This is a genomic window from Bacillus sp. (in: firmicutes) (genome assembly GCA_017656295.1).
Taxonomy (GTDB): Bacteria; Bacillota; Bacilli; order Bacillales; family JACDOC01; genus JACDOC01.
This window is the reverse complement of the sequence record JACDOC010000002.1, coordinates 1-57,671: the sequence shown is the minus strand read 5'-3', so window position 1 is coordinate 57,671 and position 57,671 is coordinate 1. Positions and strand designations below refer to the sequence as shown.

The 57,671-nt window shown below is 37.7% G+C and carries 61 protein-coding genes and 1 pseudogene; 21 read left to right on the top strand and 41 right to left on the bottom strand.

Annotated features, from left to right (window positions below):
- Window positions 1-414 precede the first annotated feature (414 nt).
- Window positions 415-1,824 carry a hypothetical protein gene (locus H0Z31_03010; protein ID MBO8176406.1) on the bottom strand — a complete coding sequence of 470 codons (1,410 nt, stop codon included), beginning with the start codon at window positions 1,822-1,824 and terminating at the stop codon, window positions 415-417.
- A gap of 214 nt (window positions 1,825-2,038) precedes the next feature.
- On the opposite strand from H0Z31_03010, the gene H0Z31_03005 reads away from it, so the two are divergent.
- Complete coding sequence (locus H0Z31_03005; protein ID MBO8176405.1) at window positions 2,039-2,428, top strand: methylthioribose kinase; 390 nt, start codon at window positions 2,039-2,041, stop codon at window positions 2,426-2,428.
- A 58-nt stretch (window positions 2,429-2,486) separates the two neighbouring features.
- On the opposite strand, the gene H0Z31_03000 is transcribed toward H0Z31_03005, so the two are convergent.
- On the bottom strand, window positions 2,487-2,762 hold the full coding sequence (locus H0Z31_03000; GenBank protein MBO8176404.1) for a YlbG family protein: 276 nt from the start codon (window positions 2,760-2,762) through the stop codon (window positions 2,487-2,489).
- Window positions 2,763-2,863: 101 nt separating this feature from the next.
- Between H0Z31_03000 and H0Z31_02995 the strand changes: the two genes are divergently transcribed.
- Window positions 2,864-3,184 (top strand): hypothetical protein, encoded by a 321-nt coding sequence (locus tag H0Z31_02995; protein MBO8176403.1) that lies wholly within the window; start codon window positions 2,864-2,866, stop codon window positions 3,182-3,184.
- Window positions 3,185-3,213: 29 nt separating this feature from the next.
- Here H0Z31_02995 and H0Z31_02990 read toward each other — a convergent pair whose 3' ends face one another.
- The 4 genes from H0Z31_02990 to H0Z31_02975 form a co-directional block, all read right to left on the bottom strand.
- Window positions 3,214-3,660 (bottom strand): YlbF family regulator, encoded by a 447-nt coding sequence (locus H0Z31_02990; GenBank protein MBO8176402.1) that lies wholly within the window; start codon window positions 3,658-3,660, stop codon window positions 3,214-3,216.
- A 59-nt stretch (window positions 3,661-3,719) separates the two neighbouring features.
- Window positions 3,720-4,097: a hypothetical protein gene (locus tag H0Z31_02985; GenBank protein MBO8176401.1), complete on the bottom strand. Its 378-nt coding sequence runs from the start codon at window positions 4,095-4,097 to the stop codon at window positions 3,720-3,722.
- Window positions 4,098-4,177: 80 nt separating this feature from the next.
- Window positions 4,178-4,411 (bottom strand): YlbE-like family protein, encoded by a 234-nt coding sequence (locus tag H0Z31_02980; GenBank protein MBO8176400.1) that lies wholly within the window; start codon window positions 4,409-4,411, stop codon window positions 4,178-4,180.
- A gap of 10 nt (window positions 4,412-4,421) precedes the next feature.
- Complete coding sequence (locus H0Z31_02975) at window positions 4,422-4,817, bottom strand: YlbD family protein (protein MBO8176399.1); 396 nt, start codon at window positions 4,815-4,817, stop codon at window positions 4,422-4,424.
- A 120-nt stretch (window positions 4,818-4,937) separates the two neighbouring features.
- Between H0Z31_02975 and H0Z31_02970 the strand changes: the two genes are divergently transcribed.
- Window positions 4,938-5,426 (top strand): PaaI family thioesterase, encoded by a 489-nt coding sequence (locus H0Z31_02970; GenBank protein ID MBO8176398.1) that lies wholly within the window; start codon window positions 4,938-4,940, stop codon window positions 5,424-5,426.
- Window positions 5,427-5,432: 6 nt separating this feature from the next.
- On the opposite strand, the gene H0Z31_02965 is transcribed toward H0Z31_02970, so the two are convergent.
- Complete coding sequence (locus tag H0Z31_02965; GenBank protein MBO8176397.1) at window positions 5,433-6,518, bottom strand: CAP domain-containing protein; 1,086 nt, start codon at window positions 6,516-6,518, stop codon at window positions 5,433-5,435.
- 123 nt (window positions 6,519-6,641) lie between these two features.
- Complete coding sequence (locus tag H0Z31_02960; GenBank protein MBO8176396.1) at window positions 6,642-7,076, bottom strand: CBS domain-containing protein; 435 nt, start codon at window positions 7,074-7,076, stop codon at window positions 6,642-6,644.
- A gap of 233 nt (window positions 7,077-7,309) precedes the next feature.
- On the opposite strand from H0Z31_02960, the gene H0Z31_02955 reads away from it, so the two are divergent.
- Together H0Z31_02955 and ytvI are read left to right on the top strand one after the other, a co-directional pair.
- Window positions 7,310-7,669, top strand: a complete 360-nt coding sequence (locus tag H0Z31_02955; protein MBO8176395.1) for a hypothetical protein — start codon at window positions 7,310-7,312, stop codon at window positions 7,667-7,669.
- A gap of 158 nt (window positions 7,670-7,827) precedes the next feature.
- Window positions 7,828-8,886, top strand: coding sequence for a sporulation integral membrane protein YtvI (gene ytvI, locus H0Z31_02950; GenBank protein MBO8176394.1), 1,059 nt, complete (start codon window positions 7,828-7,830; stop codon window positions 8,884-8,886).
- A gap of 229 nt (window positions 8,887-9,115) precedes the next feature.
- Here the strand turns inward: ytvI and H0Z31_02945 are convergent, their stop codons facing one another.
- The 7 genes from H0Z31_02945 to H0Z31_02915 form a co-directional block, all read right to left on the bottom strand.
- On the bottom strand, window positions 9,116-9,577 hold the full coding sequence (locus tag H0Z31_02945) for a DUF420 domain-containing protein (GenBank protein ID MBO8176393.1): 462 nt from the start codon (window positions 9,575-9,577) through the stop codon (window positions 9,116-9,118).
- Window positions 9,578-9,658: 81 nt separating this feature from the next.
- Window positions 9,659-10,570 carry a cytochrome c oxidase assembly factor CtaG gene (gene ctaG, locus H0Z31_02940; GenBank protein MBO8176392.1) on the bottom strand — a complete coding sequence of 304 codons (912 nt, stop codon included), beginning with the start codon at window positions 10,568-10,570 and terminating at the stop codon, window positions 9,659-9,661.
- Window positions 10,571-10,734: 164 nt separating this feature from the next.
- Entirely contained in the window at window positions 10,735-11,064 is a 330-nt protein-coding gene (ctaF, locus tag H0Z31_02935; GenBank protein ID MBO8176391.1) for a cytochrome c oxidase subunit IVB, read from the bottom strand.
- Between the two features lie 3 nt (window positions 11,065-11,067).
- Complete coding sequence (locus H0Z31_02930; GenBank protein MBO8176390.1) at window positions 11,068-11,697, bottom strand: cytochrome (ubi)quinol oxidase subunit III; 630 nt, start codon at window positions 11,695-11,697, stop codon at window positions 11,068-11,070.
- Window positions 11,697-13,568, bottom strand: coding sequence for a cytochrome c oxidase subunit I (gene ctaD / locus H0Z31_02925; GenBank protein MBO8176389.1), 1,872 nt, complete (start codon window positions 13,566-13,568; stop codon window positions 11,697-11,699). The genes H0Z31_02930 and ctaD overlap by 1 nt, the downstream gene beginning before the upstream one ends.
- Window positions 13,569-13,595: 27 nt before the next feature.
- Window positions 13,596-14,675 (bottom strand): cytochrome c oxidase subunit II, encoded by a 1,080-nt coding sequence (coxB, locus tag H0Z31_02920; protein MBO8176388.1) that lies wholly within the window; start codon window positions 14,673-14,675, stop codon window positions 13,596-13,598.
- A 96-nt stretch (window positions 14,676-14,771) separates the two neighbouring features.
- Complete coding sequence (locus tag H0Z31_02915) at window positions 14,772-15,683, bottom strand: protoheme IX farnesyltransferase (GenBank protein ID MBO8176387.1); 912 nt, start codon at window positions 15,681-15,683, stop codon at window positions 14,772-14,774.
- A 470-nt stretch (window positions 15,684-16,153) separates the two neighbouring features.
- Between H0Z31_02915 and H0Z31_02910 the strand changes: the two genes are divergently transcribed.
- Window positions 16,154-17,074 carry a heme A synthase gene (locus H0Z31_02910; protein ID MBO8176386.1) on the top strand — a complete coding sequence of 307 codons (921 nt, stop codon included), beginning with the start codon at window positions 16,154-16,156 and terminating at the stop codon, window positions 17,072-17,074.
- Window positions 17,075-17,116: 42 nt separating this feature from the next.
- On the opposite strand, the gene pyc is transcribed toward H0Z31_02910, so the two are convergent.
- From pyc to glsA, 4 genes are all read right to left on the bottom strand, one after another.
- Window positions 17,117-20,560 carry a pyruvate carboxylase gene (gene pyc / locus H0Z31_02905; GenBank protein ID MBO8176385.1) on the bottom strand — a complete coding sequence of 1,148 codons (3,444 nt, stop codon included), beginning with the start codon at window positions 20,558-20,560 and terminating at the stop codon, window positions 17,117-17,119.
- A 62-nt stretch (window positions 20,561-20,622) separates the two neighbouring features.
- Window positions 20,623-21,813 (bottom strand): FtsW/RodA/SpoVE family cell cycle protein, encoded by a 1,191-nt coding sequence (locus H0Z31_02900; protein MBO8176384.1) that lies wholly within the window; start codon window positions 21,811-21,813, stop codon window positions 20,623-20,625.
- A gap of 108 nt (window positions 21,814-21,921) precedes the next feature.
- A complete protein-coding gene (locus tag H0Z31_02895; protein ID MBO8176383.1) occupies window positions 21,922-22,203 on the bottom strand; it encodes a YlaN family protein in 282 nt (93 codons plus the stop codon).
- A 251-nt stretch (window positions 22,204-22,454) separates the two neighbouring features.
- Entirely contained in the window at window positions 22,455-23,384 is a 930-nt protein-coding gene (glsA, locus tag H0Z31_02890; GenBank protein ID MBO8176382.1) for a glutaminase A, read from the bottom strand.
- 134 nt (window positions 23,385-23,518) lie between these two features.
- Here glsA and H0Z31_02885 point away from each other — a divergent pair, with 134 nt between their 5' ends.
- Window positions 23,519-24,016: a peptidyl-prolyl cis-trans isomerase gene (locus H0Z31_02885; GenBank protein MBO8176381.1), complete on the top strand. Its 498-nt coding sequence runs from the start codon at window positions 23,519-23,521 to the stop codon at window positions 24,014-24,016.
- 49 nt (window positions 24,017-24,065) lie between these two features.
- Here H0Z31_02885 and H0Z31_02880 read toward each other — a convergent pair whose 3' ends face one another.
- The 6 genes from H0Z31_02880 to H0Z31_02855 form a co-directional block, all read right to left on the bottom strand.
- Complete coding sequence (locus tag H0Z31_02880; protein MBO8176380.1) at window positions 24,066-26,003, bottom strand: TRAP transporter permease; 1,938 nt, start codon at window positions 26,001-26,003, stop codon at window positions 24,066-24,068.
- A complete protein-coding gene (locus H0Z31_02875; protein MBO8176379.1) occupies window positions 26,004-26,471 on the bottom strand; it encodes a DUF1850 domain-containing protein in 468 nt (155 codons plus the stop codon).
- Between the two features lie 20 nt (window positions 26,472-26,491).
- Entirely contained in the window at window positions 26,492-27,469 is a 978-nt protein-coding gene (locus tag H0Z31_02870; protein ID MBO8176378.1) for a TAXI family TRAP transporter solute-binding subunit, read from the bottom strand.
- A gap of 146 nt (window positions 27,470-27,615) precedes the next feature.
- A complete protein-coding gene (locus tag H0Z31_02865) occupies window positions 27,616-28,989 on the bottom strand; it encodes a sigma-54-dependent Fis family transcriptional regulator (protein ID MBO8176377.1) in 1,374 nt (457 codons plus the stop codon).
- Window positions 28,967-30,988 (bottom strand): transporter substrate-binding domain-containing protein, encoded by a 2,022-nt coding sequence (locus H0Z31_02860; protein MBO8176376.1) that lies wholly within the window; start codon window positions 30,986-30,988, stop codon window positions 28,967-28,969. The genes H0Z31_02865 and H0Z31_02860 overlap by 23 nt, the downstream gene beginning before the upstream one ends.
- Before the next feature lie 152 nt (window positions 30,989-31,140).
- A complete protein-coding gene (locus H0Z31_02855) occupies window positions 31,141-32,469 on the bottom strand; it encodes a PhoH family protein (protein ID MBO8176375.1) in 1,329 nt (442 codons plus the stop codon).
- A 159-nt stretch (window positions 32,470-32,628) separates the two neighbouring features.
- Between H0Z31_02855 and H0Z31_02850 the strand changes: the two genes are divergently transcribed.
- Window positions 32,629-33,213, top strand: coding sequence for a YhcN/YlaJ family sporulation lipoprotein (locus tag H0Z31_02850; protein MBO8176374.1), 585 nt, complete (start codon window positions 32,629-32,631; stop codon window positions 33,211-33,213).
- A gap of 67 nt (window positions 33,214-33,280) precedes the next feature.
- Here the strand turns inward: H0Z31_02850 and H0Z31_02845 are convergent, their stop codons facing one another.
- Window positions 33,281-33,736, bottom strand: a complete 456-nt coding sequence (locus H0Z31_02845; protein ID MBO8176373.1) for a pyridoxamine 5'-phosphate oxidase family protein — start codon at window positions 33,734-33,736, stop codon at window positions 33,281-33,283.
- Window positions 33,737-33,883: 147 nt separating this feature from the next.
- Here H0Z31_02845 and H0Z31_02840 point away from each other — a divergent pair, with 147 nt between their 5' ends.
- Window positions 33,884-34,084: a YlaI family protein gene (locus H0Z31_02840; GenBank protein ID MBO8176372.1), complete on the top strand. Its 201-nt coding sequence runs from the start codon at window positions 33,884-33,886 to the stop codon at window positions 34,082-34,084.
- A gap of 67 nt (window positions 34,085-34,151) precedes the next feature.
- Here the strand turns inward: H0Z31_02840 and H0Z31_02835 are convergent, their stop codons facing one another.
- Together H0Z31_02835 and typA are read right to left on the bottom strand one after the other, a co-directional pair.
- A complete protein-coding gene (locus H0Z31_02835; protein MBO8176371.1) occupies window positions 34,152-34,463 on the bottom strand; it encodes a YlaH-like family protein in 312 nt (103 codons plus the stop codon).
- A 12-nt stretch (window positions 34,464-34,475) separates the two neighbouring features.
- Complete coding sequence (gene typA / locus H0Z31_02830; GenBank protein MBO8176370.1) at window positions 34,476-36,317, bottom strand: translational GTPase TypA; 1,842 nt, start codon at window positions 36,315-36,317, stop codon at window positions 34,476-34,478.
- 117 nt (window positions 36,318-36,434) lie between these two features.
- Between typA and H0Z31_02825 the strand changes: the two genes are divergently transcribed.
- Window positions 36,435-36,620: a YlaF family protein gene (locus tag H0Z31_02825; GenBank protein MBO8176369.1), complete on the top strand. Its 186-nt coding sequence runs from the start codon at window positions 36,435-36,437 to the stop codon at window positions 36,618-36,620.
- Between the two features lie 41 nt (window positions 36,621-36,661).
- Here the strand turns inward: H0Z31_02825 and H0Z31_02820 are convergent, their stop codons facing one another.
- The gene (locus tag H0Z31_02820; GenBank protein ID MBO8176368.1) at window positions 36,662-37,459 is read right to left on the bottom strand and encodes an inositol monophosphatase family protein; all 798 of its coding nucleotides are present in this window, start codon (window positions 37,457-37,459) and stop codon (window positions 36,662-36,664) included.
- Between the two features lie 224 nt (window positions 37,460-37,683).
- On the bottom strand, window positions 37,684-37,878 hold the full coding sequence (locus H0Z31_02815; GenBank protein ID MBO8176367.1) for a hypothetical protein: 195 nt from the start codon (window positions 37,876-37,878) through the stop codon (window positions 37,684-37,686).
- A 146-nt stretch (window positions 37,879-38,024) separates the two neighbouring features.
- Here H0Z31_02815 and H0Z31_02810 point away from each other — a divergent pair, with 146 nt between their 5' ends.
- The 3 genes and pseudogenes from H0Z31_02810 to H0Z31_02800 all read left to right on the top strand — a co-directional run bounded on the left by H0Z31_02810 (window position 38,025) and on the right by H0Z31_02800 (window position 39,181).
- A complete protein-coding gene (locus tag H0Z31_02810; GenBank protein MBO8176366.1) occupies window positions 38,025-38,189 on the top strand; it encodes a hypothetical protein in 165 nt (54 codons plus the stop codon).
- 52 nt (window positions 38,190-38,241) lie between these two features.
- Window positions 38,242-38,886, top strand: a complete 645-nt coding sequence (locus H0Z31_02805) for a DUF1054 domain-containing protein (protein MBO8176365.1) — start codon at window positions 38,242-38,244, stop codon at window positions 38,884-38,886.
- 169 nt (window positions 38,887-39,055) lie between these two features.
- A pseudogene (locus H0Z31_02800) lies at window positions 39,056-39,181 on the top strand (IS3 family transposase).
- A 56-nt stretch (window positions 39,182-39,237) separates the two neighbouring features.
- Here the strand turns inward: H0Z31_02800 and H0Z31_02795 are convergent.
- The gene (locus H0Z31_02795) at window positions 39,238-39,513 is read right to left on the bottom strand and encodes a UPF0223 family protein (GenBank protein ID MBO8176364.1); all 276 of its coding nucleotides are present in this window, start codon (window positions 39,511-39,513) and stop codon (window positions 39,238-39,240) included.
- A 22-nt stretch (window positions 39,514-39,535) separates the two neighbouring features.
- Window positions 39,536-40,498: a nitronate monooxygenase gene (locus tag H0Z31_02790; protein MBO8176363.1), complete on the bottom strand. Its 963-nt coding sequence runs from the start codon at window positions 40,496-40,498 to the stop codon at window positions 39,536-39,538.
- 261 nt (window positions 40,499-40,759) lie between these two features.
- On the opposite strand from H0Z31_02790, the gene H0Z31_02785 reads away from it, so the two are divergent.
- A complete protein-coding gene (locus H0Z31_02785; GenBank protein MBO8176362.1) occupies window positions 40,760-42,229 on the top strand; it encodes an aminotransferase class I/II-fold pyridoxal phosphate-dependent enzyme in 1,470 nt (489 codons plus the stop codon).
- A gap of 155 nt (window positions 42,230-42,384) precedes the next feature.
- On the opposite strand, the gene H0Z31_02780 is transcribed toward H0Z31_02785, so the two are convergent.
- Window positions 42,385-42,504 carry a GapA-binding peptide SR1P gene (locus H0Z31_02780; GenBank protein ID MBO8176361.1) on the bottom strand — a complete coding sequence of 40 codons (120 nt, stop codon included), beginning with the start codon at window positions 42,502-42,504 and terminating at the stop codon, window positions 42,385-42,387.
- A 182-nt stretch (window positions 42,505-42,686) separates the two neighbouring features.
- Here H0Z31_02780 and H0Z31_02775 point away from each other — a divergent pair, with 182 nt between their 5' ends.
- Window positions 42,687-43,076, top strand: a complete 390-nt coding sequence (locus tag H0Z31_02775; GenBank protein ID MBO8176360.1) for a DUF1885 family protein — start codon at window positions 42,687-42,689, stop codon at window positions 43,074-43,076.
- 39 nt (window positions 43,077-43,115) lie between these two features.
- Here the strand turns inward: H0Z31_02775 and H0Z31_02770 are convergent, their stop codons facing one another.
- Window positions 43,116-43,967 carry a polysaccharide deacetylase family protein gene (locus H0Z31_02770; protein ID MBO8176359.1) on the bottom strand — a complete coding sequence of 284 codons (852 nt, stop codon included), beginning with the start codon at window positions 43,965-43,967 and terminating at the stop codon, window positions 43,116-43,118.
- Window positions 43,968-44,164: 197 nt separating this feature from the next.
- On the opposite strand from H0Z31_02770, the gene H0Z31_02765 reads away from it, so the two are divergent.
- Both H0Z31_02765 and H0Z31_02760 read left to right on the top strand, forming a co-directional pair.
- Entirely contained in the window at window positions 44,165-45,679 is a 1,515-nt protein-coding gene (locus tag H0Z31_02765; protein ID MBO8176358.1) for a BCCT family transporter, read from the top strand.
- Window positions 45,680-46,122: 443 nt separating this feature from the next.
- Entirely contained in the window at window positions 46,123-46,512 is a 390-nt protein-coding gene (locus H0Z31_02760) for a small peptidoglycan-associated lipoprotein (GenBank protein MBO8176357.1), read from the top strand.
- Between the two features lie 160 nt (window positions 46,513-46,672).
- Here H0Z31_02760 and lpdA read toward each other — a convergent pair whose 3' ends face one another.
- From lpdA to H0Z31_02735, 5 genes are all read right to left on the bottom strand, one after another.
- On the bottom strand, window positions 46,673-48,082 hold the full coding sequence (gene lpdA / locus H0Z31_02755; GenBank protein MBO8176356.1) for a dihydrolipoyl dehydrogenase: 1,410 nt from the start codon (window positions 48,080-48,082) through the stop codon (window positions 46,673-46,675).
- A 4-nt stretch (window positions 48,083-48,086) separates the two neighbouring features.
- Window positions 48,087-49,391 carry a 2-oxo acid dehydrogenase subunit E2 gene (locus H0Z31_02750; protein MBO8176355.1) on the bottom strand — a complete coding sequence of 435 codons (1,305 nt, stop codon included), beginning with the start codon at window positions 49,389-49,391 and terminating at the stop codon, window positions 48,087-48,089.
- 89 nt (window positions 49,392-49,480) lie between these two features.
- A complete protein-coding gene (locus H0Z31_02745) occupies window positions 49,481-50,458 on the bottom strand; it encodes an alpha-ketoacid dehydrogenase subunit beta (protein ID MBO8176354.1) in 978 nt (325 codons plus the stop codon).
- Window positions 50,459-50,461: 3 nt separating this feature from the next.
- Window positions 50,462-51,580, bottom strand: coding sequence for a pyruvate dehydrogenase (acetyl-transferring) E1 component subunit alpha (gene pdhA, locus H0Z31_02740; protein MBO8176353.1), 1,119 nt, complete (start codon window positions 51,578-51,580; stop codon window positions 50,462-50,464).
- 477 nt (window positions 51,581-52,057) lie between these two features.
- Window positions 52,058-52,711: a YkyA family protein gene (locus H0Z31_02735; protein ID MBO8176352.1), complete on the bottom strand. Its 654-nt coding sequence runs from the start codon at window positions 52,709-52,711 to the stop codon at window positions 52,058-52,060.
- A 199-nt stretch (window positions 52,712-52,910) separates the two neighbouring features.
- On the opposite strand from H0Z31_02735, the gene H0Z31_02730 reads away from it, so the two are divergent.
- Together H0Z31_02730 and H0Z31_02725 are read left to right on the top strand one after the other, a co-directional pair.
- Complete coding sequence (locus H0Z31_02730) at window positions 52,911-53,072, top strand: hypothetical protein (protein ID MBO8176351.1); 162 nt, start codon at window positions 52,911-52,913, stop codon at window positions 53,070-53,072.
- Window positions 53,073-53,165: 93 nt separating this feature from the next.
- Window positions 53,166-53,720, top strand: coding sequence for a peptide deformylase (locus H0Z31_02725; GenBank protein MBO8176350.1), 555 nt, complete (start codon window positions 53,166-53,168; stop codon window positions 53,718-53,720).
- 45 nt (window positions 53,721-53,765) lie between these two features.
- Here H0Z31_02725 and H0Z31_02720 read toward each other — a convergent pair whose 3' ends face one another.
- Entirely contained in the window at window positions 53,766-54,539 is a 774-nt protein-coding gene (locus H0Z31_02720) for a Cof-type HAD-IIB family hydrolase (GenBank protein MBO8176349.1), read from the bottom strand.
- Window positions 54,540-55,015: 476 nt separating this feature from the next.
- On the opposite strand from H0Z31_02720, the gene H0Z31_02715 reads away from it, so the two are divergent.
- Window positions 55,016-55,225: a DNA-dependent RNA polymerase auxiliary subunit epsilon family protein gene (locus H0Z31_02715; protein ID MBO8176348.1), complete on the top strand. Its 210-nt coding sequence runs from the start codon at window positions 55,016-55,018 to the stop codon at window positions 55,223-55,225.
- A gap of 6 nt (window positions 55,226-55,231) precedes the next feature.
- Window positions 55,232-56,899 carry a ribonuclease J gene (locus H0Z31_02710; GenBank protein MBO8176347.1) on the top strand — a complete coding sequence of 556 codons (1,668 nt, stop codon included), beginning with the start codon at window positions 55,232-55,234 and terminating at the stop codon, window positions 56,897-56,899.
- Window positions 56,900-57,187: 288 nt separating this feature from the next.
- Here the strand turns inward: H0Z31_02710 and H0Z31_02705 are convergent.
- On the bottom strand, window positions 57,188-57,671 hold a 484-nt coding region (locus H0Z31_02705), incomplete at its 5' end, for an IS3 family transposase (GenBank protein ID MBO8176346.1).

Below are 57,671 nucleotides of genomic sequence, written 5' to 3'. Positions count from 1 at the left end.
TTCCATCCTGCATAATTTATCATCAATTGGTGATACTGATAATAACAACATCGGTCATTGATGTTGTTGCCAACCACGGAGAAGACTTACGTTTCCCCATAAGTTCTTCCTCCGGTTTCTCCTCTCCCTTTGCCTTCTTTCCTTCTTTGAAGGAGTTAGGAGGACCCTGCAATGGTTCGTTGCAGGGATTTTTTTTTGCTAGGCTATGTTATCTTTCATTGTTGATTTTTAGTAAGTTGTTCACATGAAGATAAAGGCGGCGACTCCAGCGGGAACAAGAAGCCGCAAGCCCCATACTTAAGCGTAGCGAGGGAAGCGGCTTGCGGCTTGCCCGCGGAAAGCGTCCGCCTGCAGCGAAATAGCGAAATGCTAAATAGCAACAGCATCCTTTAACAGAGCCTTTGCTAACATATGTTAAAAATTCTTTTCAATCAAAATGGTCTCATCTAAGTGGCTAATATACACTCGGAAAATTTTTTCAAGCCAAGCCTCATCGATGAAAATTTCCTCATTGAGTTCGGTTAATGGATTGCGCGTTAATCCAAAACTTTCTTCGTTAAATATGAAAAAGGTTTCATCTAGATATAATCGATATACGTTTCCCGCTTGTTTAACAATATAGGATTCTCGTTCGACAATTGGTCTCGTTTCATATCCAAGCGCTTGCATAGTAGAAAGAAATGGATACCATCGTCTTCCCGAAAAATACACAGCCTCTTCCTTGTCTAACACACGACCATTTACTTGTAACTTCCTTCCATCAAACAATAAAAAGTGCCTAAATGGTACGTTTTCTTGCTTATTTTCTTGAAAAAAGTTCGTTTTAAGTCCAGTTAGTTCGTAAATCATATTGTCTAACCGTTCGGCCGATAACTCTCCGTCATGTGCAATTATAGAATCAATTAAGGCGAAATATGTTTTCTCTGTCAACTGATCTTTTAGTTCTTGCACGATTAGATTCGCTTTTGAATGATTTGACTTTTCATCGGCAAGTAAAGAAGAAACAACAGAAGCAAGCCATTTTTCTTCTTCTAAAAAGTCAAAGCGATTATTCACATAATTAAAAGCAAGTTCATACTGCAATTGCTCAAAATCTTGTTCATTACGAAAAAAATATAGCTTTCCATCTGTTGAAGATTGTATATCCGACATAATAATGGTTGCTTCTACTTGCTCTAAAAACTTTTTCCATTCTTCCGCCTTAATAGTAAATTCAGTTGGTGTATACACTGTGATGGTTGAAGTCCACTCATTCATTACCATAGGAGATTCATGCCAATAAAGAGAAGATGGTGTCCCTGCTGTTTCAAACCGGTAAAAATTTATATATTTTTTTTCAATAAACGACGTTCTTTTTCCGCTAACAACCCAAGTCCCTTCCTGCTTCGATTCATCTGATAGTTGTACGATGGTATGTAAAATTTTTAAATTCGAAAATTGGGCATACCAATTTTTTATCAAAGGTTCCGTATTTCTTTGAACCCGTAGATGATAGGTAATGGTAACATTGCCTGAAGACGTAAAAGAAGTCCTTTCCTCCCCTTCTTTCCATCTTTCACAAGCCTGGCCCTCACTATTAATACAGGATGCCTCGGAAATCCCTGTTGGCAGGGTGACCGTATATGTTCCTTCAGGAAGATCGTACAACGTTTGTTTAATGTATAACTTATCGTCTCGATAAGTAACTTCTATGGTTTGATCGACCATCACCTGTTCTTCGTCTTCATGCTTTAGTGCCGTAACGTAATCTTGCCATTGAAAAAATAAAAACCCACCAATGGATGCTAGAGACGTTAATATAAACATTAAAGATGTTCTAAACATTTTGCGTTTCCCCTTTTTCTTTCTCTTAACTAAATCATTTTTACTTTTCTATATTAACAAATTTTTTGTGGAATTAATGGAATTTTTTCAAACGATTTTCAAAAAAGGAATATTTCAATAAAAGGATGGACAAAGAAATATTCTCTTCTCATTTTAACTTGGCAATGATAAAGTAAGAGAGGATAAATTTGAATTTATAAGGAGGCGTTAAGAGTTGATTCAACGGTTTATTGAACTTGGAGAAGGGTATTCGGACATATATGAGCTACTAGAAATTGCTCGTCGGAATCAACACCGCCTTGCTCATTTAATGGCATTTCATACGGTTGTGAATGGAAATGAAGTCACTTCCCTCGTCGTTGTATTACATCCAACATCACCAGGTGATTTTCAACCACTTTATATCTGTAGGGAAGGAATTCCTTATCCATATACAAAGCCAAATAAACGGTTTGATTTGTTTAAGGAGCTTGCCAGAGAACTAAACAAAGAAATTATCGAATTGAACGTTAAACCTTCCACGATGTTTGCTGAAAAGGAATTATATTATCAGCATTTAATCGGTATATTACGAATGAATAAATACCTTCCTCCGTTACAATAAGAAAACACCACTTTTGTAAGTGGTGTTTTTTCGAATGATTACATATACGGGGTTGAAGTTAAAAGCCCATTTTATAATCATATTCTTTTGCTTTATCTGGTTTGGAGTTTTCAAACTCCGTTTTTAAAAAAGGTTTGTAAGAAGGTTCTACTTTTTTGACGAATGAAAATGAAGAGAGTTTATCTATAACCGTTTCCAATTCGTCTTGATTACAATATAATACAACATATTTTAACCGTTTTGATACGTAATGAATGTTACCAAATCGACGAATCGATTTTACGTGCTTTAAATGATATAACCACACAATTAACCCTTGACGTTCAACAAACATATAATTTTCCCCTTAATACTTGTATCTATCTAATTCGTATTTTTCCTAAGTCTAGCATAATTTTAGCAAATCTTTCAACTGATATCTGGAAGGTGTATAACATGGATTTGGCTGTTATTTGGGACCACTTCCTGCAATTATTAAATAAAGAAGAAGCCATTCATTTGGCAAAAATGAGAAAAAGTGCAGGGATACCTTTTTTATATATTACTTCTTCCCTCCCAAAAGAAGAGGTGGAACACTTGATTAAATCTTGTGCTGGTAAAGCGATGCGCGGAAAGAGACTTCATGCGGAAACCCATTTTTTTCGAAAAAATGTAGAAACCTTTATTTACCGTCACCGCTTTTATGTCCCGCAAGAAAAAATGTTTTGCTGTGGTAACATTTGTGAAGATTGTATTCGTCTTAGACCTTACACGTAAAAGAGTGATCGTATTTTCAAAACGATCACTCATGAAGAACAACCACACGCTCCTCCCGATCCACAGCCACCACCGCAGCTTGATAAGGAATCGAAAAATGGATTTCCGGTCGGAACTTTAATTTGAGGTGAAACCGCATGACCTATTAATCGACTAATTTCATCAAGAAGCTGTTGCATGTCATTTTCTGCCCGTTTGAAATTAGCCACATTTTCATCTAAATCCATTTCCCTTTTTACTTCCCGAATTTTTCGTGTTACTTCTTTGTAATCAGGGTGATACTTCCCAAAACGTTGAACTTCTTCGTAACGTTCCTTTAGTTGAACAAACGCTTGAATTTTCCGCTTTGTTTGTTCGTCTGTATATAATTTATGATAACAGCGACGGTACTGTTCGGCCGTCTCTGATTGAATAATCATATTGGCTAATTGTTCAGCAAAATTGATAATTTCAATTTGCTCCATCGTTGCTAACATTCGCCCACCTCCTCTCTATATTGTACCACGTTCGAGATGAGTGGGAAAATGTTCAAGCTTTACGAAATGGTCACGTAAAAATTTCTAGACAAATGGTATGATTCGTTATGCGGTGAAACGATATCAATTTTTACTAAATGAACACCTTTTTTTACTCCCTTCATGACAAAAGCAGCCGTATGATATTCTCCAAAGCGCTTACCATCAAGATACACAATAATTTTCCCATTTTTCTTTCCTTTTTCAGAAGCAAATGATACCCCTTGGACGACACATTCAACAAAAACATTGTTTCCTTGCACAATATGTCGAACTTGTAATTTTTTTTGTTGCGTATGTTGAATATGGGCAGCTGAAACTGATTCTGGTTCTGGAAAGTCTTGCTTACAACCAAATAAGACGAAGACAACTCCGATCATCAAAAGGCATTTTTTCATCTTCCATCACTCCTTGCCTTTATCATTTGCAAGAAGCGTTTGTTTTACACATAAGGGACCTATTATAAATAGCATCTATCCTATTGTTTCATAATATCCAACATGGACATCATCATCGATGCCATTTGTAGGGTTTGGGAAAATTTTTCGACCCGATGTGGTATCGTTTTTTTATAGTAATGTAGCGAAGCAATTTCAAATTGTTCCAAGTCTTGTGGGGAACGACTCAACATACGATACCACGCCGGTTGTTGTCGTAAAAATTGATGTAAAAATGGATCACGTCGAATGTACTCCATCACATCACTTCTCATGAATCATCACCTAATCCTTTCGAAAGCTAAACGGATGTGGGCGTTTTTCTTCTACTCTCGTTCTCGTTTGTTTATTTGATTGTTGAAATTGGGCTAATACTCCTTGAATAGAACCCAATGCTTCATTGAGTTGTTGTAAATGGGATTGGAACTGATTTACATCAATTTTTTTTAACATCGATCCGATTTGGTTCATCCAGTTCCCATCACTTTCTTTTGAAGGTTGTTCTTCTACATTTTTATCTTTATATGGATCCCACTTTGGATCGTCTTCCCCTAACAAATACCAATCTTCATACATTTCTTGCCATGTTACTTCTCCTCGGCGTACGCGTTGGATTAATTTAGGATGGTTCTTAACGAACTGTTTAAATTTTTCTACGTCAGGGTGAAGTTGTTTTTCCACATCGTATCACCTCCGCCAAGATATTTATCTGCTATAGCCTATGTATAACAAAAGAAATGGTGCTAAATTCAGAAACTCATGATATGATAAAAAAACAATAATAATAATGGAAGGGTAAAAATGGATAAAGAGTTATATTCGTTATTTGAATCAGTAATAAAGGAAGCAACGAAAGAAGATATACACGTTTTAAAACACGTCTTAGAAGGACTGAAAAATAAGCAAAAACATAAACGAGGTACATATTTACGTTCTCTCTTTCATATTGATTATGTACTTGAAAACGGTGTTATTACACGAGGGACGCTTCCTGTTCATTTACTTACCGAAAATTCATTAGGTATTTTACACGGGGGGATCACCTTTACTTTATTAGATTCTGTCATGGGAACTTATGCTAACCAACTACTTCCTGACCATTTAGGTGCTGTAACTTCCAATTTATCGATTCATTACATAGCCCCTGTTTCCAATGGTTCAATTTCGGCCACTGCGCAACTTTTACATCATGGAAAAAAAACGATGGTGTTAGAAGGTAAAGTCGTGGATTCGTCTAATCAATTAATTGCCCACGGAACAGGAACATTTTTCATTATTACAAAAAAATAGGAGAGATTATCTCTCTCCTACATTTAACCATTCTTTACTAATGTAATTTTGGGTAAAATATTGTTGATACACCCCAACACCTATATGGGTAAAATCCTCATTCAACATAATTTCCCGATGTCCTTTCGAATTCAGCCATCCCTCGACAACAGCTGGTCCATCGGTATAATGGGCTGCAATATTTTCACCCGCTAACGAAAATAAAATATCAGCTGTCTTCAACCTGTCAAAGAGCGTTCCTGACTCAGGAGATTCATGGGAGAAAAAATCGCTTTCATACATATCAACACTATGATTGTAGGCCACTTCAGCCGTTTTCTCGTCCCATAAAAGCGGATCTAACTGAAAACGTTGGCGTATAATATTAGTTAGTTCAAAAATTTGTTGTTCTGTGCCTGATTCAACCTTTTTCCACATCTCTTCTGTTAGGGGATCTGCTTCAAGTAATTCCCCACGATACACCATTTCGTACGGATGTTGTTTGACTAGTGTTTTTCCGTTTAAAAAACGAACACTGGAGAGTGTACTCGTGAATTTATCAATATACAACTGGGCATAAATATCTCCAAGTACGATAAGTGGTCTCGTATTTATATCTTCTTCTGACAATTCAAATCGGTAGGTGCCAGAAGGAAGCTCAACAACGTGCTCTGTTTCAACAAACGTAAATTGATAAATATCCTCTACTTTTTGTCCAATTTGGTAAGGAAAGATATCGACTTCTTCCCCCATAACAAATATTGTAACAATCGTATTCTCTTCTACACCTACCTGCATATATGTCTTATAATCTTGATTATAAATCCACCATTCGTAACCATAGGGAGTAGGGTCAATTCTCGAAGGCTTCCCGTATACTTTCGTCCACTCTTCCACTGTTTTTCCGATAAACGTTGAAACACCTTGTGTTGGACGTTCATCCGTAGAAATCAACTCGTTAGTTGACTGATTAAGTTCTTCCAAATATTTAGGAACTTTTTGCTCCATTCCCGTTAGCAGTTCGTTTTTCTCCGAGGATGAATTAGTATAAATGTTATAAACAAGAACAATTGTTAAAACAAGTAATATGCGAATTAAAAGTTTCAGGAGGATCCTCCTCTCTTTCTCGAGTAGCTATTTCCTACTAATATTATATCATTTCAAATAATTCAATAAACAGTTATGTACTTTCACTAATACATAAAAAAGTGCCCATTAATGGACACTTTACATGAATTAATGAGAATAATGTTCGTTGCTTGGTTCGGAAATTTCTGATAACGCTTGTTTTGCTTGATTGTCTGTTAACTCACGTACAGCAAAATCTCCAAGTGATACGATACCGACGAGCCGTTCGCCATCAACGACTGGTAATCGTCTAATTTGATGCTCAGACATTAATCGAGCCGCCTCATCCGTTGGCGTATCTGGTGAAACGGTAACAAGCTGCTCGCTCATTATATCTTGCACTTTGGATGAAGGTGGATGTTTTTCGGCAATACAGCGAATCACTATATCACGGTCGGTAATCATCCCAACTAATCGATCTCCATCAACAATCGGAATGGCTCCTACATTGTACTGTTTCATTTTTTGAGCCACTTCAAATACATTGTCTAGTAAGGAGCATGTTTCGACGTCACTCGTCATAATTTCCCGAACTGTTGTCATGTAAACCCTCCTTATCATATTTCCATTGTGTTTCACACTATTTGTGCTATCCACAACAATAGCATCTCCTTTTTGTTCAAAATTATTCAAGGCTATTTTTGTCCATTTGGAAAACTTCCGTGAGAACACATTGCATGTTCCTTCCTTTTCGTCTATTATTAAAATGAGTAGTTTCCAGAATGTCTGTTAAGGCATGCGATCGGTATGTTTGAACATATAGGAGGGAAATAATCATGAGATTCGAAAAAACTGGAATTGAAAACTTAAAAGCGGATTTAGTTCGATTAGATGAAGTCATGCGCTCCCATGGTTTACTTCGTGAATCACAATGGGATTATGAACGTGTAACGTACGACCGCAAATTTGAAATTAAAGAAGGTACATACTACTTACGTGTTCAAGGATACGCTGTTGAAGGTGACGTAGGAAGTCACGATGCGTTAATTCAACTGATGAAACCACTTCTTGGTAAACATTATTATCCACACGGTGTTGAATACGGTGAAGGAGAACATTTCCCTGAACATCTAGTCAAACAATGTGAGAAAATTTTAGAAGATGTGAAAAAAGAAATTGAAATGTTTGCAGAATAATTTCAATCGAGTGTAGAGATTACATTCTCTACACTTTTTTATTTAAATTCAATCCTTTGATTTCTTTACAATTTAAAAAACAAAATCATTGTTCATAAAATGATAACCATACTATAATAAAATAAAAAATGTCGTTAGAAAGGAGCTAGACATATACCTTGGCGTCTATTTTTAAAAGAAAGACGGTTTTTCTCATCTTAGCAATTCTCATCATCGGGATTGTTGTCTACTACATTTTACCAGTTTCAATTCCGATCATATCGGCGTTAATTACCGCTTTATTTTTAGAACCGGCAGTAAAGCTTTTCCAGCGAAAAATAAAGCTGAAACGAAAATACGCAGTTTTGATAGTGTTTTTAGTCTTTTTGCTTTTTATTGGCTTAACGTCATATTTTGTGACGACAAAAGTAGTTGGGGAAGCAGTAAAGGTAGTAAAAGATGCCCCGACCTATATTAATGAAATTTCTGTAGCTTGGGCAAATGCGGAAACGTATCTTACCCATGCTGCAAAAGATTTACCTAAAGATTTTGTCGATGAAATTACCTCCCAAATCAACGATTTTTTTAAAAGATCAAAGGAGATTATTTTAAATTATGTGAATATCGAGACCATTAGCGCAGCATTGTCATACATACCAAACTACTTGGTCAGCTTTTTAGTCTTTCTCATTGCTTTATTTTTATTTATGATTGATTTACCACAATTGCGTAAAATGATATATAACCACTTAACCGAAGAAACAGCAGATAAAGTGTCTTTTATGACATCTAGACTGTCTTACGTTATTTTTGGTTTTTTCAAAGCACAATTTTTAGTTAGTATCATTATTTTTATTGCTTCCTTAATTGGTCTTTTAATCATTACTCCTGACATAGCCTTTGTAATGTCATTAATTATATGGTTAATTGATTTTATTCCAATTATTGGATCGATTGTTATTTTAGGTCCTTGGGCATTGTTTCATCTAGTAACAGGTGATATTGCTCTAGGAACAAAATTGGCCATCTTAGCCGCCATTTTGTTAATTATTCGCCGAACAGTCGAACCAAAAGTGATGGGTAGCCATATCGGACTATCCCCGTTAGCAACATTAATAGCAATGTATATTGGTTTGAAACTACTCGGTATGTTAGGGTTTATTTTAGGACCACTTGTTTTAATTGTATTTAATTCTGCCAAAGAAGCAGGTATTATTAAAACTGACTTTAAAATATAGGATATGTTATATTTCATTGTTGATTTATAGCAAGTTGTTCACACGGCGGGACTCCAGCGGGAACAAGAAGCCAGGCAAAACCCATACTTGAGCGTAGCGAGGGAAGCGGCTTGCGGCTTGCCCGCGGAAAGCGTCCGCCATAAGCGAAATGATAAATATCAACGCTATCATTTAACAGACCAAAATATAAAAAGACTAAGGGATATTTGCTTCCCTTAGTCTTTTTTCGTTAAAATCCTAAAATCGCTTTAATAACAGAAGTTGTTTCTCCACCTTGATAAATCACATATAACAATAAATAAACGACAAGCCCAGTCGTAGCTGTAAAAAACCATACAATGCTTGTTATTGGTCCTAACTTTCGATGACGAGTCCATTCCTTTTTATACGCCGAAAATAATGTAACCAGGCCAAAGACGGCTCCTGTTGTAGCAAGAACAATATGGAAAATGAGAAAGACTGTGTAGTAAATTTTCACATCATCAGGTCCACCAAACGCTGTATTTCCAATAAAAATGGTCCTGCTTAAATAGATAAGAAAGAACAAAAGTGCAAAAATAGCAGCAGCAAACATTGTTTTTTGATGAGCTTCCGTTTTTTTCTGTTTAATCTGCCACCAACCAATCGCCACTAAAACTGCACTAATGACAATACAAGATGTACTAATCGTTGGTAAAATTGGCACTGTCATTTCTTTTTCTCCTTTTCTACTATGTATCATAAATAAGCATATAGAGGCGGCAAGCTGCTTAATGGCCTGCCGCTTTATATATTATTCTGTAGTTTGCGGATTTCGAGCTAATAATGCTTGTTCATTAATTGAATCACTTTCTACTTGTTCTTTTCGGTACCATTCAAAGAAAATTTGGGCTAACACGACACCGTACACAATTTCTTGAATAATTTTCATGAGCACCCCACCAAGTTGTTGATCTTCAATTGGGGGCATATCTGTAAATAGTTCAGGCCCTGATAGATTTAATCCAGCTAACGTATCAATTGGTACACATAATGTTAGAGCTTGTAGCCAAACGGAGGCATCGTAATATGTGGCATACATCGGTGATTCTGCAAAAATAATTAAAGCACATGCAGGGGTTAATAGAACGCCATCGGCAAAAATGTAACCGACTTTTTTTAACCCATGCAGTCTGTTTTCACCTGGTAATTTATTTACAAGCGGCCACCACATAAAGATGGCAAAAATAAATAGGACGAACGTATAGATTCCATGCAATGTTTCATCGGTTTTAATGACATCAAAAATCATCGGCATATGATAAAAAGAAAACATTCCGTTAAATAAAATAAGAGCAATTAGTGGCTTTGTTCCAAATTGGAATATTTGTTTTACTACTGGTTGCTTAATGATAAACTGCCATAGCCATGATGGAATTCCGACGATTAATAACGGTGGAATCAATAAATATAATACCGCCATTTGAACCATATGAACAGAGAATAAGATGTGGCCCATTAAATCGACGGGTGATCCTTTTATAACATACAAAAGAATCATCGCAATGACAAAGAATACTCCTTCTTTCTTTTTCAATGGCTCACTATTTTGGAAATCATGCCGCCACTTGACCGTTACTAAAAAATATACGGTCGTCATAAACAAAATCGCAACGAAAAAGAAAGGGCTCCATAATGCTTCAAACCCAAATATTTTCAAAGGCACGTGTCCTTCACCTCGCTTTAGTTCATGCTATCATTATTATACTTTTTACAATTTAGGGATTCAATGAATGGTCTTGACAAGTTCATGACAATTTCATGTGTAAATCCCGTAAAAATAAAAGAGGAGCTGACGATTCCAATCTGGAGGTCAGCTCCTTTTTCCAATTAAATCCACACAATGGTTACGAACGCTAACACAGTAAGAAGCGCTACTAATAAGCCAGAATAAAGGAACAACGCAGGTTGTTCGTGTCCTTTATGGCTCATATGCATGAAATAGTACAATTGGAAAATAACTTGTACTGCTGCTAATAACAGAATGAACGGTACGACAAACCAATGCGAGAAATCTCCACCAACTGCGAAAAACGCAATGATGGTTAAGAAAATCATTAGCACAAAGGAAATGACTTGAAATTTCATGTCTTCAGCATTCTTTTTGCGACGAAACTCATAGTCTACTCTAGGGTTACCGGTATTCGTTTGATTTGCCATAGGTTATCCCACCATTCCCATTAAGTATACTACTGTAAAGATGAATACCCATACAACGTCGATGAAGTGCCAATAAAGGCTGGCAACATAAAACTTCGGTGCGTTGTAAAGGTTTAACCCACGCTTCGCATTACGTAACATGAGCGTAATAATCCATAACAATCCGAAGGCAACGTGTCCACCGTGAAAGCCAACTAACGTATAGAATGCTGAACCAAATGCGCTACTAGTAAAAGTATGACCAAATTCATGAACATAATGATTAAACTCGTAAATCTCAAGTCCTAAGAACCCTGCTCCTAAAAGAACCGTAATTAATAACCATGCTTGCATCTTTTGGAAGTTGTAGTTCTTCATGTGATACATCGCGTATACACTTGTTAACGAGCTTGTTAAAAGAAGCATTGTTGCAATAAATACTAGTTCTAATTCGAATAAATCTTTTGCTAACGCATGATCGGTACTAGGTACCTTATCTTTCAGTGCTAAGTAGGTAGCGAAAAGGGAGCCGAAGAGCACCGTTTCGCCCCCAAGGAATAGCCAGAAACCTAAAAACTTATTTTTTCCTTCAAGGGTTGCCTTTTCAGGAGATGCAGGCCATGTTTTCGGCGTAAATTTTTCTTCAACGTGCATTATGCCTTAACCCCCTTTTCGCCATCTTTCAATAAGTCCTCTTTATGAATATGGTATCCATGATCGTCAATAACAGAACGTAAGAACATGGCACCAAGTGTGATTAACATACCAATAATTAAAACTGGAATTGCCCAAGGCTTATCGTCCACTTGATACATCGCGCCAAATGCAGCGACGAAAAGACCTAAAGACATAACAAATGGTAAAATAGAAGAGTTTGGCATATGAATATCTCCAAGCGGTTCTGCTGGAGTTAATTCTTTTTTACCTTCCAACTTCTCAATCCACCATGTATCTAACCCACGTACAAGAGGCGTTTGTTTAAAGTTGTAGAATGGTGGTGGTGATGGAATCGCCCACTCAATTGTACGACCATCTCCCCAAGGGTCGTTACCAACTTTTTCATTTTTCACACTTGTGATAACAATGTTGACTAGTAATACAATGACACCAGCTGCCATGAAGCCAGCCCCGATGGAAGATACTAAGTTTCCTGTTTCGAAACCTTGACCTGGTAAGAAAGTCCAAACACGACGTGGCATTCCCATTAAGCCAAGGAAGTGTTGGATAAAGAAGGTTAAATGGAACCCGATAAAGAATAACCAGAACGTAATTTTACCTAATGTTTCGTTTAACATTGTACCAAACATTTTTGGCCAATAGAAATGTGTTGCTGCTAATATCGCAAGAACAACCCCACCAATGATAACGTAGTGGAAGTGCGCAACTACGAAATAACTATCGTGATATTGATAGTCGGCAGCAGCTGCGGCGTTCATAACACCTGTCACCCCACCGGCAACGAAAGAAGGAATAAAGCCCACTGCATACAACATTGGAGTTGTAAACTTAATACTTCCGCCCCACATCGTTAATAACCAGTTGAAAATCTTAACACCAGTAGGAACAGCAATCGCCATTGTTGCAACCGCAAAGATTGCGTTTGCAATTGGTCCTAAACCAGTCGTGAACATGTGGTGAGCCCACACCATGAATCCTAAGAAACCGATTAATACGGTTGCAAATACCATCGAAGAATAACCGAATAAACGTTTTCTAGAGAAAGTTGAGAAAATATCAGAGAAAATACCGAATGCCGGTAAAACAAGAATGTATACTTCTGGGTGTCCGAAAATCCAGAATAAGTGTTCCCAAATAATTGTGTTACCACCTGCTGCTACATCAAAGAAGTTTGCGCCAAATAAACGGTCAAACATCATTAAAAAGAGACCTACTGTTAAAGGCGGGAACGCAAATAAAATAAGTGCAGATGCAACGAATGTTGTCCATGTGAACAATGGCATACGCATGTATGTCATACCTGGCGCTCGCATGTTAATAATTGTAACTAAGAAGTTAATACCAGCAATTAACGTACCTGCACCAGAAATCTGTAATCCTAATACATAGAAGTCTATTCCATGGTCTGGTGAAGCTAGAGATAAAGATGCATAAGAAGTCCAACCAGCATCAGGAGCTCCACCTAAAAACCATGAAAGGTTTAAGAATAGTCCTCCGAAGAAGAACAACCAGAAACCAAGTGAGTTTAAGAATGGAAACGCTACGTCACGAGCACCAATTTGAAGTGGTACAACAGCGTTCATAAACGCAAATAACAATGGCATAGCTGCCAAGAAAATCATTGTTGTTCCGTGCATCGTTAATACTTCGTTATAAAGACCTGCACTGATAAAATCATTTTCAGGTACCGCTAACTGAATACGAATGACAAGTGCTTCGATACCACCAAGGATGAAAAAGAGACCACCAGTAACTAAGTAAAGGATGGCAATCTTCTTATGGTCTACTGTTGTTAAGTAGTCCCAAAGAGTGGCAGCGAAGCCCTTCTTTTGTGCGTAGGTACTCACGTTTAACCCTCCCTTGTCTAGTCCGAATTAATCCTGTACTTTTAAGCCCATTAAATATTCTGCTAAAGCCTCAAGCTCTTCGTCAGTAAGCTGACCGTAAGTTCCAGTCATTTTGTTACCAGGCTTAATTGTTTCAGGGTCTTTTAACCACTCAATTAAGTTTTCCTTATTATAATCCAAAATACCAGCAACACGTGAACGTTCACCAAAGTTTGCTAAGTTTGGTGCTAAACGTGCTTGCTCTGGTCGATTATCTTGTGGAGATACTGCGTGACAGCTTAAACATTTTTGGTTGAAAATTTCCTGTCCTTGCTTTGCTAACTCAGTTGTTGGTTGAGGCTCTTCTGCATTTTGCATATCCTCTACCCATTGAGCGAATTCATCTTGTGAAATAGCTTTTACTTTGAAATCCATTAATGCGTGCGAAGGACCACAAAGTTCCGCACACTTCCCATAGAATAGGTTTCCAGCCTCATTTGCTTTTTCACCATCAAATTCTAACCAGAATTTGTTGATATTGTCGGTGTTTGTATCCATTTTTCCTCCGACTGCAGGAATCCAGAAGGAGTGTTTAACATCAGATGCTTTAATTTGGAAATAAACTTTTTGATCGGTTGGAACGACTAAATCTTGGCTAGTAATGATTCCTAAATCAGGATATTCGAATTCCCACCAGTAAAGGCTAGCACGTACATTAATAACTAGCGCTTCACGGTTTCCTTCTTCATTTACTTTTTCCATTTCAGATACATCAGCAAATTTAAATGTGTAGGAAACAGTTGGAACAGCTAAAATTAAAAGTAAAATAATTGGAATAACTGTCCAAATAATTTCTAAAGTATGACTTCCTTCCACTTGTTTCGGGATGTAGTTCTCGTCTCCTTTTTTACGACGGAAACGAATAAGTGCAATTACATATACGGCAACAACGACTACAATTACTAAAACCATAATCGCTGTGCTTATTAACATTAGATTAAATTGATCTTCAGCCACTTCGCCGGCCGGTCTTAATGCGGAAACGAATGGTTCACCGCAGCCGGACAAAATGAGCGTCAACATAGCGAAAAGTGAGTAAAGACGCCATTTTGTTAGCCATTGTTTCATAGCTTAATCAAACCCCTCTTTCGTTTATTGTTTTGCAACACAAGGACTGGAAAACAAGATTATATGTGGATTTCTTTATAGAAAGAACTCCCTTTATTAAATGACGGTCATAATAACCATCAATACAAACAAAATAGTTAAATAATTGATGGAGTAGACAAACATTTGTGTTGCCCACTTAATATCATCTTTCACTCGAAAACCAACAATACTTAAAATCAGCCATCCAATATTTAATATGGTTGCTAACACGACAAAAGGCATTCCTAACGAATGCAAATAAAAAGGTAACGGTAACAAGCATGCTACCCAAACAACCATTTGTCGCTTCGTTATATCAAAACCGTGAACAACAGGCAACATCGGAATTCCTGCCGCACGATATTCCTCTGTTCGTCTCATTGCTAGTGCTAAAAAGTGTGGCGGTTGCCAAATAAACATTAATAAAAATAAAATCCACGCCACTACATGTAAATCAGGATCAATGGAAGCCCAACCGATTAACGGTGGTACAGCCCCAGAAATACTTCCAATAACCGTATTTAACGTATATTGGCGTTTAGACCACATCGTATATAATACAACATAGCTAAAAATCCCGATTAAACCAATTAATCCAGCAGTAAAAGAAGTTAAAAATAATAGGAACGATCCAATCACGATGAATGAAAAACCAATCGTTAATACTTTTGGACCAGAATATTTTCCAGTAACGGTCGGCCGTTTTTTAGTTCGTTCCATCACATGATCAATATCACGATCAATAAAGTTATTTAAACTGCATGAGCCTGCGATAATTAGCGTTGACCCTAGCAATGACAAAACCATCATATCTAAATGTTGAAGAAAATGTTTATTATTGAAATAAAGCGCTAACCATAATCCAGTAAATGTTGTTATTAAATTTGAATTAACAATACCAATTTTGATTAACGCTAAAAAATCTCGCCACGCTGATGTTTCAGGAAAGTTTCCTTTATCAACGGTAACCGTACGAACGTCGGACATTGCCTCTCCCCCTCTCTATACGTAAGGTCAAGCCGCATAACATAACTATATAGGAAAAACTGTAGTCTGGCTATATTAATCACAATTTTAGTACAACATGAATGGTTAAATGAAACCATTTTCAGTTTTTCAAATCTCGGACAAAAATAAACCCATCATTTTTATATTAAAACATATCTCGTCGCGTTTTTGTGAAGAGTTTTTGAAGTATTTATGTCGAATTTGTGACCGTTATTAGCCGAACGGTTGTTTTTTTTACTACAAAATATCATAATTAGTATGTACAATAGAATCTATTTTAGTAGAAGAGAGGCCAAATAGATTCCATAAATATTTCTAACAGACTCTCCCTTCCGTTTCAATAGTTTTTCAAGAATAATCTTTTTTAGAATTGTTTTTTTAGTATTCCTTTAGTAATATCGATTAAGTGCATATGATTTTTCGACAATGTTCGTAAGAAGGTGAAGCATTTGCGACGTTATTTAAAATGGTTTGCAGTCCTAACAACGATTGGGATGATATTCGTGCTTCTCGGAGGAGCACTAGTCACCAAAACAGGCTCTGGTATGGGCTGCGGACGTTCTTGGCCGCTATGCCATGGCCAAATCATCCCTGAAAATATTACATTAGAAACGATTATTGAACTTGCCCACCGGGTCGTTTCGGGTGGAGTCGGCTTGTTAGTCCTTATTTTAGCTATTTGGTCATATAAAGCGATTGGACACAAGCGTGAAACGAAATTTTTGGCGATACTTTCGATTTTCTTTCTTGTCCTTCAAGGATTAATTGGAGCAGCGGCAGTAATTTGGGGACAGTCAGATTTTGTATTAGCTCTTCATTTCGGTATTTCTTTAATTTCGTTTGCCGCTGTCTTTTTATTAACCTTGCTTATTTTTGAAGTTGATCAAAAATTTGATGCCGACCGTATTGTTATCGATAAACGAATGCGGTTCCACATTATTGCCATTACGATTTACAGCTATTTTGTCGTTTATACCGGAGCTCTTGTTCGCCATACAAAATCAAGCTTAGTTTGCCGAGATTGGCCATTATGTATTAATACAGATCCTGCCTTACCATCCAATATGTACGAATGGATTCAAATGGGACACCGTGTAGCCGCTGGTCTTATTTTTATTTGGATTGCATATGTAACTTGGATGACCATTCGACATTACCAGCACCAAAAAGTACTTTATTGGGGATGGATTATCGCCTTTGTATTAACTTTAAGTCAAGTAATTGCTGGTGCACTTGTCATCATCACTCAGTTAAATTTAGGTATCGCATTACTTCATGCGTTCTTTATCACATGCTTATTCGGTTTATTGTGTTATTTTATATTGCTTGTTGTTCGGAGCAATTACAATCAGCGTCAAAGTATGGATTAAAAGAAATAGGCCTTGGAGTTGTTTCCAAGGCCTATTTCTTTCTTATTTTTTTAATTCAATTAACAAGTCGCCTGGTTGAATCGCGTCACCGGCTTGTACAAAAATATCTCTGACCACACCAGAATAAGGTGCTTGGACAGTCGTCTCCATTTTCATCGCTTCAGTAATCATTAAATGGTCGCCTTTTTCCACTTTTTCGCCTTTTTCTACTAGTACTTTGATCACCGTACCTGGCATTGTAGCGCCAATGTGTGCTTCGTTTTTCGGATCGGCTTTCACTCTTGACGCAACCGCTGATTTGATGCTTTGATCACGAATAATCACTTCCCGTGGCTGACCATTTAGCTCAAAATACACAATTCGTGTCCCGTCTGCTTGGGCTTGTCCAATGGAGACGAGTTTGACGATTAATGTTTTTCCTGTTTCAATTTCTACTTCAATTTCTTCACCTAAGCGCATTCCGTATAGGAACGTAGGCGTGTCTAAAACAGATAAATCACCATACTGTTGAACGGCTTCATGGTATTCTCTAAATACTTTTGGATAAAGGGCATATGCAATCGCATCGAAAGAAGTGACTTGTCGCCCTAATTCTTCAAATAACTCTTTCTTCACTTCATCAAAATCAACATCTTCTAGCAATTCACCAGGACGAACATTGATTGGTTCGCGCCCCTTTAAAATTACCTTTTGCAGCTCTTCAGGGAATCCCCCATACGGCTGACCTAAATACCCTTCAAACAATTGAACGACAGAATCTGGGAAATCTAGTTTATCTCCGCGTTCCATTATATCTTGCTCCGTTAAATTATTTTGGACCATAAATAAAGCCATATCTCCAACCACTTTTGAAGAAGGAGTGACTTTTACAATATCTCCAAACAATTGGTTGACGCGACGATACATATCTTTTACTTCATCCCATCGGTCACCTAGGCCGACCGCTTTTGCTTGCTGTTGAAGGTTACTATATTGCCCACCAGGCATTTCATGTTGATACACTTCTGTGTGTGGCGAAAGAATCCCGCTTTCAAAATCTTGATAGTATTTTCGAACATCTTCCCAATACCGCGAAAGCAGCTCATATGATTGAATATCAACATCTGGTTGACGTTCCGTGCCTTGAAGAGCATAGAATAACGTATTCGCACTTGGTTGAGAAGTGAGTCCGGCCATTGAGCTCACGGCAACGTCTACAATATCTACTCCTGCTTCAATAGCTTTTGCATACGTAAAAATTCCATTTCCACTTGTATCATGAGTGTGTAGGTGAATTGGAATATCAACTGTATCTTTTAATTCCGAAATTAATCGATAGGCAGCTTGTGGTTTTAACAGACCAGCCATATCTTTAATGCCTAGAATATGGGCCCCTTGCTGTTCTAACTCTTTCGCCATTTGTTTGTAATAGTTAATGTTATATTTCGTCCGCGTTGGATCGTCAATATCTCCGGTGTAACAAATCGATGCTTCCGCAATTTTACCAGATTTGCGAACAGCATCAATTGCTACTTCCATTCCTTTCACCCAGTTTAAACTATCAAAAATACGGAACACATCGATACCGGCATAGGCTGATTTTTCAACAAATTCACGAATCACATTGTCCGGATAGTTTTTATAGCCAACTGCATTCGATGCCCGTAATAACATTTGGAATAATATATTCGGGATTCGTTCGCGTAACGTTAATAGGCGCTCCCATGGGTCTTCTTTTAAGAAGCGATAGGCCACATCAAAGGTCGCTCCTCCCCACATTTCTAATGAGAATAGGTTTGGAAGCAGCGTAGATGTTGGTCGAGCAATTTGCTTCAAGTCATACGTTCTTACACGCGTAGCTAACAATGATTGATGTGCATCTCGGAATGTTGTATCGGTTAATAACACTCTTTGTTGGTCTTTAACCCAACGGACGAGGCCTTCCGCACCTTCACGTTCTAAAATTTGCTTCGTACCTTCACGTGGTGAAGTTGTTACATTGACCTTAGGAATACGCGCTTTAGGAAACACCGGTTTTTTCTTTTTCTCAATTCCCGGAAAACCATTGACTGTAACCGTACCAATGTACGTAAGCATTTTGGTTCCCCGGTCTTTCCGCTTCGGGAAAATAAACAATTCCGGTGTCGTATCGATAAACGAAGTATCATATTGACCAGAAATAAATTTTTCGTGTTTCACGACATTTTCCAAAAACGGAATGTTTGTCTTGATTCCGCGAATACGAAATTCTTGCAAGTTACGAACCATTTTCGCTGCAGCTTGTTCAAACGTCAGTGCCCAAGTAGACAATTTCACAAGCAAAGAATCATAATACGGTGTAATGACAGCACCTTGAAATCCGTTTCCGGCATCAAGTCGCACGCCGAAGCCGCCGCCTGAACGATACGCCATGATTTTTCCTGTATCTGGCATAAAGTTATTCAATGGATCTTCAGTTGTGACACGAGATTGGATGGCATATCCATGCATCGTGACCGATTGTTGTGATTCAATACCGATTTCTTTATCTTTTAATTGATAACCGGCAGCGATTAAAATTTGGGATTGAACGATATCAATACCCGTAATCATCTCGGTAATCGTATGTTCCACTTGCACTCGCGGATTGACTTCAATAAAGTAAAAATCGTCACCTGAAACTAAAAACTCCACTGTACCCGCATTTACATATCCGACATTCTCCATTAACTGAACTGCCGCTTGACAAATACGGTGACGAAGCTCTTCGGATATGGACACGCATGGTGCTACTTCTACGACTTTTTGATGGCGTCGCTGCACAGAGCAGTCGCGTTCAAATAAATGAACGATGTTTCCATATTGGTCTCCTAAAATTTGTACCTCTATATGCTTTGGTTTTTCAATGAATTTTTCGACATAGACGTCTTCACTTCCGAAAGCGGCTTTTGCTTCAGATTTGGCTCGTTCATAGGATGCGCGTACTTCATCTAAGCTACGAACAATCCGCATCCCGCGTCCACCACCGCCAAGGGCCGCTTTAATTATGATTGGAAAGCCATGTTCTTTACCGAATTTAATCACTTCATCTAGTCCTTTTACTGGACCATCGCTTCCAGGTATAACTGGAATACCTGCTAATTCTGCTTGAAACCGAGCTTTTACTTTGTCGCCGAACATGTCTAAATGACGTGTTTCTGGCCCGATGAAAATAAACCCTTCCTCTTCGCATCGTTTCGCAAACTGGATGTTTTCAGAAAGAAAACCGTAACCAGGATGAATGGCATCTACTCCAGCCCGTTTGGCAATCTCAATAATTCCTTCAATATCTAAATATGCTTCAATCGGCTTTTTTCCTTCGCCGACTAAATAAGCTTCATCCGCTTTATAACGGTGATAAGCCCCTGAGTCTTCCTTCGAATAAATCGCAACGGTACGAATCCCTAATTCCGTACACGCCCGAAAAACCCGAATGGCAATTTCCCCTCTGTTTGCCACTAATACTTTGTTAATCTTTTTTCTCACAATTGCACCTCTCCCCTATGAAATTCCATATAAATGATTTATAGATGAACAACTATTCGTAAACACTACGAAAAAGTTGTTATCCCCTTTGTTGTAGTTGTCGATTTCTTTTTATATTTTTGTTCATATCGAACAAACATCGAGATATTTACAAGTATCCCCATAGATAATGATAAGAGCAACAAGGAGGAACCTCCATAACTAATAAATGGTAAAGGGACACCTGTAATCGGAATTAGACCACTAACACCTCCAAGATTAATAAACGATTGAATGGCAATCATGCTCGAAATACCGATAGCAAGCAATGTCCCGAACGGATCTTTACACCTTACCGCAATATAAATACCTTTTAAAACAATATAAGCCAATCCGAACAGAACGAACAATACCCCAAATACTCCGAGCTCTTCAGCAATTATAGCCATAATAAAGTCTGTATGAGGTTCTGGGAGGTACCCTAACTTTTGAATACTTTGTCCAATTCCTTGCCCTTTAACACCGCCGGATCCAATGGCTAAATACGAATTAACTAAATGATAACCGTCATCTTGCTCGTATTCAAATGGTTTAAGAAAACCGTTAATCCGACCAATTCGCTCTTTTGTAATAATGTCGTCCTTTTTCATATATATAAAAGGACTGAAAAAAAGAAGAAACACTAGAGAAAGAACAGCTAGTCTCATAATGTTTTTCATGTTCATTCCTGAACAAATGATAATCGTACAACCGATCGCAAATATTATAGCTGCTGTTCCTAAATCCGGCTGCAAGGCAACAAAAAAGCAAAGACCGACAAGAAACACAATGGGAGGTATAACCCCAACATTAAACTCATTTATATAAGATTGTTTACGTGCATAAACAGAAGATAAATAAATAATAACAACTAATTTAACAAATTCTGCTGGCTGAATACTTCTTGAGCCAAAGGTAAACCAACTTTGTGCATTGTTCGATACGTGTCCGAAAAAAAGGACCAATATTAGTACTAAAAATGAACCGAAAACTAAAATCTTTGAAAGTTGTTTCGATCCCCATAGTTTATATGGTAAAAATGCCATAATGGCAAAAGTAACGAACGAAACGATCAAATGCTGTTTTTGTTTGTCGTAGAAAAAGTCGCTCTCTTTTCCGTAAATTTGAATAGCGGTTACCATACTGGCACTATAGATCATAATGAGCCCGAATAAGCACAACAGAAAATATACAATGATCAGTGAATAGTCATACGATTTTATAATTCGTTTGAACATATCAATCATTCCTTATATTAAAATCCAACTAATACATTGCCTCTAAAAAAGTGGATTTGATACAAAAAAACTCAAACATTCGGTCCGAACTGTTTGAGTTTATATTGATTATTTTCTTGTCCAAGCTTCGTGAAGGGCAGATAGTTCTTTTTCTAAAGAATCCAATAGCTCCTTCCCATCGCGCTCATCTACTAATCCTAAGCGAATGGCAAAATCTATTTCACGGGACAAGCCGAACATTTGCGTATCCAACACTTCCTCATATAGAGGACATTGGGGCATCGTTAAATTGTCCATTTGAACTTTAATTAATTGTAAAATTTTTTCCGCGTCTGCTTTTAGTAAGGCATAAGCTTTCTCACGATGATCCACTTTAATTTCAGACGCCACAGTAACCCCCCCATTTCCGTCCAAAATTCCAATCCTATCTATAAATTCTACCGTTAGAATAGTGAATTGGCAAGAATAATGAAAGTTCGTAAATTGTGTATTCCTTTATAAATCTATTATAAACGAACTTGAAAAGTTTTTCACTTTAAAAAATGGTTAGATACTTTTAGATTTTGAGAAGAGAAATAAGGTCAACTCATCACCATAAAAATTACCCCTCCATACATAGAGGGGCTTTTTGTCATCGATGGTTAAAAAATACTCCAACCATATATTTGACTCATTGTTTCAAGAAGTTTTACTCCGGCAACACTATTACCTTTCTCATCAAGAGCAGGACCGAAAATACCGATACCACATTTATGAGGGACTGCTCCCATAATTCCACCTGATACTCCACTTTTTGCCGGAATACCTACCTTTATCGCAAATTCTCCTGAGGCATTGTACATTCCACATGTCACCATAAACGTTTTACAAATTCTTGCGATATTGGAGGGAATAAGTACTCGTCCAGTAACAGGGTCAACACCATTTGCGGCAAAAACCGCTCCGATTCGTGCTAAATCTGAACAGTTCATTTCAATAGCACATTGTTTCGTGTACAAAAAAAGAAGGTCTTCAATATTTCCTTCAATTACCTCATGTTGTTTCATAAAGTAACATAAAGCACGGTTTAAATTAGCCGTATCATATTCTGATTTAGCGACCCTTTCGTTATACGACACTTGGTCATCATTGACTAACTCGCGCACAAAGGAAAGTAGGCGGTCCCATTTTTCGTCTACATCTTTTCCTTGAATCATATTCGTTACCGCTAGTGCTCCCGCATTTATCATCGGATTTAATGGCTTAGCTGGCTTTAATGTTTCCAACTTTGCAATTGAGTTAAAAGGATCTCCTGTTGGCTCCATTCCAACTCGTTCAAACACAGCCTCTTCTCCGTTTTGTATTAGGACAAGTGCTAGCGTAATCACCTTGGATATACTCTGCAATGTAAATTTTTTTAAATAGTCTCCAGCATAAAAAAACGTTCCGTTCACATGAAAAATCGATACGGATAGGTCCTCACTATTTTCTTCTTTTAACGCTGGAATATAATCCACTAATTTGCCATATTGACTATACGGACGAACTTCATCAATGAGCTGTTCTAACTCTTGATTGCTAATGCATTCCATTCGTTTTTAACCTCCTGATGTTTCTTGTTTCGTGTGACAAACTTTTTCAAGAAAGATATACTAATGAATGAGTCATGCTTATTTTCAACCAACATTCCTATAAAAAACCATTTTTTCGTGAGGGGGTAAACACGATGGACACTATTTTACCAATTAAAGGGAAAGTGAAATTCAAAATCACTTTAGATCCTGGAGTATGGATTTTTGATGACCGCCGGTTAGACTTAAATACATATTTTTTAACAGAACCACAAGAAAAAAATGAAGAAGAAGAGTATATACAAGTAACTTCCAAACACTGGGAAAGAGAGATTCGCGAAGGAGCCGTATTTCCCCCTACATTAAAAACTGAACGTAAATTCGAAAAAGAAAAAGTTCTCACGGGAACGTTTGGAATACCGTTCCGCTCTTTTTTAGAAAACGCAGAACCATTTGAAGAAGCAACAACATTGATTATTGAAACAGCCGAAAAAGAAGTTTCCCTCACACTTTCACAAGGGTATGAGTTAATTTTAGGCTTCTCTAAAGACGGCAAACCGTTAAAAGAAGATGGTCCCGTTCATGTGTATTTTGGAGATGGGTCCAATAAGGATAATCCAATTAAACATGTAAGAGGTTTCCGTGTTGAATAAAAACAAAAAAGCCTGTTCCCTGGTTTTATCAGGGAATAGGCTTTTCATATTAAATTGCCGATCCCTTTGCCTGGGACCTCATTCGTTTTTGTAATGAAAATTGACGAAAAACTATGAACGCAAATAGAACAATCCCAATTAAATCTTGTACTACATTTGGTGTAAGAAACAGGAATGAACCTGAGGATAAAAGCAATCGTTCTACTAAGTTTAGTCTAGTAAATAGGAATCCTTCCGCTGCTATTCCGAGCATGACGACACCCATAATAGCTGTAATAATTACAAGTAATGCACCTAGCAGAGTAATATCAATTAATAATAATTCATTATTGTATACAAACAAAAACGGAATAATAAAACCTGCAATCGCTAATTTCATTGACACAAATCCAGTTCTCATTGGATTTCCACCAGAAATACCTGCAGCAGCAAACGATGCTAATGCTACAGGAGGAGTAATATTTGCGAAAATACCAAAATAAAAGACAAATAAATGAGCTACAAGTGGTTCAATCCCCTGTTGGATGAGCGCTGGAGCAGCCATGGTTGCCGTAATGATATAAGTTGGAATACTTGGTAATCCCATGCCTAAAATAATACAAGCAATCATCGTAAAGATAAGAGTAAGGAATAAATTGTCCCCACCTAATGCAACGATACCACTCGCTAATTTTAAACCGAACCCGGTTAATGTGGCCACACCTACAATAATTCCAACTGCTGCACAAGCCACGGCCACACCAAGCGATGTTCGTGCGCCAACTTCTAAAGCCTCTAATACATCCCGCCAAGACATACGTGTGGTTTTTCTTACCAAACTTACAAGGATAGTGACAATAATTGTCCAAAAAGCTGAAAAAATAATGGTTGTTCCACTAAAAAACAACATATAAAATAAGAAAATTAATGGAATTAACAAATGCCCCCGTTCTTTTAGGACATCGCTTACTTTAGGTAGTTGATCTCTTTCAAGACCTTCTAAACCATTTTTTGACGCACGAAAATGAATCTGAATTAATATTCCTAAATAAAATAACAATGCTGGCAAAATTGCAGTTAATGCAATCGTTGAATAAGGAATGCCCAATACTTCCGCCATAATAAATGCTGATGCTCCCATTATTGGAGGTAAAATTTGTCCACCAACTGACGCACTAGCTTCAACAGCTCCTGCAAAATCCTTTTTATACCCTATTTTTTTCATTAATGGAATCGTAAAGGCACCAGTAGTAACAACGTTAGCTACTGCAGCTCCATTAATACTCCCCAAAAATCCACTTGCAATGACGGCAACTTTTGCAGGTCCTCCTTTAGTATGTCCGGCAATCGCCAAAGCTAAGTCATTAAAAAATTGCCCCATACCAGATTTTTGCAGAAACGCTCCAAATAAAATAAAAAGAAAAATATAAGTTGCTGAAACACCTATTGCTGTACTAAAAATCCCTTCGGTGGTGGTATACAAATACGCAGACACTTGTTCAAGATCATATCCGCGATGACGAAAAATACCTGAAAATGATCGGCCAAAAAGAGCATATAACAAAAATAAAATACTTAATAAAGGAAGTGCCAAGCCACTTAAACGTCTTGCCGCTTCTAAAACTAAGATGATTAACATTCCACCAAAAATGTAGTCCCATGTGCTAGCTATTCCACCACGTTGGATAATATTAGAGTATTCGACTACTAAATAAACAGTGGTAGAAATCGCACAAAGGGCTAAGCAAACATCAATAACCGATAACTTTTGTTTGGATGATTGACGAAATGCAGGGTAGTAGAGAAATGTTAAGGCCAGAATAGCTCCTACGTGAATGGAACGATGTTGCAATGTAGGAGGTGTTCCAAAATAGGAGGTATAAAGATGGTACAAAGATAATAAAATAGCAAGAGTCGCTATTACGTTTTTAACATAGGGGTTTTGAAAGGAACGATATCTTGATTCGGCATCGAACTTTTCTAGTAGTTGTTGATCGTTCAAATTCATTCACCTCTTTTCAAGATACATAATAATCCGACGATGATGAGGAATTAACTTTGTATCAACAAATTTCTTATTATTTAACGTCAATTCGTGTTGCACGTAATGAGAATGTATCCATGAATACTTTTTGTAAGGTCGATCAAGATTGGTCATGATAATAAAATCATCTGAATAAACTAATTTTCCTTCACTTTCGTGAGGTACTCCTGCCCCGAATGATTGGAACCTTGTTTCAATTAAATGTAATTGCTCGTCTTGCTGTACCTCAATAATTTCCTCCCAGGGAGTATGCTCAACTGAATGTATCCATGATAGCTTCAATCGATCTCCAATCTTTACTGGTTGCTCTATATATTTATTACCTGTGTCCACATCTTCAATGATTAATAAATACGGGGATGATGGCTCCCTTTGGCAAGCAACCATCCCCCCTATGATGATCATCAATAAGAATAATCCCCATTGTTTCAAGTACAATCGGCTCCTTGCCTTTATTCAATTACTCCTTTTTCTTTTAAATATTTCTCTGCTCCAGGATGTAGTGGAACCACCATACCGTCAGTAGCTGTATCAAGCGTAATATTCTTAGCAGAATTATGTGATGCATGAATATCATCTATATGTTCAAAGATAGCTTTCGTTAAATCATATACCACCTCTTCAGATAAGTTTTTATTGACTAACAAAATGTTCATGATGGAAACAGTAGAAATGTCTTCCTCATTTTCATAAGTTCCTTTTGGAATCGTACCTTCAATGAAAAACGAATATTCTGATGTTAGTTTTTCCAATTCTTTTCCTTCAATAGGAATAATTTCTACATCGTGTGATGTTGCTAAATCAATAACTGTGGAATTCGGAATTCCACTCGTCACAAAAGCAGCATCAATCATACCATTTTTCATTTGATCAATCGATTCTTTATAAGATAAATAATCCACTTCCATGTCATCGTAAGTTAATCCGTACGCATCTAAAATAATACGTGCATTTAATTCAACACCAGAGTTTGGTGCTCCTACTCCTACTCTTTTTCCTTTTAAATCATAGACCGTTTCAATTCCAGAATCTTTAGTCGTTACAATTTGGACATAGTTTGGATATAAGGAAATTAATCCTCGTAAATTTTCATTTGGTGTTTCTCCTTCAAATGCACCTGATCCTTCATACGCTTGTTGGACCGCATCTGACATTGTGATAGCTAATTCTGCTAAATCGTTTGTAATTAAGTTAATATTTTCAATCGAAGCGCCTGTTGATTGAACAGATGTATCAATGCCTAACGCCTCTTCAAAAACTGAAGCCATTGCACCACCAATAGGATAATAAACTCCCGATGTTCCCCCAGTGGCTATTGTCACAAATAGATCTTCAGAACCTGAAGAATCAGTACTGGATGAATTACTAGAACATGCTCCGACAATAAGGGATGAAATTAATAACATCATCCATAATTTCCATTTCTTCATTTTTTGTTCCCCCTTCGTTTCTTGTCTCATATATTAATTATGCAAAAATTGTGCCAACAAACATTGTAAGCGGATTCAATAATTTGTACCAGAAAGTTGAATAGAAAACCGGAAAAAAGTTCCGGTGAAGAACTTTTTTTCCGGTTTTAGATTCGTACTTCACTGTATTGGTTTAATTTATTTCGTAAACCTCTTTCAGAGATTCCTAACATTTCAGCCGTTTTTCGTCGATGGCCATTGTTTGCTTTTAATGTAGCCAATATTAACTCTTTCTCTACTTCCTCTATTTTATATCCTACTAACTGGTCAAAGATTGATAATTGTTTGCCTTCTGGCCACATAGATTGCATAGAAACTTCTTGAAATTGATGCGGTAAATCATGTACTTGAATACGGTTTTTATCACACATGATAACTGCTGCCTCAAGAATATTGGATAACTCTCGAACATTTCCAGGATACGAGTACCTCATTAACCTTTCAAAAGCTTCGGATGTAATCCCTTCAACTTGCTTATCGTATTTTTGATTAAATTGTTGAATAAAATGTTGAACAAGTAGAGGTAAATCGTTTTTTCGTTCTCTTAAAGGTGGGAGTGAAATTTCAATGATATTTAATCGAAAATACAAATCTTCACGAAATCTTCCTTCTTCTACAGCCTGTTTTAAATTTTGATTTGTAGCAGCAATTATTCTAACGTTGAGCGGGTATTTTTTGTTGGAACCTAATGGTGTTATTTCTTTTTGCTGAAGTACACGTAATAATTTTGCCTGTAAAGATAATGGCATGTCACCTATTTCATCTAAGAACACTGTACCATTTTGGGCAACTAAAAACTTCCCTTCCTTTTTTTGAACAGCACCAGTAAAAGCTCCCTTCTCAAAACCAAAAAGTTCACTTTCTAGCAAGTGTTCAGGAATGGCAGCACAATTGATCGCTTCAAATGGTCCCTTTTTTCTAGCCCCCGAAAAATGAATAGCCCGGGCTACTAACTCTTTCCCCGTTCCACTTTCACCTGATATCAGCACATTTGTATCGATATCTTTGACTTTTTTAACTAAATGAAATACCCGTTCCATGGACGGAGAATGACCAATGATAGAATCTATCCCATATTTTTGAGACAGTTCTTCAGTCAATTCATCTACTTGTTGTTGTAATTTTTTAAATTGTAAAGCTTGACCAATGGTGACGAATAATGATTCCATATGAAGTGGCTTCGTTAAATATGTATAAGCTCCTAGTTTTATTGCTTCTACAGATGTTTCTATCGTTCCATAAGCCGTCATAATAATGACGATTAAATTGGGTTGAATCTTTTTTATTTGCTTTAAAACTTCTAAACCATTAATTTGACCGAGTTTTAAGTCCAATAAGCAAAGATCATAGGGCTCAGAATTTATTTCTTGGAGTGCCTCAAGTGGTTCGGTAAATGCCTTTACATCATATTGATCTTCTAATGCAAATTGTAAAGAAGTACAAATGGAATATTCATCATCAATTATCACTATCTTTTCCATAATATCCCCTTTCCGTTAATGGGAATGCAATTGTTATTTGTGTCCCTTCCCCATACTTACTTTTCACTTGGACTGTCCCATTTTGTTCTTGGATATATTGTTTTGAAATTGACATTCCTAAACCGGTACCTGTGGCTTTGGTCGTAAAAAATGGCTCGTACACTTTATCGAGGTTTTCCTTTTTAATTCCCATCCCATTGTCTTTAATGTTAATAATACAGGTCTCTAATGTCGTTTCTCCAAAAATTTCAATTTTTGGCTGGTAGTGACCAACTTCTATCTTCTTTCGTTCTTCGATGGCATCAATTGAATTCAAGATGAAATTCATCAGAGCTTGTTTTAATTGATTCTCATCACATGTAATCGTCACAGGGGGGAGATGGTGATAATGAAAGTCGATTCCTTTTTGTTCCAACACCCTTTTAAACAATATAGTTATAGAATGAATCAAGTCATGAACTCGAATTTCTATTAATGATTTACTCTTTTTCGGTTTCACATAATTTATTAAACCTTCCACTAATTGATTGATGCGCTCAATCTCTTTTGGTACGATATTGACCAATTCTTTTTTGAATTCTTCATTAGACATTTTGTATGGGATTAGATGAACTAACGTTTGAATAGAAGTTAATGGATTTCGTATTTCGTGAGCAATCCCAGCGACTAGCTGATTTAACGCTCGACTTTTTTCCTGTTCAAAAAATTGTTCCCGTAAATATTTTTCCAAAGAAATATCTTCAAAAGACAAAATTAAGCCAATTATTTCACGTTTATAGTTGTATAGCGGATAGATGTAATACCTAATGGACATAATTTTGTTCTCTGACAACTCCCAATTAAATTCTTTTCCTAAAATTTTTTCTCCGTGCCGGATCACTTGATTAAATAGAGTAGTATTTAACAATTTGTTAATTAATGGAATTTCTGTATAAATGCTCCTTTCCATATCAAGATTAGCCTTTCCTATAATTAAGCTCGCTTTTTGATTAATAGATGTAAGCGCTCCCGACCGATCGAACGTTAATATTCCCCTTGGACTACTGTCTAAAATTTGTTGTTTGAACTGAATATTATTTTTTGTTTCTAACACTTGTTGCTGTAGGGCATTTGTTTGTTTTTGAACTTCTTTTTGTAATTTTCTGTTCCACACACTAATGAATACAATTACTACTAAGACAATAACTAAGGACCACGTTAAGAAATGGATTGTATGCTCAACTTTTCTCCTCCATTGATAAGGTTCGAACCATTTTTCCATTATGTGCTGATACACTCCATTTTTCCGCAATTTTGAAAGTTCCTCATTAATTTGATGCAATAAAAAGGCTTCATCTTGCCTTAAAACGAAACTATAGTAAACAGGTACAACATTCGCTTGAACTACTTTATATTTATCCTCTAATCCCCATTGATTTATAAAATAATTAGCCGTGTGTGGTTCACCAATAAATGCATCCGAACGGTTCACAGTTAGGAGACGTAAGGCATTTTTTTGATTAGAGGCTACCTGGAACTTTATTCGACGTATATTTTGTAGAAAATCATATTCAATAGAACCTTGAACTAATGATACTGTTCGCTCTGACAAGTCTTCAACTGATTGAATTTCACTATTTCCATACGCAACATAAAGCGAACTACTGGATGTAAAATAATGATCTGAAAACAAAATATCTTTAGAAAGAACATCATTATATGGAACAGTTAAAATCACATCAACTTGTTCATTTTTTAAAGCTTCAATTGCTTGATGATGAGGTAAAAAAATATATTCATAAGTAAGACCTAATTCATTTGCAATTGTTTCAAAAATATCTATACTAAATCCTTTAAGAGACTCATTTTCTTTGAACTGAAAAGGTGGTAAAGCTGGGGCAACTGCTACAGTTACATGTCTTGTGTTAGATATGGTTTTGTCTATTGCTACGATACGTTGTGGTTGTACAATTATTACTACAATCATGGTAAATAGCAGTGTTAAAGAACGCCAAGACATTGCTCTTCCACCTTTCTAAAACTTAACTTCAATATCATTAACATTATAAACGAAAAATTTTTCAGTGACTTCTTTTTTTCCGAACTTTCGAGTTACACATAATATTCAATAAAAAACGATAGCTAGCATAAAATCTAGCTATCGTTTTTTACTTATAATAAATCCGCCGCAAGTTGAGCGAGGCCGGAGCGTTCCCCTTTCAGTAACTTTACATGTCCAGCAACGGTTTGGTCTTTAAATTTTTCAACGACGTACGTTAAACCATTATTGTATTCATCTAAGTATGGGTGATCGATTTGAGCTGGATCGCCCATCAATACGATTTTACTTCTTTCTCCAACTCGGGTAAGAATCGTTTTGACTTCATGTTTCGTTAAATTTTGTGCCTCGTCAATAATGATAAATTGGTCGGGAATGCTCCTTCCTCGAATATATGTTAACGCTTCAACTTCAATGGAGCCCATACCGGCTAAAATGGCATCTAATTCCCCAGGTTTTTTCGTATTAAATAAATACTCTAGATTATCATAAATCGGTTGCATCCAAGGGCGAAGCTTTTCTTGTTTTTCTCCTGGCAAGTAACCAATATCTTTTCCGACAGGGACAATCGGTCGGGCAACTAGTAGTTTTTTATACGTATTTAAATCCTCCGTTTGCATCAATCCAGCTGCCAACGCAAGTAATGTTTTTCCTGTTCCGGCTTTCCCAATCATTGTAACAAGTGGGATGTCATCACGTAATAACAATTCTAAGGCCATCATTTGTTGGACATTTCTTGGTTTAATCCCCCAAACATGATCTGGATCATGTATAATTTTTCGAACTCGTTTTCCGGTTCTGTCGACCATACCGATGGCTGAAGCAGAACTTCCTAAAGAATCTTTCATAATAATAAATTGATGGGGATAAAACGGTTGATTCGTAAGGTAGGAGGAATCAATTTCTCCATTTTCATAAAATACATTGATGACCTCAATCGTAGTATATATTTCTAAAAAACCGGTATAAATGTGATCGACTTCCACTACCCGGTCATTTAAAAAGTCTTCAGCGATTAATCCAATCGCATCTGCTTTCACACGGACGAGAGCATCTTTACTCACAAGAATGACTGGACGGCCGTTTTCTTTTGCTTCCTCTTCTATTGATAAATTTTTGGCCACAGCTAAAATACGGTTATCATTTGTTTTTTCGACAAAGATTTTTTGCAGTTGGTGGAATGAACGATGATTTAATTCAATTCGTAACGTCCCTCCGTTATGAAGAGGAATTTTTTCATGCAGCTTGCCATTTTGACGCAAACCATCAATTAATTTGGATACTTGTCTTGCATTTCTCCCTATTTCATCCATGTACCGTTTTTTCGAATCCACTTCTTCAAGAACGACAGCTGGAATGACAATTTCGTTGTCTTCAAAGGAAAAAATCGCATACGGATCTTGTAACAAGACATTTGTATCTAACACGTAAATTTTACTCAAACCGATGCCTCCTGCTCTTCATGTATTAATAATTATTTTATGTTACACGTATACGCATGTTCACATGTTCTTTGATGAAATTGAAGAAAAATGGATACTTCGCATACTTCATGAACACAATATAAGTAAACTTGTCAAACATGCTGGAGGTATCCTTGTATGCGAAACATCATTGTTTTCTTCCTTAGTAGTCTTATGTTCATAAATGGTTGTGTGCGTTCCAATGATAACGAGGTTCAAAATAAAGAACAGCTCATCACGGTTAAAGATTCCCATATTGAAAACGTTGATCGCAAAACAGGGCAAGAAATTTCTAGACGGTTAGTGGAATTAGCAACGAGTGTTCCCCACGTCAACGATGCGACTGCCGTCGTTCTTGGCCCGTATGCTCTAGTAGGTATAGATGTTGATTCAAATATCGAACGATCAGAAGTAGGTTCCATTAAATACTCAGTAGCCGAGAGTTTAAAAAGCGATCCATATGGGGCGGAAGCAGTAGTCATTGCTGACCCCGACTTGTACGCCCGCTTACAAGAAATTGGCGTTGATATTCAACAAGGAAAACCAATTCAAGGAATTATGAATGAATTGGCTGATATTGCAGGGCGTCTCATGCCTGAAATTCCTCGTCACATCGTTGTTCCAGAAGCGGAAGATGCGAATGATAATGAGAAAAAAGGATTGAACGAAAAGGAAAAACAATCGTTAGAAAACAATCAGCAAAACCAATCCAACAGTCAATAATATTCAGTTATCACTAATACAATTTTGAAAGGTTTAAAAAAACGCCATGAACAAGCTTAGGACCATACTAAGCATGTTTCATGGCGTTCATTACTTGTGTATCTAAACGTTCCGCTGCTTTTTTATCATATGTTTTTGCATACTGAGGCTCGCTTGTAATTTTCGAGCCATAAAACATCACGTCACGCACTTCTTGAATGCGAATTTCAATAAGGGCTAGTTTAAGAGGAACTCCTTCAAGCTTTTCAACTTTTACTTTAGCTTTACCAGCGATGGCATACGTAGACTCATTGGCAATTAACGTCACGACAACATGAGGATTATTTTGTATGTTTTTGACAATTCGAGAACGGTTGTCCACAGCAAGACGAATCGTTTCTTCATCTAATGCATATACCCAGGAAATAGCACTCACATTCGGCGCACCTGTTTCATAATCGATCGTTGAAAGAGTAACATATTTCTCATGTTGCAGTTCTTCAAATAAAGGTGGAATGAGTTTTGGTTCAACCAAATTAGCCATCATCAATCCCTCCCATCTACTTTTATTATACTATAAAGATAGTGGTAATAGACATGACAAACCAAGTTTTTTCACATGTTATGGACATCGTTCATCATCATCCCGTGATATACTTATAGAAAGGGAAAAGGAATTGAGGTGTTTACGATGCGTGTAAAGTGTGTCCTTTGCGATAAAATTGAAACCATTGATAGCGATTCATTATTGGCGAAAAAATTACGGAACCGACCGATACATACGTATATGTGTCAATCATGTCATGATCGCATTACCGAGCGAACAAAAGCAAGACTAGCTACCGGTAAGTTCCGGTTTTATCGCTCGACCAGTCGTGACGATGAATTTTAATCGATCGATTAATCATTATAAGTTGATAGGCAAAAAAACCGCTTAGTTGATGCTAAGCGGTTTTTTATTATGAAGCGTTTTCCTGTTTTTTCTCATTTCGCAGTCGAATTTTATAGATGATTAAGATGAGCGCAGCGACGACTAACCCTTCCGCAACCGGTAAGAATACCGCTAAAAAAGTTAAGATGGTACACCCCATGATTAAAAACAAATAAATAATCGCTGATTTTAATATTGGGAGCTTTTTCGCAAATCCTAGCTTATACACAACGATACAAAGGGCCACAATGGTTAAATATAATAGCCACATCCCCGTTTCCGGTTGTTCATCAACACGAAAAAGGGATGCAAAAAAAGACAATCGTTCGGATACGTTCAAGCTAACCCCTCCTTATCGATTCATTTCTGCATACTTTTTCTTTTTCGCTACTTTTTCACGTTCATTTTTATCTAAAATTTTCTTCCTTAGTCGAATAGACTTTGGCGTTACTTCACAATACTCATCATCGTTTAAATATTCTAAAGCTTCCTCAAGAGTCATGATTTTCGGTTTTTTCATCGTTGTTGTTTGTTCTTTCGTAGCCGAGCGAATATTGGTTGCATGCTTCACCTTCGTAATATTCACTGTAAGGTCATTTTCCCTTGTGTGCTCCCCAACAATCATTCCCTCGTAAATTTCCGTTCCGGGTTCAACAAAAATGGTCCCGCGATCTTCTACTTGCATGATTCCATATTGTGTTGCTTTTCCAGTTTCTAATGAGACGAGTACCCCTTGACGACGTCCACCAACTTTACCCGGTTGCATCGGTTGATAACTGTCGAACGAGTGGTTGATAATCCCATATCCTCTCGTCAACGTCATAAATTCCGTAGTATATCCAATTAAGCCTCTTGCTGGAACCATAAAAATAAGACGGACTTGTCCATTTCCGTTGTTAATCATATCTAACATTTCCCCTTTACGGGAACCTAATGATTCAATGACTGCACCCGTATACTCCTCAGGAATATCAATTTGTACCCGCTCTACTGGCTCACAGCGCACCCCGTCAATTTCCTTCACAATTACTTCCGGTTTGGAAACTTGAAGCTCATAACCTTCTCGGCGCATATTTTCGATTAATATGGATAAATGGAGCTCTCCACGTCCCGAAACGATCCAAGCATCCGGAGAATCAGTTGGTTCAACTCGTAAGCTGACATCCGTTTGCAACTGTGCTTGAAGGCGCTCCTCGATTTTTCGAGCGGTTACATATTTTCCTTCTCTTCCAGCAAATGGGCTATTATTCACGAGGAACGTCATTTGTAAAGTTGGTTCATCAATTCGAAGAACCGGTAATGCTTCTTGATGGTCAATAGGACAAACGGTTTCACCTACATTAATATCTTCCATTCCTGAAACAGCGACTAAATCACCGGAGTAAGCTTCTAGAATTTCTTGACGCTTTAAACCGAAAAAGCCAAACATTTTCGTCACTCGGAATTGCTTTACACTTCCGTCGAGTTTCATCAAAGCAACTTGTTGACCAACTTTCATTGTTCCTCGGAAGATACGGCCAATCCCAATTCTTCCTACATAATCATTATAGTCTAACAAGGCGACTTGGAATTGGAGGGGTTCTTCTTTATTATCGACTGGTGCCGGGATATGTTGGACAATCGCCTCGAATAACGCTTCCATGTTGTCATCTTGACGATGAGGGTCTGTACTAGCCGTCCCGTTAATGGCTGATGTATAAATGACAGGAAACTCTAATTGATCATCATTGGCATCAAGTTCGATAAACAATTCCAGCACTTCATCGACAACTTCTTCTGGCCGGGCAAATTCACGGTCAATTTTGTTCACTACGACAATTGGTGTTAAATTTTGTTCTAATGCTTTCTTTAAAACGAAGCGGGTTTGTGGCATACACCCTTCGTACGCATCAACAACTAAAAGAACTCCATCGACCATTTTCATAATTCGCTCGACTTCTCCGCCAAAATCGGCGTGTCCTGGTGTATCCAAAATATTTATTTTGACATCTTTATATTGAATAGCAGTATTTTTTGCTAAAATTGTGATTCCTCGTTCCCGTTCTAAGTCATTGGAATCCATCGCTCGTTCTTCAACATGTTCATTTGAACGAAACGTACCCGATTGCTTTAATAATTGATCCACTAAAGTTGTTTTTCCATGGTCAACGTGGGCGATGATGGCGATATTTCGTATATTTTCACGTAGTTTCAAGTTCGTCACTCCTGCCTATCGTGTCGTATCAGTATTTTCAACCAAGTTATTATATCACATTCAGTAGAAAAGAAGAACTTGATTATGTACAATGGAAAGGAATAGGGGTGTGATGTAATGAAAGATATTAAATGGATTTTTGTTCTCTACGCTATTCTTGCTGCTTGTTCCATCATGGGAATCGGTATTGCCATTGGAGAACGTAGCATTCTAATTGCAGTGATTAGTCTTTTGTCCCTTATTTTAATCATGGGGCATGGTTTTAAGACAAAGAAAAAAATGCGTGAAGAAGGAAAGTTATAGACAATTGCAAAAACCTATGGAAATAAATCCATAGGTTTTTTTTACTTCAATGCATGCAAATATTTTGTAAGAATTTTCTCGTGCAAACCAGGTTTACTGACGAAAACCGAGCTTTTCTCTAGTAAATTAAGGGGTTCTCCGTTCAACTTGGTCATTTTCCCGCCAAGTTCTTCTACAATAATTTTCCCAGCCGCAAAGTCCCATGGAGACAAACGCATCGTGATATATGCATCTAGCCTTCCCGCAGCGACATATGCCATTTCAATCGCCGCTGAACCATACGATCTCGTGCCACGCACATCTTGGACTAACGGAATAAGAAGTTGGTGGTCGATGCGTTTGTTAGGTTTTACCCATGTGGCATTAAGGGCAATTACGGCATCTTCCACATGTCCTTCCTCTAAAGGTGGTAGCGGTTGATCATTCAAAAACGCTCCTTTTCCAGATTGGGCCCAATATAACTCTTCATGAACGACATCATAAATATAACCAAGCTTTCCCTTCCCATCTTCATAAATTCCGATGGAAATGGCAAAATTACGCTGTTGGTGAACAAAATTCATCGTTCCGTCTATCGGATCAATAATCCAAACGATGCCATCTAATGAATTGACATCATCACCAAATCCTTCTTCTCCTAATATGGTATGCGTGGGATATGTATCACGAATACGCTGAATAAAATATTGTTCCGTTTCTCGATCGATGTTCGTTACTAAATCGTTTCGATTCGATTTAGACTGCACATGTAACGTCGTAGAAAACGACTGTTTAATACGTTGCCCAGCTTCTCGAATCCAATGCTGTACGTGTTCATGAATTTCTGTCCAATTTGTCATGAGTGATCCCCCATTTAGCATCCAATAATATGTATTCATTAGCTTAAAATAATTCCTGTTTGCAATCAAGTTTTTGCACTTTCATTTACCTCAGGCTAAACTTATTATAGGGAGTGAACCTCAAAAAAACGAACCTCCGATGGATATTTCGGACGCTCGTTCACTCGAGTAGGGTATGATTTTTTTTCATTATAATTATTACTTTCCCTCCCATCCACTAGCGATTATAAGGCATTTAACTTCATCAGTTCTTCCCGAATATGATTTAATTTTTTCTTACTTGTCGCTTGTTTTTCAACATCTTGTTCTTGCATGGCTTCATATAACACCGCTAATTCATAATCCATTTCCAGACGTAATACCGCTAAACGTTGTTTCATATAGTCTTTTTTTCTCGAAGAATTGACCAATTGTTTCACGGTTCCCACCCCTTTTTTATGTCCGAATTTTCTAATAACTTTGTATTTATTGTATGAACGGATTCATGTTGATGCAACTAAATTGTGTTATAACCTACTTATCCACATTCTAAGTTCTAACATTATTTTTTGTTAGGCTATGTTATATGTCATTGTTGATTTTTAGCAAGTTATTCACTCGGCGGCGACTCCAGCGGGAACAAGAAGCCGCAAGACCCTTACTTGAGCGGAGCGAGGGAAGCGGCTTGCACCTTGCCCGCGTAAAGCGTCCGCCACAAGCGATATGTATAAATATCAACAGTATCGTTTAACAGAGCGTTTTGTTAAAATAGACTAAAATAAAAAATAAAGGAGTATCGGTCAATGGCATTTCAAAGCTTTACTTCACAAGATTTTGATGTCTTTTCAATACCAGGATTAGAGGACAGAATGGATGGGATTATTACATATGTGCGTCCAAAATTAGAACAACTCGGACAATATTTTGCTCCTATCCTAAGCTCCTTTACAGGGGAAGAAATGTTTGCCCATGTTGCCAAACATGCTCGCCGTACGAAAAATCCTCCTGATGATACGTGGGTAGCCTTTGCTCCTAACAAAAGGGGGTATAAAAAACTACCACATTTTCAAATCGGGTTATGGGGATCGCATCTTTTTGTTTACTTTGCGGTTATTTACGAAAATCCCTATAAAGAACAAATCGGACAAGCATTTACAACCAACTTTAAACAAATTGTCGACACAATTCCTTCTCATTATGTATGGTCTAGTGATCATACGGTTCCTTACGCAAATGTTCATAAAGAACTTACAGAAGACGACTTACGTCAATTGTTTGAACGATTAATGAACGTAAAAAAAGCAGAAATACTTTGTGGCATTCACCTGTCAAAGGAAAAAGTGTTAAACATGTCTGGAAACGAACTTCTTCAAACGATTGAAAACACATTTAAAACACTTTTGCCTCTTTATCAGCTTGCCAACTCGCCGAATGAAGTGAAAGTGTAAAATTATTCCTCCAACAAAAAGAGGGGACTGTGGTATTATCCCCTACAGGTAGACATTAAAAAAAAAAAGAGCATGGTATGATGTTCTTAATAGTCTTCCTGGGAGGGGATTTTTCTATGGCAAAAAAAGGACAAACTTTTACATCATATACTGTTGAATTAAAGTGCGTCCTAAATCAATCGCTCAAGCATATAGGGCGATTAAGGAGTATATAGATTTTTACAATAAAGATCGATTCCAAGAAAAATTCAACGGCCTTTCCCCGATTGAATACCGAGAAAAGGCCGCAGCTTAATATACTCTTTTTTTCATTGTCTACTTGACAGGGTTCTGTGCACTGTCCCCATCTTATTACGATTCCATTTTCACAAAATCGCCTGGATTTGATTCCTTCATTTTTTTCACTACATGGTAAGGTGAATACCCACTCGAATCAGCAAATTCATTACAATACTTTTTTTCTTCCGCTTTACTAGGAACGATTTCTTTAAATCGTCGATAAAAGGTCATAAATTCATCGCGGTTCATACCTTTTTCGTACACTGTTTCGACCGCTTCAAAAAACTTAATCACATCGATTATTTCTTGTGTTGTCCAATCATACGAGAACGGATATTGATATTCCATCATGTTCCACCTGCTTTTTCTGTTATTCCATCGACCAGCGACGACGAATGGATTCCGCCTCATGAATCATCCGGTCGAATAGTTCTTGAACAGTCGGGACATCTTTTATAAGTCCCATCACTTGGCCTGCCCAAGCAAAACCTTCATCCACTTTACCATCATAAATAAAACGCTTATTGGCGGTGCCACTAATATAATCTTTTAATGCTTCATATCCACCGTTTTGTCGTTCGATTTCTAATATTTTTTCAGTCCAAGAGTTAGCGATGGCACGGGCTGGTGCACCGAGCGAGCGCTTAATCACTACTGTATCATTTTCTGTTCCTTCAATCAACGCCTGCTTATAGACATCCGATGCATGAACACATTCTTTTGTTGCAATAAAGCGAGTACCCATTTCGATTCCTTCTGCACCTAAAGCGAAAGCGGCCATGAGACCTCGACCATCACCGATCCCGCCAGAGGCAATTACCGGGATGGATACCGCGTCTACTACTTGAGGGATTAGTACAAACGTTCCGATATCATGCTTACCTAAATGTCCTCCACCTTCTTGGCCAACGACCATCACCGCATCCGCTCCAAGCTCTTCCGCTTTTTGAGCTTGACGTTTCGCTGCTACTAACACGAGTTTTTTTACGTCTACCCCTTTTAATTGTTCAAAAAGTGGTGTTGGATTTCCACCAGTCATCGAAATGACAGGTACTTTTTCTTCAATGGCCACATCGAGATAATGCGAAAATGGACGCCCATGTTGACCAATCGCAAAATTGACTCCAAACGGTTTATCCGTTAATTGTCTCACTTTTTTAATTTCCTCTCGCAAATCTTCTGGACTTGGTAAGGACATGGCTGTGATTTGTCCAAGTCCCCCAGCATTGGAAACCGCTGCGGCTAATTCTGAATAGGCTAAATGAGCTAAGCCTCCTTGAATGATTGGATATTGAATATTCAATAATTTCGTGACTCGTGTTTCAAAATTCATCGTGCTCACTCCTCCTATCTTTTCCTCCATTACTTCTCTATTCACGATAAAAATCCTTTTCTTAAAAAAACTATTGAAGTAGCAAATTTTCCCCTTTCCAAACGGATAATATAAGTGCTATAATGCATTTGTTTTATGTTTAATCGTCTATTTGTATAAAGTTTAACTTTCATCAGTGGGGACCTTCATCCACCACTGAAAGTTACTGCCCGTTAAGTTGGGATAAATTTGATTTTAACATATAAAGAGGTGTGAAATGAATTGTCACAATTTGAAACGCCACTATTTACTGGGTTAAAAGAACATGCTAAAAAGAATCCGATACAATTTCATATTCCAGGACATAAAAAAGGAACTGGAATGGACCCTGAGTTTCGGCAATTCATCGGTGAAAACGCATTGTCTATCGACTTAATTAATATCGCGCCATTAGACGATTTGCACCAACCGAAAGGAATCATTAAAAAGGCACAAGACTTAGCTGCTAAAGCCTTTGGTGCTGACTATACATTCTTTTCCGTCCAAGGCACAAGTGGTGCAATCATGACAATGGTCATGTCTGTTTGTGGTCCTGGAGATAAAATAATTGTCCCTCGGAATGTGCATAAATCAGTCATGTCAGCCATTGTTTTTTCAGGTGCAACGCCTATTTTTATTCATCCGGAAATTGATGACCGGTTAGGAATTTCCCATGGGATTTCTACCGATGCTGTTGAAAAAGCATTGAAACAACACCCTGATGCCAAAGGGGTTTTAGTTATCAATCCAACGTATTTTGGTGTATCTGCCGATTTGAAAAAAATCGTCGATATCGCCCATTCTTACAACGTTCCAGTCTTAGTTGATGAAGCACATGGTGTACACATTCATTTCCATGATGATCTTCCGCTATCGGCCATGCAAGCAGGAGCAGATATGGCCGCAACTAGTGTGCATAAATTAGGTGGATCGATGACACAAAGCTCCATTTTAAACGTTCGAGAAGGTCTCGTGTCAGCGAAACGAGTCCAAACGATTTTAAGCATGCTCACAACGACTTCGACATCGTATTTATTACTGGCTTCTTTAGATGTCGCCCGTAAACGTTTGGCTACCGAAGGAAAAAGCATGTTAGACCAAACGATTCGGTTAGCCCAGTGGATTCGGAATGAAGTTAACAAAATTGAACATTTGTACTGTGTAGGCGAAGAAATTTTAGGAACAAATGCCGCCTATGATATGGATCCTACAAAGCTTATTATCTCCGTGAAAGATTTAGGGATTACTGGTTATGATGCAGAAAAATGGCTGAGAGAAGTATATAACATTGAAGTTGAGCTCTCCGATTTATATAATATTCTCTGCATTGTAACACCTGGTGATACCGAACGGGAAGCAACTATCCTTGTGGAAGCACTACAAAAGCTTTCCGATACATTCAAGCACTTAGCCAATGAAGTTTCAGCTAATGTAATGCTACCAGATATTCCACTTTTAGCCCTGTCTCCACGGGAGGCCTTTTATTCCGATACGGAAGTGGTGCCGTTTGAAAAATCGGTTGGTCGCATTATCGCCGAATTTATCATGGTCTATCCACCAGGAATTCCTATTTTTATTCCTGGCGAAATTATTACAGAAGAGAACTTACGTTACATTAAGAAAAACTTAGAAGTCGGTTTACCGGTTCAAGGTCCGGAAGATTTCGAATTAAAAACATTACGCGTCATCAAAGAACATAGAGCGATAAAATAACAATGAGGCTTGTCCTCATTGTTATTTTATTTATACGTGTATAAGTATGACATGATTATATAGCTCAACAAGAAAAAAACTGTCCTCTCTCAAGGACAGTTTCATCCGTTTATCTATTAGCAGCACACATATTCCCCTTAAAGACCGTTTATATATTACTCTTCATCCGTGGACTCTTCGTTGCAACCGCAACAAGTAGAATAAAGAACCGTTACTTTCTCATCTTCAAAATGATCAATGGTTGCGTTGCAAGTTTGACATACGATTGTTCCCATCTCCATACTCCCTTTCACAAAAATAGTGAAGTAAGCGTTTTATTTGTTTGCTTAATTAGATAATAATATAACACTTTTGATTTTTCAACCCTAAATTGTATGTCACATTTAATTTTTTTGTTCTAATTATCGGTATTGCTGCATATATGTGGACTAGTTATTTATTGAGAGGAGGTACACAAATGGAACGAGCAAAAATCGATGTACCCGATCATCTGCCAATAACAAAAGAGAAGGTGATCACATTATTTGATGAATATAAGGAACAAATGAAAAGAACAGGTGCTCAGCTAGGATGGGCATACGAAGAAGCAGCTTTTCCTTATCAAATAGAAGAAGTAAACGAGCATGAAATTTTTTTACGAGGGTTTGAACGTCATTATTGGGGGATCTTTCTATTTTGGGACGATTCTTCTCTTTACATTCAGCTCCATCCCCAATCTACTCATGCTGATAAAGGGAAAGCGAACGAGTTTTGTAAATCATTTGGACCGAAACTAAAAGGGAAAGTTACTTTGTTTAACGGTCGGTTAATGGACTTTTCACTCGAAAAAAAGAAAAGAAAGAAATAAAAGGTACAGGCATATGTCCTGTACCTTTTACATTTGCTTCTATTGATTGGGTTGTGGTGTGGCAATCAGTGCCGGATCTATTATTTCATATCCTTTTTCTTGTAAGCCAAGAACGATGTTACGTAAAGCTTCTTTTGTCCACTCCCGGTCGTGCATTAAGAGGTTAGCTCCATTACGCAACAACGGTGTGTCTACCATAATGTGTTCCAACGCTTCTTTCGTTCGATACTCCTTTTCCCAATCGTACCCGTACGTCCAATTCATCAACTGCATTCCTTCTTGCCTTACAATCTCCTTACTAATTTCTGTATTCACCCCAAATGGTGCCCGGAAAAATTTCGGGCGTTCACCGATAATATTTTCAATCAAATTATTTAACCTAACAATCTCTTCTTTCTGTTTTTCAGGAGAGAGTTTACTTAACATGGAATGACTGTACGTATGATTTCCGATTTCAAAACCTAACTGGTGTATTTCTTTTAAAACATTTTGTTCTTCCTCCGTATCTAAAAAATGACCATTGACGAAAAAGATCGCTTTGACATCAAGCTCTTTAAGAATATTGGCCATTTCTAACGTATATTGATCAGGCGCATCATCGATTGTCAATAGAACAACTTTTTCATTCGCATCCGCGATAGGAACGATTGTCCATGAATGTTCATCTACACGGTAGAGTGGAACAAGTGGGACTTCCTTTTCTTCCTCATGCATATTCAAAACATCTTTCTCATTTTCTTCATTATTTTCAATTTTTCCCTTATTTTCATGTTTATTTTCCTTTTGTTCAGGGTATTTATATGAAGGCGGTGAATCGGTTGTCTCAGTATACGTATGGGAGCATGCAGCAATCAGTAGTAACAACATGGTACCTATAATGATCTTATTCATAGGGATTCTCCTTCCTTTACGAAAATAGCTAAAGATGGTAACATAGTAAACCGTATGCCCCAACACCCATTTGTCATAAGCGCTCATTGTCTTTTTCAAACGATATTGGCTCAATTTATTATACTGATTTTTTATCTAGAAAAAGAACCGAATTTATCCATTCAAACAAAAAATTTCATATTGAAAGGGGAGATTTGATGAAGAAGGTAACCCCAGTGTTTTTCGTTTCTGTCATTGTTACAGTATTGTTTATTATTTGGGGACTTCTACCAAGAGAGAAATTTCCAACGTTAAATTTAGATACAATTACTACAAAAGTTCACTCTTTCATTTTAGAAAAATTTGGGTGGTTTTATCTATTATCCGCATCCATCTTTTTAGTTTTTGCCTTCATTTTAATATTCTCAAAGTATGGGAACATTCGTTTGGGGAAAGACAATGAGGAGCCAGAGTACAACTTCTTAACATGGTTTGCGATGCTCTTTAGCGCTGGAATGGGGATTGGTTTAGTATTCTGGGGCGTAGCTGAACCATTGTATCATTATTATTCTCCACCGTTTGTTGAAGGACAAACGAACGAAGCTGCTCGAGCAGCTATGCGCTATTCATACTTCCATTGGGGCTTACATCCTTGGGCGATATATACGGTTGTTGCTCTTTCTTTAGCCTACACCCAATTCCGTAAACATTCACCGGGTGTCATTAGTTCCACGCTAAGACCGATTTTAGGTGACCGTGTTGACGGTGGTTTAGGCGTTTTTATTAATTTTATTGCCGTGTTTGCGACCGTCTTTGGGGTAGCAACTTCCTTAGGATTAGGAGCGATCCAAATCGGTGGGGGAATTTCTTATTTGTTTGATGGTGTTTCAAATACGATTAGTACACAATTGATGATTGTGGCTGTTGTTACTGTCTTATTTATGCTTTCAGCTCAAACAGGATTAAACCGTGGAATTAAATATTTAAGTAATATTAACATTTTCTTAGCGATATTACTCATGCTCTTTTTACTCTTTGTTGGACCAACAAACTTTATTATGGATGTCTTCACATCTACCATCGGCCAATACTTACAAAATTTACCTTCTATGAGCTTCCGGTTAGCACCGTTTGAACAAGATATTACGTGGTTCCAAGATTGGACCATTTTCTATTGGGCATGGTGGATTGCATGGGCACCATTTGTTGGATCATTCATTGCCCGTGTATCTCGGGGACGTACTGTTCGTGAATTTGTCATTGGGGTATTAGCTGTACCAACCATTTTTGGTATGCTATGGTTTGCAGTATTCGGTGGTACTGGTATTTACTTAGAACATTTCATTGGAAAAAATATTATGGAAGTCATGTCAAATAAAGGCGTTGAAATTGCCTTGTTTACTGTATTCGAAAATTTCCCATTAACTACCCTTTTATCTGCCATAGCCATTGTATTAATTAGTACTTTCTTTATTACATCAGCTGACTCGGCTACGTTCGTTCTTGGTATGCAAACAACAAATGGAAGTTTAAATCCATCAAACCAAGTGAAATTCGTTTGGGGTATTATTCAATCAGCTACTGCTGCCATCCTTTTATGGAATGGTGGTTTAGCTGCATTACAACGTGCTTCAATTATCGCGGCATTACCGTTTACGGTTATTATGTTAATGATTGTCGTTTCTTTAATAACATCTTTTAATGAAGAAATGAAAACAACTCGAAAAAAATAAACGAAATAAAAGGAACAAAGGCTGACGAACCCAAGGTTTCGTCAGCCTTTCTCTTTGGATTTGAACATTACAAAAAAGAATAAATTCCGAAATAACATCCAAAGCTAAGCACGGTAACCACAATCGAGCGTCGGAGGGAATAAAAAAAACGGTTGGCCACGATAACACTGATGTAAATAAAAACAAAAAGCATTAATAATTTATATTCCTTATGATCATCTGGGGACAACCAAATAGCTAATGAAAAACCACTCCAAATTATCATATGAATTAATAATACTACATACGTTTTCATCGAATCACTTCCCTTAAGGCCCACCTTCTATGTTTCAATTGTGTAACATTTAATTTACAAGCCGTGTTTGTACATGTATATGTGATAAAATAGCAAAAAAAGAAGTAATAATTTTACAATCATCATTCCATAAAGCGAGGCGCCACGTATGAGAGGCAGATCTTTTTTTCTTCTTATCTCCCTTCTCTTGTTAAACGGTTGTGTGCACGAAACCCCTTCTGAAAAAGAATTGATGGATGAGAATCAAGTTTTCTTCTTTTCAAATGAGTCGGATTATAAAAATGAAGTCTCATACTATGATGCATTAATTGAGTTAAAAAAAGAATATCCTGAAGTATTTAAAAATATGGTAGTCATTAGTCCCGGAAAAGAGCATGAAGTGAAAGAGAGATTTGATATTGATGAATATCCAGCGCTGATTATCGTACATGGAAATGAAATTATAGTTGAAGTGATTGGAAATGTATCAAAAGAAGACATCATTAAACCTGTTTCTACTGCTCTCGAAGAGAAAACATCATCAGAGCAAAATTATTAGGACAGAAAAGAAGGACGAATCATTCGAATGAAGAACTGTCTCTCTATAATAGGATATTTAATAAAATAAGGTCTAATTTTGTTAACATTAATATACGAAGTATATCCAGGTATTAATATTAATCCCCTGTCCCTCATTGAAGGGCAGGGGATTTTCTTTATTATTTTACAATATGGATAGGGTTTCCAAGAGCTACTTCTGCAGCTTCCATTGTAATTTCTCCAAGTGTTGGATGAGCGTGGATCGTCATAGCAATATCTTCTGCTGTCATACCAGCTTCGATTGCTAGACCAAGCTCCGCAATCATATCAGATGCACTTGGACCGGCAATTTGCGCACCGATTACTAAGCCGTCTTCTTTACGAGTGATAAGTTTTAAGAAACCTTCTGCTGCGTTAAGTGCTAGCGCACGACCGTTTGCAGCAAATGGGAATTTCGCTGCAACCACTTCGATTCCTTCTTCTTTAGCTTGCTGTTCAGTGTATCCAACAGATGCTAATTCAGGCTCAGAGAACACAACTGCCGGAATTCCTAAGTAATCAATTTCAGATGGATGACCGGCAATAGCTTCAGCAGCAATCTTACCTTCGTAAGATGCTTTATGCGCTAATGGTGGTCCTTCAACAACGTCACCAATTGCAAAGATATTTGGTACGCTTGTACGGCATTGTTTATCGATCTTGATTAGACCGCGTTCTGTTAATTCAATACCAACTTGCTCAAGACCTAGTTCATCTGTGTTTGGACGACGACCAACCGTTACTAACACGTAGTCAGCTTCGATCGTTTTTTCTTCACCGTTCGCTTCAAATGTAACGACTACGCCATCTTCTTTTTCTTCTACACCTTTAGCCATCGCTTTTGTGAAGATTTCTACACCTTTTTTCTTTAAGTTACGTTTAACAAGGGCCGTCATTTGTTTTTCAAATCCTGAAAGAATTTCTTCTGCCCCTTCTAAGATAGTTACTTTTGTACCGAAGTTAGCATAAGCCGTACCAAGCTCTGTTCCAATGTAACCACCACCGATGACAACCAATTTGTTTGGAATTTCTTCAAGGTTCAGTGCACCAGTGGAGTCAAGTACACGTTTAGAGTACTTAAATGCAGGAAGTTCAATTGGACGAGAACCTGTTGCGATAATCGCATGTTTGAATTTGTATGTTTGTGCAGAATTTTCGTCCATCACACGAACTGTGTTCGCATCAACGAAGTATGCTTCTCCTTTAACAATTTCTACTTTGTTTCCTTTAAGGAGACCTTCTACACCACCTGTTAATTTTTTAACTACACTTGCTTTCCATTCTTGAACTTTTGAAAAGTCTACTTTAACATTTTCTGCTGTAATACCCATATCAGCAGATTCTTTCGCAATCTCGTAACGATGACCTGCCGCAATTAAGGCTTTAGAAGGAATACAACCAACGTTTAAGCAAACGCCTCCTAAATTCGCCTTTTCAACGATCGTTACTTTTTGACCAAGTTGAGCAGCACGAATTGCAGCTACGTACCCACCAGGTCCTGCACCAATGACAAGAGTATCAGTTTCGATTGGGAAATCTCCTACTACCATACCATTACGCCTCCATTAGTAATAATTCTGGATCGTTTAACAAGCGCTTAATGTGGTTAAGCGCATATTGAGCAGTGGCACCATCTATGATTCGGTGATCAAAGCTCAATGATAATGCTAACACAGGTGCGGCTACAATTTCACCATTTTTTACTACAGGTTTTTCTTGAATTCGACCAATTCCTAAAATTGCAACCTCTGGGTGGTTAATTACAGGTGTAAACCATTGACCACCAGCAGAACCGATGTTTGTAATTGTGCATGAAGCACCTTTCATTTCGTTTGGAGTAAGTTTTCCTTCACGTGCTTTAACTGCTAACTCATTAATTTCTTTAGAAATAGCAAACATTGACTTCTTGTCTGCATCTTTAACAACTGGTACAAGAAGACCTTTTTCGGTATCTGCTGCAATACCAATGTTGTAGTAATGCTTATGGATAATTTCAGATGTTTCATCATCAATGGACGTATTTAATGTTGGATACTCACGTAACGCGCTTACCAATGCTTTTACAACGTAAGGTAAGAACGTAAGCTTGATACCTTTTTCTGCTGCCACTTCTTTGAATTTCTTACGATGTGCAACAAGTTTCGTTACATCTACTTCGTCCATTAATGTTACGTGAGGAGCTGTATGTTTAGAGTTCACCATCGCTTTGGCAATTGCTTTACGGATACCGCTCATTTTCTCACGAGTTTCTGGATATTGACCTTCAAGAACTGGTGCTTCTTGAGCTTTTGCTTCAGTTGTTTCTGTAGAAGTTGTTTCAACAGCTGTTTCAGTTACTGGAGCTGCTTCTGCCGCTTGAACTTGAGCGCCACCTTGTAAGAACGCATCGATATCTTCTTTTAGGATACGGCCATTTTTTCCAGAACCAGTAACTTGACGAATGTCAACGCCTTTTTCACGAGCATATTTACGAACAGATGGCATTGCAATTATTCGGCGGTTCGGATCAACATCTGTCGTTTGTTTTGTTTCTTCAGCTTGTTCAGCTTTCGGCTCTTCTTTTGCTTCCTCTTGTTTTTCTTCTGTACCATGATCTCCCTTAAATTGGAGATTTTCATAACCTGGTGCATCAAATGTAACGAGTACATCTCCAACAACCGCTACAGATCCTTCTTCGACTAAAATTTCTTGTACCGTACCTGTAACAGGAGAAGGAATTTCAACAACTGCTTTATCGTTTTGCACTTCACAAAGTACGTCATCTTCTTGAACTTTATCTCCAGGTTTTACAAACCATTTAACAATTTCACCTTCATGGATACCTTCACCGATGTCTGGAAGTCTAAATTGGAATGCCACTGGTATTCACCCTCCTAATCTTTTCTCACAGTCTTGTTCAATAGGACAGAAAGAAGAGGGAAAATCCCCCTTCTCTAGGTGCATTTACATTAGAACGTTAATACTTTTTTCGCGGTCTCAATAATATCTTTGTAGTTTGGCAGCCATACTGGTTCTGCTTGAGAGAAAGGATAAACAGTGTCAGGTGCAGCTACACGTAAAACCGGTGCTTCTAAGCTTAAAATCGCACGGTCGTTAATTTCTGCTACCACATTTGCTGCAATACCTGCTTGTTTCTGAGCTTCTTGTACAACAATCGCACGGTTCGTTTTTTCAACAGAAGCAATGATTGTGTCAATGTCAAGTGGGCTTACTGTACGAAGGTCAATAACTTCAGCGGAATAACCTTCTTTTTCAAGTTCATCTGCTGCTTTTAATGCCTCATGAACCATTGCCCCGTATGCAATGATAGAAATATCTTTACCTTCACGTTTAATATCCGCTTTACCAATCGGAATTGTATATTCTTCTTCAGGTACTTCTTGACGGAATGAACGGTACAATTTCATATGCTCTAAGAAAATTACTGGATCATTGTCACGGATCGCAGAAATTAATAATCCTTTCGCATCGTATGGTGTTGATGGGATAACAACTTTTAATCCTGGTTGTTGTGCCATTAATCCTTCAAGGCTATCGGCGTGTAGCTCAGGTGTATGTACACCTCCACCGAATGGAGAACGTACTGTAATTGGCGCATGATAACGTCCACCAGAACGATAACGCATACGAGCCATTTGACCGCTAATCGCATCCATTACTTCGTATACGAAGCCAAAGAATTGGATTTCTGGAACAGGACGATATCCTTGTAATGCAAGACCGATCGCTAAACCACCGATACCAGATTCAGCAAGTGGCGTGTCGAATACGCGGTCTTCACCAAATTCTTTTTGAAGACCTTCAGTTGCACGGAATACGCCTCCGTTTACCCCAACGTCTTCACCGAACACTAATACGTTTGGGTCATTGCGTAATTCAGTGCGTAACGCATCTGTGATCGCTTGAATCATTGTCATTTGCGCCATGGCTTACTTCGACTCCTTTTCTTTGTAAATTTCGTATTGCTCTTTTAAGTTGAAAGGAAGTTCACCTTCGTGCATGATGGAGATTAAATCAGTTACTTTTTGTTTTGGTGTTTCGTCCGCTTTCTTAATAGCTTCTTTAATGTCATCTTTTGCTTTTTCGATTGTTTCGTTTTCCATTTCTTCGTTCCATAAACCTTTTGCTTCTAAGAATTTACGGAAGCGTACGAGCGGATCTTTTTTCTCCCATTCTTTGTCAAGCTCTTGAGAACGATAACGAGTTGGATCGTCACCAGCCATTGTATGTGGACCATAACGATAGCAAAGTGTTTCAATTAAAGTTGGACCTTCACCGTTAATTGCACGTTCACGAGCTTCACGAACAGCAGCATATACCGCTAATGGGTCCATACCATCTACTAACACGCCTGGAATACCTGCTGCCACCGCTTTTTGAGCAATTGTTTTTGCAGCGGTTTGTTTTTCACGTGGCGTTGATATCGCGAATAAGTTGTTTTGAACAACAAATACTGCAGGAGCATTAAACGCACCGGCAAAGTTAATTCCTTCATAGAAGTCCCCTTGAGAAGAACCTCCGTCACCTGTATAAGTAATCGCAATGGCTTTTTTACCACGTTTTTTCATACCAAGTGCCACACCAGCTGTTTGAATGTATTGTGCACCGATAATAATTTGTGGAGGTAATACATTTACACCTTCAGGAATTTGGTTACCATGGAAGTGTCCGCGTGAGAATAAGAACGCTTGATATAACGGTAACCCGTGCCATACGATCTGTGGAACGTCACGATATCCTGGTAATATAAAGTCTTCTTTTTCTAAAGCGAATTGAGAAGCAATTTGGGACGCTTCTTGTCCAGCTGTTGGTGCATAGAAACCAAGACGTCCTTGACGATTTAAAGAAATACAACGTTGGTCAAGAACACGAGTATACACCATACGGCGCATTAACTCTTGAAGTTGTTCATCCGATAATTCTGGCATCGCAGCCTCGTTTACTACTTCGCCATTTTCATTTAAGATTTGGAACATTTCAAATTGTGCTTCAATGTTCTCGAGCGTCTTTTTCGCATCGAACTGAGCTTTTTTTGTTTTAGATGCCATCAAATGTCACCTCTTCCTTTCTCTCCGTAAGAATTTCATAAAAAAGAAAGACCAAAACATAGGGTACCCTAAAAAACGGAAACTTACTTCTTTTCGTTCTAATTAGGACATCACTTATAGTTTTCCACGAATATACAGGATACAAACGTTTGATTCCTCAATCAAAAAAAACAAACTGTATCAATAAAAATAATAAAACAAATGATACAACTTCTTTTGTTCGTCCTTTAGTGTACAATAAAAAAAATCGATTCGTCAATCGTTAAATATCAAAGAAAATCGCCACGTTCATAAAATTTATTTTTTTCGAACAACATAACTGTACTAATGGAATCTGGTTGTCTGTATTATAAAAAGAACAACATCTCGAAACTGTTATAGCATAAACATTTTTTTAAAATAACTTACGAACCTTTAGTCCCCTTTTTTCAAAACAACAAAAAAGCACCTAATCAAGAATTAGATGCTTTTAAAAAATTATTCCCCATCCTTGCTCACTTCTAAACCAGCTTGTTGATAAAACTGTAATTTTAATTCATTGTATACTTCTGTTTTTTGATTAAACGCTTCGTTGGCAGCAAGTACACGCTCATACGCTTCATTAATTTTCGTTAAATGTTCTTCTAGTTCTTCCATTGTCAAATCTTCTCGTTGGAACATTTGATAAAGTTCCTTATCTAACGCCAGTCCTTCCATGTAAGCTTCATATAATTGTTTATGGGCTTCATAACGGTCAGACATCGTTTTAACTAGTTTTTTTGCTTCTGCTTTTATTTTTTCATCTTTTATGGTAGGAACGATGTCTTCTACTTTTATAAATTCCTGCTGCGCTTTTTCAATCGATTGACGTTCTTTTTGGATTAGCTCTTCTCTTTTTTCAGCGTGCTCAAGTGCTTCATTAGAAAGTTGAACAATTTGGTCGAAATCTTTCATACCTAATGACATAATTTGATTATATAAATCCTGTTCCGCTTGTTCATGTTCTACTAGAGGATCTTGTTGTTTCTGAAACTCTTCTTCGAGTGTCACCGTTTTTTCTAAAATTTCATAAATTTGCTCTTCAGGGCTAGTCATCCCCACGCAACCTGATAAAATCACGATAAGAAATGCTATTAATTTGATTATTTTCATGTTTGCCCTCCTATGACCTTGTTACCCTCTACTATCAATCCTTCTGTCATCTTATCGCTTTTAGATTCGATTGTCCATTTATTTTTGTGGTTATTTCCAGCATATGAAGGTTTAGGAAAGAACATGCCTTCTCGTTTTTCTCGTCTAGTGTCAAACAATAGGAATTTCATATGCTTTCTTAATTGTAAGGCTAAGTTATATGTCAATGTTGATTTTTAGCAAGTTATTCACACGAACGGCGACTCCAGCGGGAACAGCTAGCCAGGCAAGACCCATACTTGAGCGTAGCGAGGGAAGCGGCTTGGGCCGCGGAAAGCGTCCGCCACAAGCGAACTGTATAAATATCAACAGTATCGTTTAACAGAGCCTATTGTAAAAGGGAAATCTTTCAATGAAGTGCCTACTTTTGATAAACTTAAGCATATAACACCGCTTGAAAATAGGAGTGATACGTATGATTACAATGGATGATATTATCAAAGATGGCCATCCGACTTTACGAAAAGTAGCGGAAGAAGTTTCACTTCCACCTTCTAAAGAAGATCAAGAAATTTTAAAAAGTCTTTTAGAATATGTCATTAACAGTCAAGACGAGGAAATTGCCAAAAAATATGGCTTACGTCCGGGGATTGGCTTAGCAGCTCCACAAATTAATGTGTCTAAACGGATGATTGCCGTTCACGTACACGATAAAAAAGGGAAGTTGTATAGTTATGCCTTGTTTAACCCAAAAATTATTAGTCATTCGGTTGAAAAAGCATATTTAACCTCTGGAGAAGGATGTTTATCCGTTGACGAACCTATCCCTGGATATGTTCCTCGATACGCTCGTATTACGGTGAAAGGGTACGATGTAGACGGTAATGAAGTAAAGTTGCGTTTAAAAGGGTTACCAGCCATTGTCTTTCAACACGAAATTGATCATTTAAACGGCATTATGTTTTACGATCATATTAATAAAGAAGATCCGTTTCGTCCGATTGAAAATGCGTGTCCAATTGAACGTTAAAAGAGCTGACCAATCCCGATTCTCCGGGAAGTCAGCTCTTTTCATTTAGTCAATTAAATTCAACATTTTCAATCCTTCATAAATGCCATCATCAGCGACATCTTTCGTTACAACATTTGCCGCCTTTTTCACGATTGGATGAGCATTTCCCATCGCAACACCGGTACCAACGCTTTGTAACATTTCAATATCGTTTAAACCGTCACCAAAGGCATAAACGTCTTCCATGGAAAAGTTCAAGCGGGAAATGAGTTTTTTAATTCCCTCTGCTTTCGATCCTCCAGATGGAAGAATATCCGTGGAATATGGATGCCAACGAACAAATTTGAAATTCGGATATTTTTGAAGATACTGCTCTTCTTCCTCTTCACGACAGAAAAGAAGTGCTTGATAAATTTCATTTTCTTGATAGTAGGTCGGATCATATGGTGGATGGTCAAATTTTAAACTTCCCATACTCTCTTCAATGTAAGTATGGTGTTCAATGTTCCCTTTCATTTCTTGGTGGTTCATAAAAACAACAGGATGTTCCTTCGTTTTTGCCTCTTCTAAAAGAGCTTCAATTTCTGACGTTGGCAATGGATTTTTGTAGATTACATCATTTTCAAAGACGACATATTGACCATTAAAACTTACAAATGTTTCAATTTCTAATTCCTCAATTAACGAACGGAACATAAACGGTGCTCGCCCGGTGGCGATGGCGACATATATTCCATTTTCCTTTAATTTGTAAATCGCTTCTTTCGTTCGTTTTGGTATCTGTTTTTCATGATCTAACAACGTGCCATCTATATCAAAAAAGACAATTTTTTTCATCGATAAATCTCCTCTTTTTATATTCCGTCTATACCTTACTGCCTTCCCACTTCTTTGTCAATTTTGTCAACGCTTACAATCAATAATTTTTTTATCGCTTAACAGTTGTGAATAATTTCCATTCATCCCCACGTAAAAAAAGGATTAAAAAATCATATACTAGCAGTAAACAGACGGCACGTACTTTACATTCCTATAGAATTGGTTAAAATAAAAAGTAGGGAGTGATCTACCATGTTAAAAAAGCTACGTAAAAAGCTTTTAAAACAATGGAAAGATCTTCTAAGAAAAAAATTAATCGCGTAATCCTTTTAATTGATTGGATGGAAATTTCGTACAGTAAAGCCCTTCTGAATGCGAAGGGCTTCTTCTTTCTATACATAAGTTGTTATGAAAAAACATGAAAAAGTTTATAACATTATTTATAATAGAAAAAGTTACATTTTTATTGAAAACGGAGTAAGGAGAGAAAAGACATGATTTTTAAAGTGTATTACCAAGAAAACTTAGATTTAGCACCAGTACGTGAAAACACAAAAGTTCTGTTTATTGAAGCTGAATCTGAACGAGAAGTGCGCCAAAAGTTACGATCCAAACCGATTAACATCGAATATATCCAGTTACTTGAGGGTGCATATTTAGAGTATGAAAAACAACGCGAAGACTTTAAAGTATTGGAGATCTGATCATATATGAAATTCGTAAAAAATGATCAAACAGCGGTTTTTGCCCTCGGCGGATTAGGTGAAATTGGAAAAAACACTTATGGCGTACAATTTCAAGATGAAATTATTTTAATTGATGCGGGTATTAAGTTTCCGGAGGACGAATTATTAGGAATCGACTACGTCATTCCAGATTACACGTATTTAGTTAAAAACGAAGAAAAAATTAAAGGGTTGTTTATTACGCACGGACACGAAGACCATATAGGTGGGATTCCTTACTTGCTACGTCAAGTTAACGTCCCAATTTATGGAGGTAAGTTGGCCCTCGGACTCATTCGCAATAAGTTAGAGGAACATGGTCTTCTTCGTCAAGCAAAGCTTTATGAAATTAAAGAGGATGATGTCATTAAATTTCGCAAAACGTCGGTTACCTTCTTCCGAACAACTCACAGTATCCCAGATTCCTATGGGATCGTTGTCAAAACACCTCCTGGAAACATCGTTCATACGGGAGACTTTAAGTTTGACTTTACCCCTGTAGGTGAACCGGCCAACTTAACAAAAATGGCCGAAATCGGAAAAGAAGGCGTCCTTTGCCTTCTGTCAGATTCGACAAATAGTGAAGTTCCCCACTTTACCATGTCGGAACGTCGTGTAGGGGAAAGCATTCATGACATTTTCCGTAAAGTAGAAGGCCGCATTATTTTTGCAACTTTTGCTTCAAACATTCATCGTCTGCAGCAAGTCACCGAAGCGGCGGTGTTAAACGGACGAAAAATTGCTGTCTTTGGTCGCAGTATGGAAGCAGCGATTGAAATTGGTCGGGAGTTAGGTTATATTCGCTGCCCGAAAGATACTTTCATTGATGCTCAACAAATTAATCGTCTGCCTGCACATCAAATAACAATATTATGTACGGGAAGCCAAGGCGAACCAATGGCGGCCTTGTCCCGAATCGCGAACGGAACGCACCGACAAATTCAAATTCAACCTGGTGACACGGTCGTGTTCTCTTCATCCCCAATCCCTGGGAATACGATAAGTGTAAACCGGACGATTAACCAGCTATTTCGTGCTGGAGCAGACGTCATCCATGGATCGTTAAATGACATCCATACATCAGGTCATGGTGGTCAAGAAGAACAAAAGCTGATGATTCGCTTAATGAAGCCGAAGTATTTTATGCCAATTCACGGTGAGTACCGAATGCAACGCATGCATGCACAACTAGCAATTGATTGTGGAATTAAGCCGGAAAACTGTTTTATTATGGACAACGGTGAAGTATTAGCTCTTGGGGATAATGGAGCACACATTGCTGGAAAAATCCCATCAGGCTCTGTTTATATTGACGGTAGCGGTATTGGCGATATTGGGAACATCGTGTTACGTGATCGCCGCATTTTATCGGAAGAAGGTCTCGTCATTGTTGTTGTCAGCATCAATATGAAAGAGTACAAAATTGCCGCTGGACCTGACATTATCTCCCGCGGATTCGTTTACATGCGCGAATCAGGCGACTTAATTAATGATGCACAAGCACTTATTACGAAACATTTGAATAAAATACTCGAACGTAAAACATCGCAATGGTCGGAAATTAAAAACGAAATTACCGAAACGTTAGCACCATATTTATATGAAAAAACAAAACGTCGTCCAATGATTTTACCAATCATTATGGAAGTATAAACGAAACCCGTACCGTTTCTTTGGTCTAGCCCCAAAAAAGTGGAAGTTTAAAAAACCCCGGGAGTAATTATCCTTAAAAGGAAATTGCTCCCTTTTTCTTATGGTATATTGTCTATTATTCATATAGCTTGACATGGAGCCTCTCCACGCATGGTTCTCGCACCAGGAAACCAGGCTATTCAAAGCTGGATTCACCTCATCTAGGTTACCATGCGTTTACTCCATATCAAGCTGTATTCTCAAATGCGATCACAGTTTTAATTCAAGTAGGGAGCAATTTCCTTCCCATTATGCAGCGTGTTGAAGCCTAAAGTTAACTGGTGACATCTTATTTAGTTTCCTTTGTCTTCGCTCATGATTGTAAAAGTGTATATACTCTACAATTCGTTGTTCTAATTCTTCTAATGTTTGGACATCATAAGGGTAGATGGATTCCGTTTTGAAATGGGAAAAGAAACTCTCGATGCAGGCGTTATCAAATGGATTGCCTGCCCGGGACATGCTCAAACGGATTCCGTAAGATTCAAGAGTGTCCTGCAGGGCACGGGACGTGTATTGGCCTCCTCTGTCGCTATGAAGAATCAGGCCATCCACGTCCATTCTTTTGTCTAATACCATCTTAATCGTTTTCATGACGAATATTTTATCTGGTGTACTTCCGATCTGATAGCCTATAATTTCCTTGTTGTATAAGTCCATTACTGCGGAGACATACAGTTTCTCATCAAATAGGGTGAACTCTGTTATGTCCGTCACCCATTTCTTATTTGGT

Excerpts from the sequence above, each read along its gene's own strand:
- coxB (MBO8176388.1), bottom strand. The coding sequence starts at position 14,675 with ATGAAACAATGGCTAACAAAATGGCGTCTTTACTCACTTTTCGCTATG.
- H0Z31_02850 (MBO8176374.1), top strand. The coding sequence starts at position 32,629 with ATGCGAAACATCATTGTTTTCTTCCTTAGTAGTCTTATGTTCATAAAT.
- H0Z31_02915 (MBO8176387.1), bottom strand. The coding sequence starts at position 15,683 with ATGTCCGACGTTCGTACGGTTACCGTTGATAAAGGAAACTTTCCTGAA.
- H0Z31_02840 (MBO8176372.1), top strand. The coding sequence starts at position 33,884 with ATGCGTGTAAAGTGTGTCCTTTGCGATAAAATTGAAACCATTGATAGC.
- H0Z31_02725 (MBO8176350.1), top strand. The coding sequence starts at position 53,166 with ATGATTACAATGGATGATATTATCAAAGATGGCCATCCGACTTTACGA.
- H0Z31_02810 (MBO8176366.1), top strand. The coding sequence starts at position 38,025 with ATGTCATTGTTGATTTTTAGCAAGTTATTCACTCGGCGGCGACTCCAG.
- H0Z31_02790 (MBO8176363.1), bottom strand. The coding sequence starts at position 40,498 with ATGAATTTTGAAACACGAGTCACGAAATTATTGAATATTCAATATCCA.
- H0Z31_02760 (MBO8176357.1), top strand. The coding sequence starts at position 46,123 with ATGAGAGGCAGATCTTTTTTTCTTCTTATCTCCCTTCTCTTGTTAAAC.
- H0Z31_02945 (MBO8176393.1), bottom strand. The coding sequence starts at position 9,577 with ATGACAGTGCCAATTTTACCAACGATTAGTACATCTTGTATTGTCATT.
- H0Z31_02845 (MBO8176373.1), bottom strand. The coding sequence starts at position 33,736 with ATGGCTAATTTGGTTGAACCAAAACTCATTCCACCTTTATTTGAAGAA.
- H0Z31_02865 (MBO8176377.1), bottom strand. The coding sequence starts at position 28,989 with ATGGAAAAGATAGTGATAATTGATGATGAATATTCCATTTGTACTTCT.
- lpdA (MBO8176356.1), bottom strand. The coding sequence starts at position 48,082 with ATGGTAGTAGGAGATTTCCCAATCGAAACTGATACTCTTGTCATTGGT.
- H0Z31_02990 (MBO8176402.1), bottom strand. The coding sequence starts at position 3,660 with ATGTTAGCAACGATGGAGCAAATTGAAATTATCAATTTTGCTGAACAA.
- ctaF (MBO8176391.1), bottom strand. The coding sequence starts at position 11,064 with ATGGCAAATCAAACGAATACCGGTAACCCTAGAGTAGACTATGAGTTT.
- H0Z31_02870 (MBO8176378.1), bottom strand. The coding sequence starts at position 27,469 with ATGAAGAAATGGAAATTATGGATGATGTTATTAATTTCATCCCTTATT.
- H0Z31_03000 (MBO8176404.1), bottom strand. The coding sequence starts at position 2,762 with ATGTTTGTTGAACGTCAAGGGTTAATTGTGTGGTTATATCATTTAAAG.
- H0Z31_02735 (MBO8176352.1), bottom strand. The coding sequence starts at position 52,711 with ATGAAAATAATCAAATTAATAGCATTTCTTATCGTGATTTTATCAGGT.
- H0Z31_02820 (MBO8176368.1), bottom strand. The coding sequence starts at position 37,459 with ATGACAAATTGGACAGAAATTCATGAACACGTACAGCATTGGATTCGA.
- H0Z31_02980 (MBO8176400.1), bottom strand. The coding sequence starts at position 4,411 with ATGAGAAGTGATGTGATGGAGTACATTCGACGTGATCCATTTTTACAT.
- H0Z31_02775 (MBO8176360.1), top strand. The coding sequence starts at position 42,687 with ATGGAACGAGCAAAAATCGATGTACCCGATCATCTGCCAATAACAAAA.
- pdhA (MBO8176353.1), bottom strand. The coding sequence starts at position 51,580 with ATGGCATCTAAAACAAAAAAAGCTCAGTTCGATGCGAAAAAGACGCTC.
- H0Z31_02955 (MBO8176395.1), top strand. The coding sequence starts at position 7,310 with ATGAGATTCGAAAAAACTGGAATTGAAAACTTAAAAGCGGATTTAGTT.
- glsA (MBO8176382.1), bottom strand. The coding sequence starts at position 23,384 with ATGGAATGCATTAGCAATCAAGAGTTAGAACAGCTCATTGATGAAGTT.
- H0Z31_02885 (MBO8176381.1), top strand. The coding sequence starts at position 23,519 with ATGGACACTATTTTACCAATTAAAGGGAAAGTGAAATTCAAAATCACT.
- H0Z31_02730 (MBO8176351.1), top strand. The coding sequence starts at position 52,911 with ATGTCAATGTTGATTTTTAGCAAGTTATTCACACGAACGGCGACTCCA.
- H0Z31_02765 (MBO8176358.1), top strand. The coding sequence starts at position 44,165 with ATGAAGAAGGTAACCCCAGTGTTTTTCGTTTCTGTCATTGTTACAGTA.
- H0Z31_02930 (MBO8176390.1), bottom strand. The coding sequence starts at position 11,697 with ATGCACGTTGAAGAAAAATTTACGCCGAAAACATGGCCTGCATCTCCT.
- H0Z31_02900 (MBO8176384.1), bottom strand. The coding sequence starts at position 21,813 with ATGTTCAAACGAATTATAAAATCGTATGACTATTCACTGATCATTGTA.
- H0Z31_02780 (MBO8176361.1), bottom strand. The coding sequence starts at position 42,504 with ATGGGAACAATCGTATGTCAAACTTGCAACGCAACCATTGATCATTTT.
- H0Z31_02985 (MBO8176401.1), bottom strand. The coding sequence starts at position 4,097 with ATGAAAAAATGCCTTTTGATGATCGGAGTTGTCTTCGTCTTATTTGGT.
- H0Z31_02795 (MBO8176364.1), bottom strand. The coding sequence starts at position 39,513 with ATGGAATATCAATATCCGTTCTCGTATGATTGGACAACACAAGAAATA.
- H0Z31_02720 (MBO8176349.1), bottom strand. The coding sequence starts at position 54,539 with ATGAAAAAAATTGTCTTTTTTGATATAGATGGCACGTTGTTAGATCAT.
- H0Z31_02860 (MBO8176376.1), bottom strand. The coding sequence starts at position 30,988 with ATGTCTTGGCGTTCTTTAACACTGCTATTTACCATGATTGTAGTAATA.
- H0Z31_02805 (MBO8176365.1), top strand. The coding sequence starts at position 38,242 with ATGGCATTTCAAAGCTTTACTTCACAAGATTTTGATGTCTTTTCAATA.
- H0Z31_02745 (MBO8176354.1), bottom strand. The coding sequence starts at position 50,458 with ATGGCGCAAATGACAATGATTCAAGCGATCACAGATGCGTTACGCACT.
- H0Z31_02970 (MBO8176398.1), top strand. The coding sequence starts at position 4,938 with ATGGATAAAGAGTTATATTCGTTATTTGAATCAGTAATAAAGGAAGCA.
- H0Z31_02715 (MBO8176348.1), top strand. The coding sequence starts at position 55,016 with ATGATTTTTAAAGTGTATTACCAAGAAAACTTAGATTTAGCACCAGTA.
- H0Z31_02825 (MBO8176369.1), top strand. The coding sequence starts at position 36,435 with ATGAAAGATATTAAATGGATTTTTGTTCTCTACGCTATTCTTGCTGCT.
- H0Z31_02880 (MBO8176380.1), bottom strand. The coding sequence starts at position 26,003 with ATGAATTTGAACGATCAACAACTACTAGAAAAGTTCGATGCCGAATCA.
- H0Z31_02770 (MBO8176359.1), bottom strand. The coding sequence starts at position 43,967 with ATGAATAAGATCATTATAGGTACCATGTTGTTACTACTGATTGCTGCA.
- H0Z31_02995 (MBO8176403.1), top strand. The coding sequence starts at position 2,864 with ATGGATTTGGCTGTTATTTGGGACCACTTCCTGCAATTATTAAATAAA.
- H0Z31_03010 (MBO8176406.1), bottom strand. The coding sequence starts at position 1,824 with ATGTTTAGAACATCTTTAATGTTTATATTAACGTCTCTAGCATCCATT.
- H0Z31_02710 (MBO8176347.1), top strand. The coding sequence starts at position 55,232 with ATGAAATTCGTAAAAAATGATCAAACAGCGGTTTTTGCCCTCGGCGGA.
- H0Z31_02960 (MBO8176396.1), bottom strand. The coding sequence starts at position 7,076 with ATGACAACAGTTCGGGAAATTATGACGAGTGACGTCGAAACATGCTCC.